Below are 57,671 nucleotides of genomic sequence, written 5' to 3' on the forward strand. Positions count from 1 at the left end.
TCAATACTGGTAACGAAGATATAAATTCTGATATTTCCATTTAGTTTTAATTATTGAAATAAATTAATACCGATATTGATCTGTCTTATAGGGACCTGCAATTGGAACATTAATGTAATCAGCCTGTTCTTGGGTTAACTTAGTTAACTTTGCTCCTATCTTATCTAAATGAAGAATAGCGACCATTTCATCTAAATGTTTTGGCAAAACATAAACTTTATTCAAATATTTAACTCCGTATTTGAATAATTCAATTTGGGCTAAAACTTGATTAGTAAAAGAATTGCTCATAACAAAACTTGGATGACCGGTAGCACATCCAAGGTTTACTAATCTTCCCTCTGCTAAAAGAATAATTTTATTACCACTTGGCAGAGTTATGTGATCAACCTGAGGTTTAATATTTTCCCATTCATAAGACTTTAAAGAGGAAACTTCTATTTCATTATCAAAATGGCCAATGTTACAAACTATCGATTCGTTTTTCATCCTGATTAAATGCTCATGACGAATAACTTGGAAGTTTCCAGTTGCAGTAACAAAAATATCCACCTCTTCAACCACCTCATCTAATCTAACTACTCTGAAACCCTCCATTGCCGCTTGAAGAGCACATATAGGATCTATCTCAGAAATCATTACTGTCGCTCCCAAACCTCTTAGTGACTGAGCAGAACCTTTGCCAACATCTCCATAACCCATAACAAGGGCCACCTTGCCAGCCACCATTACATCTGTAGCTCTTTTAATGCCATCAACCAATGATTCTCTGCAACCATAAAGATTGTCAAACTTACTTTTGGTAACTGAATCATTTACGTTAATCGCTGGGAAAACAAGTTCTCCACTTTTTTCCATTTGATAAAGACGAGCTACCCCAGTTGTTGTTTCCTCAGTGACACCTTTTATAAAAGATTTAGCTTTTGAATAAAAGTTTGGATCTTGAGAGAGTTTTTTCTTGATAGATGCAAATAATGCGATTTCCTCTTCATTTGATGGGTTATCAAGAACTGAGATATCTTCTTCTGCCTTGCTCCCCAAAATAAGTAATCCAGTCGCATCACCACCATCGTCAAGAATCATATTTGCAGATTCACCGCCTCTCCATTCAAAAATTTTGTGAGTGTATTCCCAATATTCATCTAGAGTTTCACCCTTCTTAGCAAATACTGGTACTCCAGAATTTGCAATAGCTGCAGCAGCATGATCTTGTGTGGAAAAAATATTACATGAAGCCCATCTAACTTTTGCACCAAGTTCAACAAGAGTCTCAATAAGAACTCCTGTTTGAATAGTCATATGGAGACTACCGGCGATGAAAGCCCCTTTTAATGGTTTTTCGGATCCATATTTTTTTCTCAGAGCAATTAAACCTGGCATTTCTGTTTCAGCGATCAAAAGTTCTTTTCTGCCAAAGTCTGCTTGGGTTATATCTTTAACTACGTAATCAGGATTACTCTCAATACTGTTGAGATTTGACTTGGTTGCTGCGAACATAAATAAAACTCTCTATGGGAGATTGTGGAAAAAGATAGTGAAAAACAATTCAAGGTTTTTAATTCATTTGCTCAGCAAACCAATAATTTCTGCTGGACTCTAGACAAACCTGAATCAACAATGTCATTAGGTTCAACATTAACAAAAAAATTTCCAGATCTACGAATTCTCCTTTTAAAGGGCCCTCTTGGAGCAGGAAAAACTACATTAGTTAAAGGAATTGCAAAAACTTTAAACATTCAAGAGCCCATAACTTCTCCAACTTTTCCTTTATCTCAACATTATCCTTTTGGATCTCCTCCATTAATACATCTTGATCTTTATAGAATTGAAGAGCAAAATGCGGCAAACGAATTTTTTTTACAAGAAGAAGAGGAATCAAAAGCCCTGGGTGCATTAATGGTTGTTGAATGGCCAGAAAGATTATCTCTTCCGATGCCTGATGCTTGGAAAGGAAAACTTGAATATTCTACAAAAAATAAAACTCGGGTTTTTCAGCTCATACCTCCCCGATATGAAGACAATAAATTATCAATATCTTCCAGATAACCTTGTGCATCTATAGCTCCTAATCCTTTGCATACATATGAACCACATGCAATTGCAAATTGGACAATTTCTTCCGCTCTTTGTTGATTTATTTGATCTAACTCAACAGATATGAGTTTATAAATTAATCCAGCAGTGAATGCATCACCAGCTCCAGTCGTATCAACTACAGAAGATGGGGCAATCGCAAATGTTTGTCCAATATTTTTATTAAGGATCCATAAGACTGGGTTGGATCCATCCGTAACAATTACAGAGGGTCTATTAGGCAAAGATAATGAGATTTCAATCGGATTTGAGGTATTAAAAAACCATTCCGCTTCCTCTTTTGCAAGTTTAATTAATGAAACGTTTTTTAAAATAGAGATGATTTCATTCTTTTCTTTAACAGAGGGCTCTAAGACTGTTGAAACTTTATTTCGCCAAAAAGTTGGTCGCCAATTCAAATCCAAAGCGATCTTAATTCCTTCATTGAAAGCTTTTTCCATACACCATAAAAAAGCATTAGATGAAATTTTTGAAGCCAGAGGAATAGTTCCGGCAACAAACCATTTCGCCTTTTTTTTAACCAGTGGCCAGTCTGAAATAACTTGTTCCCGCGATATGGCTTGATCAGCAAATCCGAAACCTTTATCCCCCTCAAATCCCTCAAAAAATCTTTCTCCACACTGATCTCTACGAACCAATACAACTCTTGTTGAACGAAGGTTATCCCGCTGTAAACCAGAGGTATTAATTCCTCTCTCAATCAATAGCTTTTTAAAATTTTCACCAAAAGTATCATTTCCAAGAGAGCCGAGAAAAGATGCATTTGCACCTAAACGACCTAATGCACATGCAACATTAGCTGGAGCACCTCCAAAGCAATCTTTTACTGGAAAATCAGAGGAAGGGTCCCCACCAAGAGGGCCAAGACGATCTATCAAAGCTTCACCAAAAACAATTACGCTTTCATCCTGCATTTTTAACTTTTTAGCAATGAAGTTATTATTGATTATTTAAAGTTTTAATTTAAAATTCTAAATGTTTTTGTAATTCAGAAATAATTTTTGCATTAGCTGCAGGGAAAGGAAATTCATAAAGTCTTTCAGGGGAAACCCAACGTAATCTTTGGCTAACTAAAGGTTTAGGCTCTCCTGATAACCATTCACAAAAATGAACAGTAAAATAAAGTTTTTTGTGGGTGTAGGTGTGTTCAAACGATAATAACTTTGCTCCAACTTTGACAACAATACCAAGTTCCTCATTTAATTCGCGCTCGATAGCTTTTTCAATAGATTCATCAGAAGTTTTTTTCCCACCTGGAAATTCCCACATTCCACCCATACTTGAACTTTCCAAGCGCTGATCTATGAGCAATTCTCCGTTTTCATTAAAAACAAGCCCAAGACCAATTTCTTGAAGAGGCTTTATTTTGCTCATTAGTTTTTTAGGAAAATCATCAGGATCGTACTTTATGTGGGCAATACAAAAATTTTGTAGTGGGCAAGAAAAACAACTTGGTTTTTTGGGGGTACAAATCATTGCCCCTAAGTCCATCAAAGCTTGATTGAAATTCCTTGGACTGAGTTTTGAAATCAAAAAAGAGCTAGATTTCCATAATTTTCTGTCATCTTTAATAGTTCTTCTCTCTAGAGCTAGCAATCTTGACAAAATTCTTTTTACATTTCCATCCAATATTGGAGTAGGCAAGTCAAAGGCAGACGAAACAATACTGCCTGCAGTACTTCTTCCTATACCTGGAAGAGACATCCATTCATCTAGTCCAACAGGCCAAGAATTCGATTCTTGAACTCTATTTTGTCCAATATATCCAATTAATATTTTTGACGATTGATGTATTCGTTTTGCTCGTGAGTAATAGCCAAGACCTTGCCATACCAAAAGAACATTCTGGTAATCAGCCTCTGCTAAATCATCTAAAGAAGGAAAAACCCTCATCCATTTTTCCCAGAAAGGTATAACAACCTTTAATTGAGTCTGCTGAAGCATTACCTCTGCAATCCACACTCGATAAGGAGATATAATTTCACCAGATTTAGGAATCGAACCATCTGTCTTTAATTTCCAAGGTATCCAATGACGACCATTTTCATAAAACCATTTCAATAAAGAATTTTGAATATCTTTAATTTGATCAATATTTTTCATTTATATAACTAAATTCCAAAAATTATGTTAGTGAATATAAATAGGGCTGCCATTAAAGAACTTTAAAATCCTAATTGAATTTTCTTAGTGAGCAGGAACAAGATAATACTATAATTATTGTTAATAATTATAGTATTGAAAAATTTATATATATAATAAAATTTTATTATATATTCAATATGTTAAGCAAGGAAGATATAACAAACAAATTAAATTTAATTTTCCAAGATAAATTCCAAGATAAATCTATTGTTTTAAAAAATGAAATGACTTCTGAAGATATCTATGGATGGGATTCACTAAAGCATGTAATGCTAATTATAGAAATAGAGAGTACTTTTAATATAAAGTTCAATCCAACAGAATTATCAAAAATGGAAAATATAGGACAAATGATAGAATTAATAGAGCAAGTATTGTTAAATAATGTATAAAATAAAAAATCAAACTAATAGAGTCATAAAATATATTTTTAATTAAGATATAGAACTATTATTACAACAGTTAATAATAGTTTCAGCATAAAAATTAGGTTGAAGAATATGAGTTCCATCAAATGAATATTGCTTATCAATAATATAAGTGTCTTTATATGTAACTGATTTATATGGAATACTATTATCAACAAATAAATAACCTTTTTCATTCGCTATTGATTTTATTTCACTATTTAAAATATTAGTCCAACTAGATCTTTGTAATGGCGAGCCGAAAATAGAAAATGGAGCATCTTTTTGATATCTTACTGCTTCCTCAACACTACAATTTAATATATCTATACCTTGAATAGGTGAAACTGGAGGAATTGACAAAAAAGCTACCTTGGTATTATTTAACATCTCTAATTGTCTAAAAAATCCATCATTAAGAGATAAATAAGATCTTAAAATCAGATCAATACTTTGATTATAAGAAAGGATACTTTTTGTTGCCAACAAGTATCCAATTGTTGTTCTAATATCAATACTTCCCAAGCAAAAAATTATAAGACTATTTTTATTAGAATTTTGATTGTTTAAAGTTTTTAAAATTTTAATTAATGATTTCTGTATTTTCAAATCAGTAGCAAATCCAATGATTGTCTTTGGACCTAGCCATATAGATCGATTTTTGAATTTCTTTCTTCTAGATGTTATTAAATTTGAACGAGAGAAGAATTCTACATGCGAATCTCCACAAAAAATCAAATCATCAATATCCTTATTTAAAGTAGTACATTTTACTTTATATATATAAAAAGGTTGCTCAGTTAGAATCGACTTGTTTTTCTTTCTTACAAAAAAGAATTTATTATTGAATATGTTAAACAAATAAAGACATAGATAATAATAAAATTTTTCTCTTCTAACATGATTAGAACCTAACAGTTTAATCTTAATAATATTTAAAAAATCATCTTTAGCAAAACCAAATGGATTCCAAAAATTACAGTTTAATTTTATGATTATTAAATATAATAAAGATTTAATAATCTTACCTATAGTAGATATTTTGTCTATTTTGAATCGAGTAAATAAATACTTATTGTTATTTTTCATGAAATATATTTTAAATATAATAATGAAAAGATAAAATAAAAATAGTTATATAATAGACCTTTTTATGGATTCTAAGTATAACTTCTGACTTGCAATAAAATCATTTTTATTGGCAAACGTAGAGTAATCAAGAGATTTAGATAATGAACCATTTTCATATAATTCCCTCATTACGCGTCTCATTATTTTACCACTTTTAGTTTTTGGTAAAGAAGAAAAATAATGAACTTCTTTTGGAAGATGATATCTAGTTAGTTGATCTTTAATTATATTCTTAATTGATTGATTTAAACTTTTAATTAAATCAGGTTCTTCTGAATTGGACGAAAAATACAAAACCACTCTGCTTCCTGAGACAGTGTCTGGAACACTAATTGCACAAGCTTCTTTTACATTCTTAAGAGACAGGCAAACGCTTTCAATTTCAGATGTCGCAATTCTATGACCCGATACATTTATAACATCATCAGAACGACCTCCTATGAAAAGGTTGCCTTGCTCATCAAAATAACCAACATCATAAAGTCTAAAGTATCCATCATTAGTAAAATATTTTGTTTCTTTGTCAGCAATAACTTCTTTAAAAATGCCATCCCATTTATTGCAAACTAATAATTCATTAGGATCTAATCCCTCTTCTTCTAATTGTGATCTATTCATAATAGATTCAGCAATAACAATTCCTAATTTAGAACTAGGCTTTCCTACACAAGAATAATCTAAAGGTGGCCCATCTTCAGCAAGAGGGGCAACAAGGACTCCACCAGTCTCTGTTTGAAAATAAGTATTTACAATTGATCGAATCTTAGGTTTGAAAAATTTAATTGACCATTCACCAACACTATGAGCTAAAGGCTCACCACAAGATCCTATGCGTTCTATCTCTACATTTACCCCAGCTAAATCATTCAATGTTTTTCCGAAGGGAACTATACTCATTAATAATCTAAGAAGGGTAACAGACGTATAAAAACAATCTACATTTAATTTGAGTAAATAATTAGCCAATAAATTTGGCATTGATACTAGCAGAGAATTTTCATTAATTACTGTAATCGCGCCTAACAATAATGGACCATAAAAAGCATAAGTATGGCCATTTATCCAGCCTGCATCAACCGCTGTGAAAATTACTGATCCCTTACGAATTCCAAAAAATTTATTTGTTGTGTATTCTGCGTATTTCAGATAATCTCTAACTCCATGGGTAATGGCCTTAGGGACACCAGTTGAGCCCGAGGTGAAAAGAGTAAAAAGACTTGATTTACTATTATAAAATGATTTTTTATTAATAAGATTATTTCTTAAAGTTTCATTCTGATTATCTAAATCTATTATCAAAAGTTTTACTTCTCCACAACCTAATAGAGAAAGTGCTTTTATTATTTTTTTCTTAATTTCTTTTCTACAAACTACTATATGGGGTTGAAATATCTTTAACCTTTTGGAAATTGAATCTTCCGATAAATCTTCAAAGCAAATACAATGATGAGCACCTAGCAATAAACTTGCTAGCATAAATATAGCAGATTCCTCAGATGCACCAATAACTGCCATAATTTTTAATTGATCAAATCTATTATCAAATGGAAATGTGTCAATTATTTTTTCGGCAAAATTATTGGCAAGAAAATTACATTGAGACTTTGAAATTGCTTTAATTTCGCCATCTTGCTTTATTATTTTGAACATTATTTCAGTATCTTTATAAAACTGCATAAGTCTTTCGTAAATATTAATTTCTTCATTAATTTCTATTTTTTTTGACCAAGAATTAGGTGGAATTATTTTATAAATCATTTAATATAATTATCTATTTATATAATTATATTTATCTTATTCAAAAAGGCAATATAAATAGAAGCTCATATTTTCTATATTGATAAAAGCTAATAACTTTCCATCCAATATTGGTGTAGGCAGATCAAATGCAGATGAGGTGATACTACCTGCAGTACTTCTTCCAATGCAAGGGAGACTAATCCACTGGTCTATTTCATTAGGCCAAGAATGTGGATCTTGATCTCTACTTTTGCCAACAAATTCAATTAATATTTTGGAGGATTGATCTATTCGATTAGCGCGTGAATAATAGCCAAGACCTTGCCATATCATACGAAGATGCTCTAAATCAGCCTCAGCTAAATATGTAAAAGTAGAAAAAGCTTTCATCCATTTTCCCCAGTAAGGAATAACTACCTTCAACTGTGTTTGCTGTAGCATTACCTCTGCAATCCATATTTCATAAGGGGATATACTTTCATCTAATTGAGGAATAGAGCCATCTTTCTTTAATTTCCAGGGTATCCAGTACCTACCATTTGCTCTAAACCATTGAAGAAGTGAATTTTGAATATCTTGAGGAGAATCAATGATGCCCATCAAAATAAATTAAATTTTAAAAAATGTTTTTCAATAATATCATTATTTTCAGAAATTAATCTAAGCAAATTAATACTTTTCAAATACCTAATACATAGAATTATATTAAAAAAATAATTAGCTACTTTACTATGGATTGGTTAGAAGTAAAAATAATTTATATTCTTCGCTAAAGTTATGAAGAAATTCTGGAGATGGAAAGATTATCACATCGCCTGGCAAGTCGAAGAGTCAGATAATAAATCCGAATTCGCGATAGTATTAATTCATGGTTTTGGGGCATGCAAAGATCATTGGAGATTCAATCAAAAACACATTAGCTCAATTGCACCATGCTATGCATTAGATTTAATAGGCTTTGGAGAAAGTAATAAACCAAAGTCTCAGCTTTCATATGAAAAGAAAACCTCAGAAAATTATAATTATTGTTTTGATAATTGGAGTCAGCAAATTTATGATTTCTGCAACGAAATTGTTAAAAAACCTGTCATATTAATTGGAAATTCTATTGGGGGAGTTATTGCATTAAATACATCAAAAAAATTATCTAAAAATTGCATAAGTATAATTTTAATTGATTGCGCTCAGAGAACAATGGATGATAAACGCCTAGCCGAACAATCATTATTGATGCGACTCCTTCGACCAGTGATTAAAACTTTAGTAAGACAAAGAATTTTAAGTTACAACATTTTCAAAAATGCAGCAAATCCATCTTTTATTGAAAAGATTCTAAAAGTAGCTTATCCAAGCAAAAGTAATATTGATGAAGAGTTAATAGAAATGCTTTTTCAACCAACACAAAGTGAGGGAGCATCAGAGGCTTTTAGAGGATTTATTAATTTATTTGATGACTATCTCGCTCCAGATTTACTTGAGCAATTGGATAATCCAGTGCATTTGATCTGGGGAGAAAAAGACCCTTGGGAACCTATAGAAGAAGCTCAAAAATGGTATGAAACATTTGAATGTATTAAAAGTTTAGATATCATTCCTCAAGCTGGGCATTGTCCTCATGATGAGATGCCAGAACAGGTTAATCCTATTCTGAAAAGGATAATTCAGGAAGCCATATAAGCTTCAACTGATTCTCCTGCTTTTCTTAAACCTCTTAAACCATCTCTTTCTAAATTTCTTACTCTATCCCTGCTGATCCCTAATACCCTTCCAATTCCAGTTAAGCTCATTGGATCATCACCGTCCATTCCATAACGCATTCTCAATACACGATTTTGTAGTTCGGGTAATTGCTCAAGTAATGTTTCTAAATCTCCTTTCATGCAATCATTTTCGATCTGCTCAGAGGGCATATCAATTTCGTTAGATAAAAGATCTAATAGAATAGTGTCTTCTCCGTCACCAATTTTTGTTTCCAAACTGACAGGTTGACCGGCTTTGCTCATTAGATCTTTAACGTCTTCTTCCGGCAATTCAACGTACTCAGATAATTCTTTTAATGTTGGAGTTCTAGAAAGTTCTTGGCTGAGTTCCCTTTGCCCTTTTTTTAATTTATTAAGCATTTCAGTTATGTGAATAGGTAGTCTTATTGATCTGCTTTTCTCTGCTATTGCCCTTGTAATACCTTGACGAATCCACCAATACGCATAAGTTGAAAACTTGTAACCACGAGCTGGATCAAATTTCTCGACACCTCGGACTAATCCGATTGTTCCCTCTTGGATTAAATCCAATAATTCCATATTTCTTTTGGTGTATTTCTTCGCAACACTGACAACTAAACGAAGATTGGCTGCAACCATTCTTTCTTTTGCTCTTCTCCCGCTTTTAAGTTTCTTTTTTAGTTGGATAGTAGAAATTCCAGCCCTTTCAGCGAAAAAAGTAATATCTGGCTTCTCACCAAGATCACTCTCAAGTTCAGTCTCCAGATTTTCAAGAACCATAAGATCTTGAACCTGCCTTCCTAATGTGATCTCTTGCTCATGAGAGAGCAGAGGAACTCTTCCAATGTCTCTTAAATAAGAACGCACTAAATCTACATCTGATATAGATCTTGAAGCTGGAGCGACAGTTGCTTTATTAGTTTTAAGAGCCTCTACTGCCGTTGTCATGGATTTGTTGAGTTTTGTGAAGCTTACTACTAAGAATTGTAAAGATCAATTAAAAATAGCTCGGCTTCCCGCACTTTGAGTACAAATACTCATTCGCAATCTACGCCAGTCTTCCTAAAAGCCAGGAAGCTGTTTTGAGGTATATCAACACTCCTGCTACATCCGTAGCGGTAGTAATGAATGGAGCAGACATTAATGCAGGATCTAATCCCATACGATCAAAGAACAAAGGCAAAGAGGCACCTGCTGTCGCAGCAAGAGTTGTAATGGCCATTAAACTTATACCCACAGCTGTTGCAACCAAGGGTCCTTCTCCTTGCCACCAAGCAAAAGGCACAACAAAAATAGCCATTAAAATTCCAAGCAAAGCTCCAGCAACTGATTCTCTAGCAATAGCGCGAAATAGACCAAGTCTTTGAATTCGTTGAGTACTCAAACCTCGAATGACAACTGTTGAGCTTTGAGCCCCAACATTTCCACCCGCTCCTATTAATAAGGGAATAAACGCAGCTAATAGAACAACTTGTTTTAAAACCTCGTCATTCATAGCAATAACTTGAGTTGTTAGCCCATTCGCCAATACCAAAACAGCAAGCCAGACAATTCGACGTCTAGCTACAACAAATAAATTGCTTTGGAAGTAATCGTCTTCATCACCAGCTTGAACTGCCCCAGCAGCATAAATATCCCTGGTTGCCTCTTGTTCAATAACATCGATCACGTCATCCACAGTGACAATACCAACCAGTCTTTTTTCAAGGTCGACAACCGGTAAAGCTAGAAAATCATATCTTTGAATCGCTCTTGCTACTTCTTCCTGATCAGTATCTGTTCTGACATTAACAACTTCTCTTGTCATAACTTCCCCAATAAGTGATCCAGGATCTGCTACCACTAGATCCCGCAAAGATAAGATTCCAGTTAAATGTCTCTCTTTATCTGTGACATAAAGGCTGTAAATTGTTTCTGAAAAAGTAGCTCTTTGTCTAACCAATTTCAATGCCTGAGAGACACTCAGGAATTCTTTAAGATCTATAAATTCTGTAGTCATCAATCTGCCAGCCGTCTCAGATGCATAACCCAAAAGTTGAGCTGTTACTCGTCTTTCCTCCGGGCTAAGTTCTGCAAGCAGACGTCTAACAACTTTTGCTGGCAATTCATCAAAAAGACGTACACGATCATCTGGTGACATCTCCTCGACCAAGTCGAGTACCTCATTTGATCTCAGACGATCTAAAAGATTTTGTTGAACTGAGGGATCCAGATACTCATAAACTTCGATCGCCTCGTTTTTATTTAACAACCTGAAAGCCAAGGCTTGTAAAATCATTGGCAATGTATCAATAGCCTGAGCTATATCAACAGGCTGTACAGGTCTAAGAAGTGATTTAACACCATCGTAATTACCTGCGGAAAGCATTGCCTCTAACTGCTGTCCAACCGCCTCGGCAACCAAACTGCCATTCGCTAAAGATTGAGCCTCAGTGGATGCCCCTAATTGTTCGTCCATATTCGGAGCAATAACCGTTTATTATCTTATTGCTAACTCCCATTTTTGTTGCTTCAGTATCCATGTCCGTAAATATCAGCAAAGTAGAAATCCTCTCTTTTAATAATGAAAAAATAACTTTTGATCATTTCAAAGGGAATGTCTTATTAATAGTGAATGTCGCTAGCAAGTGCGGATTTACGAAACAATATAAAGCTCTTCAAAGTCTTCAAGATAAGTACGAATCAAAAGGCTTTAGGGTTTTAGGTTTTCCATGCAATGACTTTGGCAATCAAGAACCTGGAGAGCTAGACGAGATAAAAAAATTCTGTTCAATGACGTACGGAGCAAATTTCCAACTTTTCCAAAAAGTGCATGCAAAAGGGAATACTACTGAGCCATTTACAACGTTGAATCAAGTTGAGCCTGCTGGGGACGTTGAATGGAATTTCGAAAAATTTCTTGTCAACAAGAACGGTGAGGCCATCGCAAGGTTCAAAAGTTCAATCGAACCCGATAGTGTTGAAATTCAAAAAGCCATTGAAGATTTACTCAACTAATTAAGATCTTTTTCGCAAATAAATCACCCAAGCAAATAGCAAAAAATCCAATTAATACAATTAAAACTGAATTCAAAAAAAATAATTTATATAAACCTTGACTAATTAATTTAAATAAATACAAAGACCAGCCACTAAATGTAGTAAGTGAGCCACAAAATCCAAAGCCAAAAATCAATTTATAAATTCTTTTCACAGGCATTGCATTAATAATGCCTAATAAAAAACAACCTATTGTATTTACTATAAAAAAATCATCAATATGCCATCGAAATATAGCACCAGGAACAGCTCCAATTGAAATAAGAAAGTATTTATTTTTTTTAAAAAAATTATTCATTTATTAATTACAAAATAAAGAGCCCAATACTAAAGCACTTGTTCCCAAAGAAAAAGAAAAAATAAATAGCTTTAAAGCTTCCAAAAACTTATATTCTCTACATAGTTCAAACAAATCATAAATAAATGTAGAAAAAGTACTTAAACTTCCAATGAAACCAATTACAAAAAACAATGCTAATTGAGATGAAACATTTAAAGATTTTACGTTTGATGATATAGAAATAAAAAAACCAAGAAGAAAACAAGAAAAAATATTAATTAAAAAAATAGAAAATTTTCTATTTATATTGATTTCATTCAATTTCTGATAGATTAGAAATCTAGAATTCACTCCAAATAGTGCACCAATAGCAATCAATATAATATCTTGCAATAAATCAAGATTTACCAATATTTACCCATCCTCTTTTATAAAATAATTGATTAAAATTCTGAATTGGAATATTAATTAATAACCACTTTCCATTATTAGTAGTATCCCAAATTTTTAAAATTTTGACGGGTGTTCCTGCTTTAACATTAGTTACAACAGATGAATTTTTGTGGGCTGAAGAAAGCAAGTTAAAATCCTTCAATGCAATTATTGGTGATCCCATATTATTTTTTCTGTGTTGAATAATAGATTCTTGCGCACCTCCGGCAGGCAATGTCGTAGGTATCACCAAAGCAATACCTAAAAGCCATGTCCAAATTATAAAAGTACTAATTAAATTCATCAAATATCCAAAGTTGCAAGGTCAAGGTCAACACTATGAGTCTCAATAAACTCTCTTCTTGGTGCAACTTTATCACCCATCAAAATTGTAAATATACGATCAGCCTCAAGTGCATCTTCTATCTCAACTCTTTTCATCATTCTAGTTGAAGGATCCATTGTTGTTTCCCATAATTGTTTTGGCATCATTTCTCCTAAACCCTTAAATCTTTGAATTGTATAGTTAGCCTTTTCTCCAAAATTTGAAATAGTTTTTTGCAAATCTGATTCGTTATAGCAATAAGTATGTTTCTTTCCTCGTTCGACCTTGTAAAGAGGAGGACAAGCAATATAAATATAACCGGCTTCCACAAGAGCCTTTTGATACCTATAAAAAAAAGTCAACAGCAAAGTTCTTATATGTGCGCCATCAACATCAGCATCAGTCATTATTACTACTCTGTGATATCTGAGATTCTTAACTTCAAAATCCTCACCTTTAATACCTAAACCAAGCGCTGTTATTAAAGATTGAATCTCAGTATTTTTATAGATCTTCGCATCATCGGTTTTTTCTATATTGAGAATTTTACCTCTCAAAGGAAGAATTGCCTGGAATTTTCTATCTCTTCCTTGCTTCGCTGATCCTCCAGCAGAATCTCCCTCAACTATGTAGATTTCTGATTCTGATGGATCTCTTGAACTACAATCAGCAAGTTTACCTGGCAGTGTAGAACTTTCTAAAACACTTTTTCTGCGAACAAGCTCTCTAGCTCTTCTTGCTGCCTCAGCAGCATTAAAAGCTTGAATTGCTTTCTCTAATATCAAATCAATTACACCTGGATTAAATTCTAAATATTGACTGAGAGATTCACCAACCAAATTGTCAACAATTCCGCGAACTTCTGTATTCCCTAATTTAGTTTTTGTTTGACCTTCAAATTCTGGATCAGGAACTTTTACTGATAGAACAGCTGTCAATCCTTCTCTTATATTTTCTCCAGCCAAATTGGAGTCAGAATCTTTTCTTTTACCTCTTTTCTTAGCAAATGTATTTAAAGTTCTAGTAAGAACTGTTTTTAAGCCCTCAATATGTGTACCACCATCTATCGTACGAATATTGTTGGCAAATCCAAGAATGCTGTCTGAATAAGCATCAACGCACCACTGCATTGCTGCTTCTACTTGGACTCCATCTTTTTCAGAATTGACATAAATGATCTCTGGATGTAATGAGTCTTTTTCCTTGGTCATATATTCAACATATTCTTTAATCCCACCTTCATAAAAATAGACTTCTTCATAAGGAGTTTGTTCAGGATCTTTTTCCTTTTTCCTTTCATCACGAAAAACGATTCGGACGCCTCCATTCAAATATGCAAGTTCTCTAAGCCTCGAAGACAATATTCCGTATTCAAAAGCTATACCATCAGTAAAAATCTTGTCGTCAGGTTTAAAACAAACAGTCGTTCCAGTTAAGTTTTGATCTGACTTCGAAAGATTTTCAGACTTCAAATTTCCAATTGATGCACCCCTTTCAAATCTCTGAAAATGAACTTTGTTTTGCCTACGAACTGTGACTTCTACCCATTCACTCAAAGCATTTACTACAGATATACCAACCCCATGTAAGCCTCCAGAGACCTTGTATCCACCACTACCAAATTTTCCACCTGCATGAAGAACAGTTAATACTGTTTCTAAAGCACTTTTGCCAGTGCGTGGATGAATATCAGTTGGTATCCCTCGACCATTATCAGTAATGGATGCTGAACCATCTTCACAAAGTAAAATGGTTATTTGATCACAATGGCCAGCAAGTGCCTCATCTACTGCATTATCTACAACTTCATATACAAGGTGATGAAGCCCTTTTGACCCTGTTGAGCCTATGTACATTCCAGGGCGCTTTCTAACAGGTTCCAAGCCTTCTAATACTTGGATCTGCTCAGCACCATAAGCCGCTTGGACTTTTGAATCTTTACTCATTCGGATTAAAGCAAACAGTCAAGGTTGCCTGTGATAGATGCATTAGTCGAAACCTTTCCTGAAATTTCAATTTAACATTGGTACAAAGGAAAGTCTTTGGAAAATTCCAAAACCAAATCAAAACAATTAATCATGATGCAGTTACTGCTAATAAAACTTCAGAAAATGAATTATGCAACCCAATAAACAACTTGTTATAGCCCTTATGGGTCCAACTGCAAGCGGAAAAACAGAACTGGCAATTGATATTGCAAACACAATTAAAACTAATATTCACAATGTTGATTCACGTCAAATATACATTGATATGAATATTGGGACTGCAAAACCGACATTAAAGCAACAAAGACAAGTCCCTCATTTTTTGATTGATTTATGCTTACCTACAACACCAATAAATCTTTATGAATTTCATTCAATAGCAATTACTTCAATGGAGAAAGAATTAAAAAAACGTAGCGTAATTTTGCTTGTTGGAGGTAGTGGACTATATCTTCAGTCATTAATTCGAGGACTTAACCCTCCAGGAGTGCCACCTCAAAAATTCTTAAGAAATCAACTTAACAAAATCGAAAAAAACGAAAGGCATAATTTATTGAAGTGTTGTGATCCAAAGGCTGCGAAACAAATACACCCCCAAGATTCAGTAAGAACTGTTAGAGCTCTTGAAGTTTTTTATGCCACTGGCAAAAGTTTTTCAAATCAAAAAAATTCAAACCCTCCTCCATGGAAAATTTTAGAGCTTGGTTTAAACCCTGAAAATTTAGGCATAAGAATCAAACAAAGAACTGAAAAAATGTATAAAAACGGATTGATTCAAGAAACTGAAAATTTGATTATGAAATACGGAAATGATTTACAGTTGCTAAAAACTATTGGATATGGGGAAGCAAGGTCTATTATTAATGGAAAGATTAACTTTGAGGAGGCCCTAGCAATAACAACCAAACGCACACTCCAGCTAGCCAAAAGGCAAAAAACTTGGTTCAGAAACAAACATAATTCAAAATGGCTAAATGCCGATAATGCATTATCTGAAGCTTTATCCTCTATTTATGAGGTTCTAAGTTGATAATTACATATACGCTTAGAATTAGCCCAAAGGGTTCTTTCCACCTAATTAGTTACTGAATGCCACCTCGTCCTCGTTTTGATCGTCGCGCTCCAGAAAGGGAGCTGCCCAACATTAATGAAAGAATCAACTATCAAAGTCTCAGAGTAGTTGATTCAGATGGCACCCAACTTGGTGTCATTAGCCGTGAAGAGGCATTAGAAGTCGCTAAGGAACGAGAGCTAGATCTTGTCTTAGTCAGCGAAAAGGCGACGCCGCCAGTATGCAGAATTATGAATTATGGAAAATTCAAATTTGAACAAGAAAAAAAAGCAAAGGAAGCAAAGAAAAAATCCCACCAAACAGAAGTCAAAGAAGTAAAAATGAGATATAAAATTGATCAACATGATTATCAAGTTCGTATTAGTCAAGCTACGCGCTTCTTAAAAGCTGGTGACAAAGTCAAATGCACAGTTATTTTCAGAGGTCGTGAAATACAACATACTGCTCTTGCTGAAACTCTTTTAAAAAGAATGGCCAATGATCTTGAAGAGAAAGCAGAAGTGCAACAATCTCCAAAGAGAGAGGGAAGAAATATGATTATGTTTTTAACTCCGCGTAAAACTCCATTATTAAAGAAAGAAAAAGATTCATCTGAACTCCAAAAAGCTTTAAGAACAATCAGTTAAATTAAATTAAATAAAACAAAATTATTATCAGACAAAAAAATAATTGTCACTTGCTAATCTTTTTATTAAGGTAGCCCCATTAAAGCCTGTCATATAACCTGTGAGATTCCACATACAACAAGACAGTGAAATTCCTGCATCAAGTCAGCTATACAACCAAATTTGCTTTGCAATAGCAGCCAGGCACTATCCGCCTGGCCATAGGCTTCCAAGCACTAGACAGCTGGCTATGCAAACAGGACTTCATCGCAACACAATCAGCAAAGTTTACAGACAACTTGAAACTGATGGAGTCGTAGAAGCTATTGCGGGCTCAGGTATTTATGTTCGAGATCAACAGAAACAAAAAGATTTAAGAAACACCTCTCCCTCAATACGTAAAAAAGTCATCAAAGACATAGACAATGAGGTTCGTAAAAGTATTGATCAACTTTTAAATGAAGGCTGTACCCTTCAACAAACTAGAGAATTATTTACTCGTGAAATTGATTGGAGATTAAGATGTGGTGCCCGCTTGCTTGTTAGCACTCCCCGAGAGGATATAGGAGCATCATTACTAATTGCAGAAGAATTAGCACCTCATTTAGATGTCCCTGTCGAAGTCGTTCCCATGGAGGAATTGGAAAGTGTTTTAGAAAGTTCAAGCAAAGGGACAGTTGTAACAAGTAGATATTTCTTACAACCATTAGAAGAGATAGCCAAACGTCATCAAGTCAGAGCTGTCGCAGTAGATCTCAGTGATTTCCAAAAAGAACTTGCTATCTTAAACAAGCTTCGCTCAGGCAGCTGTGTAGGGATAGTAAGCATAAGCCCAGGAATATTGAGAGCAGCAGAGGTGATTTTGCACAGTATGCGCGGTAATGAAATTCTTTTGATGACTGCCAATCCTGATGTAGGAAGCCGTCTGATTGCTTTATTGAGGGCGGCAAGTCACGTCATTTGTGATAGTCCTAGCCAACCTGTAATTGAACATACTTTGAGACAAAACAGATCTCAATTAATGAGAATGCCCCAAATCCACTGCGCAGAAAGGTACCTGAGCGATTCCACAATAGAAGAATTAAGGAAAGAAATAGGTCTTCTAGAACAAAAAACTACTGAGCTAATCGATGATTAAATTAATTAAATCAGATTTCAAAATCATCAAAGAAAGAGATCCAGCTGCAAGAGGATTTCTTGAAATTTTACTTTGCTATCCAGGTTTTCAAGCATTAGTTTTACATCGTATTAGCCATACATTATGGAATTATCAACTACCGCTAATACCTAGAGTCCTAAGTCAATTAACAAGAAATATTACTGGTATTGAAATACATCCAGGAGCAAAAATAGGCAGAGGAGTTTTTATTGATCATGGTATGGGAGTAGTAATAGGCGAAACAAGTGAAATTGGCGATAGATGTCTACTTTACCAAGGTGTCACACTTGGAGGGACAGGAAAAGACAGCGGCAAGCGGCATCCAACTCTTCAAGAAAATGTTGTAGTTGGAGCTGGAGCAAAAGTACTTGGTGCTATCAAAATTGGTTCGAATACCAGAATCGGTGCTGGATCTGTAGTAGTCAAAAATGTTGAAAAAAATAGTACTGTAGTTGGAATTCCAGGAAGAATTGTTCATCAAAGTGGAGTCAAAATTAATCCCCTTGCACACTCAGCATTACCAGATACTGAAGCAAGTGTGATTAGAAATTTAATGGACAGAATTGATCATTTAGAAAACCATATCATTGGCTTACAAGACTTAATTTTGAAAGATAATTTCAGCAAAAAAGATAAACAAGTATTTATTGGTGAGTCGCAGAACCTAAAAGATAAAGAAATTATTGATTTTATTGGAAAATCAGAAGAAGAAAATAAAAATAATTTTTAATTATAAAATGCAAATAAATTATTAGACCAAGAATGGTATTTTTTTAGTTTGAAAATGTAAATATATTATAGAAAGTAAAATTCCTAACATATTAATTAAAAAAATTAAAAATTGCAAATTGTAATTAACCTCAGAAGTTATTAGACTTGAACGTAAAGAGTCTAGTATTACATAAATAAAATTAACATTTGTAATCCAATTTAAATCTCCTAAATTTTCTTTTCTATATAAGATTGGAGATATTAAAAACGTCAGTTGCAGAACGATAGGTACTAATTGAGCAAAGTCTGAAAAACGAAGACTAATTAAAGCAATAATCAAAGGGAACCAAAATAAAAAAATAAAAATATTTAGAAATGGAATCCATGATGAAAAAAGGAGATTATATAACAGAGACTTTTTAAAAAATAAAAGGACTAGAAATACCAAGAAAAATGATTGAAAAAAAGTTTGAACTTGAAATGCCCATTCTTCAAGTACATAAAATATTGGCTTGAGTCTTAAATTTTGGATGTTTAATCTGTTATTAATAAAAAGAGTAGGCGCACTTGTGATTGAAGAGGAAATAGAATTCCACACAACAAGACCAATACCAAGATAAATTATATAAGAACGAAAGTCAGTGACAGCAAAAACTGTGCCATAAACAATACCTAATGTGGCTATTGAGAGCAAATTTGAAAATCCAAGCCAAAAGCTGCCTAATGAGGTTCTTGCAAATCTAGCTCTTGTTCTAGAGGTGGCTGTAAACCACCAAAGCCGCCTAGTCTTTAGTGAAAAATATATATTATCTCTAAATATTTTCATAATAATCACTAGCATGATAATAATTTAGTGCTTCATCAAGAGGGCCGTCATAAACGATGGAGCCATGATTAAAGACTACTCCGCGAGTACAGAATTGATTTAGTAATTCCTCAGAATGACTTGCCAAAAAAAGCGTCCCAGCCGCATCTACAAAAGATTGAAGTCTTTTCTCTGCTCTATCAAAAAATTCACTATCTCCAGTTCCAAAACCTTCATCAATAGCCAAACAATCATGCTTACATGAAGTTAAAAGAGAGAAGATTAATCTAGCAGCCATTCCTTCACTATAAGTTTTTATTGGCAAGGAAATATAATTACCCAAGCCTGAGAATTCTATAATCTCATCAAGATATTCATTAAATCTATTTAAATTACTATTAACCAATAAATAATGGGCTTTAGCTGCATCGATTCCACTTAACTCGTTACTAGTTAAAAAACTCTTTTGAAGCATGGGATAAACTGGAACACTAATTTTCATTTTTCCAGAGGTTAATGAATATATTCCAGAAATAAGTTTTAAAAAACTACTCTTACCTGAGCCATTATGACCAATCAATGCAATACGCTCACCTTTACTAAAAGTGACATTTAAGTTGCACAATGCTTCCACATTTGTCATATTTTTATTAATTTTTAAACTCCCGCCAGTAAAAGGAACTTTAATAGTCTCAGCAATAATCTTTGTGAATCTATTTTGATTAGAAAAAACAGGTATCGATAAATTGACTCCTTCCATTTCAATCACAGGATTACTATTTTCTGAATTTGAAAAAGCTAACATTGATTGAATAGTTTGCTTTACCTCTTCTAAAGTAAATCCTTTCTCTGAATTAATTTGATTGATAAATTTCACACCGACTGACAAAGCATGACCTGAGACCCAAGGATTTAATGATGAAGGTTGATATAATTTAACGCCATTCATTGTTAAACAAAGTTCTTTAGTAAATAGCTCAGCAGACTCAACCTTATTCTCTAAAGTTTTTTTATCTAATATTGACTGTTTATTATTAATTGGACTGGAATTTAAGGATGACCAAATCAGATCACAAGCCAAGTCTGATATATTATGTACTCCGGATTCTATTGAGCTTAACCAATAATTAAAACCTGTAAAATCAGCTTTTCTACCAAATAAATTTATATAGAATTGGTTAATCTGAAAGTCTAGTGATTTCTCATGAATAATAGACTTTTTGTACTCATCTTGTCTTGACAAATGATTGGCAATTTCTCTGAACTTAAATCCACTATTAGCCTTTGATAGCCAATACTGAATACCTGGTGGATCCGCAGGTCTTCCAAAATATGCAATATATAATTGTTGTAATTTCTCCGAATCAACTTGCATTATAAGTTAATAATTAACTATTTTTTTTAGCAGGTTGAAACATAAACATAGAGTAAATTACATTTCTTCTCATATTAATCATCATTTCCAAAAACATATCATACCCTTCATTTTTATACTCTATTAACGGATCTTTTTGTCCATATCCTCTCAGCCCAACTGATTCACGTAAAGAATCCATAGATTGTAAATGCTCTCTCCATAGCGTATCGAGCTGTTGAAGTATAAAAAACTTTTCCGCTTCACGCATCATGCCTGGATTTAATTCTTCTATTTGTGCTTCCTTTAAATCGTATGCATTTCTCAACTCTTCTTTTAAATAATGTTTAAGTTCATCTACATTTAATGTAGATAAATCACTTGGTTTCAAATCTTCCAATAGATAAATAAACTCTTTAACTTTTGATACTAACTTATCTAAATCCCATTCTTCCGGAGGCAAATCTTGATTAACATATGCTTCCACTATTTCCTCCATAGTTCTTTCACCATATCCTAGAACTTGTTGCTTTAATTCTTTGCCATCTAAAACTCTTCTTCTTTCTGTATAAACTGCTTTTCTCTGATTGTTCATCACCTCATCATATTCAAAAATTTGCTTTCTAATATCATAATAATAAGTTTCAACTTTTTTTTGTGCACCTTCCAATGATCTAGTAAGCATTCCCGATTCAATTGGCATATCTTCTTCTACTCTGAATGCATTCATAAGACTTGCGACTCTATCCCCGCCAAAGATTCTTAGAAGATTATCCTCTAAAGATAAGAAAAATCTTGTACTTCCTAAATCACCTTGCCGTCCAGATCTTCCTCTTAATTGATTATCAACTCTTCTTGATTCATGTCTCTCAGTTCCAATAACATGTAAACCCCCAGCCTTAATAACATTTTCCTCTTCGTCTTTAAGAACTTCTTGATATTCTTCTTTAATCAAACTTATAGCATTCCTTAATGCAGTAATATTTTCGTCTTCTGTTGGACTTTTCTCAGATGCAGTTGCAATTCTATCATCCAATTCAATCGAAGAAAGAGTTCTATCACCCCAAGCTTTGACTAGCTTAGATGTTACTTTTGCAAGCTCTTGATCTGTCTCATCGGATAAATTTACTGGGAATAATTTCTTTAAAGAGTTTTTAGCAGTATTAATTTTTTGATTAATTTCAGTAGGTTGGAATCCTAAAGATTCAGTGTTTCTTTGCAAAGGGATTGGAGGTTTATGACCTTCTTCAGGTTTAATTAGACGTGAACTTAGAAGTTCTTTGATCTTTAATTTAGCCATATAATCACTATTACCTCCTAAAATAATATCTGTCCCTCTCCCAGCCATATTCGTGGCGATAGTAACCGCCCCAGATCTTCCAGCTTGAGCAACAATTTCAGCTTCTCTTTGAACATTTTCTGGTTTAGCATTTAACAAATTATGTGGGATTTGCTCCTCTTCTAAAAGTGAACTAATTAATTCACTCTTTTCAACACTTGTCGTTCCTACTAATACAGGTCTCCCTTGTTGATGAATTGAAGAGATTTCTTTTGCAACAGCTCTCCATTTTGCTGATTCTGTTTTAAAAACTTGATCAGTCCAATCATCTCTTGAAATTTTTCTATTCGTGGGTATCACAGTTGTTTGTAATTTATATGTCTTTTCAAATTCAACCTCTTCGGTTTTAGCTGTACCAGTCATTCCTGAAAGGCGAGGGTATAAAAGAAAGAAATTTTGATAAGTTATCGAAGCAAGAGTTTGAGTCTCAGGTTGAATTGCCAGTTTTTCTTTCGCTTCAATAGCTTGATGTTGTCCATCGCTCCATCTTCTACCTGGCATAACTCTCCCAGTGAACTCGTCAACTATTACAGCTTCTCCATCTCTAACTATATAGTTTGTATCCAATGTAAAAAGTTCTTTGGCTTTCAGAGCATTAGTTACGTAATGCGCCCAAGGATCTTTGGGATCAAACAAATCAGAAACATTCAAAAGTTTCTCAGTTTTCGCAAAACCCTCATCTGTAAGTATGCAACTTCTTTGCTTTTCATCAACTTCATAATCGCCATCTGGATCTACTCCATCTTTTGATAATTCTTTCGATCTAGTTAATTGTTCTACAACAGATGCTGCTTTTTCATATTTTTCTTGAGGCCGTTCCACCTGTCCAGAAATTATTAATGGAGTACGCGCTTCATCTATAAGAATCGAATCCACCTCATCAATGACACAATACTGAAAAGATCTTTGAACTATTTCATCTGCACTGGCAGCCATATTATCTCTGAGATAATCAAAACCTAATTCTGAATTAGTGGCATAAGTAATGTCACACAAATAATTTTTTCGACGAGCTTGAGGCAGCATATCTTGCTGTATTAAACCAACTGAAAGTCCTAAAAATCGATGTATCTGCCCCATCCATTCGGCATCTCGTCGTGCAAGATAGTCATTAACAGTCACAACGTGTACACCTTTTCCGGTTAAAGCATTTAAAAATGTAGGCAAAGTAGAGACCAGGGTCTTACCTTCACCAGTTTTCATTTCCGCTATCTGCCCTTCATGCAAAACCATTCCACCCATTAACTGGACATCAAAATGTCTCATTCCTAAAACTCTTTTTGACGCTTCTCTAACCACGGCAAACACATCTGGAAGTAAATCATCCATCAATGCCAGTTCTGAAGAAGCCTTACTAGCTTTCTCAAGTTTCAAACGGAAGTCTACGACTTGGCTTCTAAGCTCATCATCTGAAAGAGATGCATAATCTTCTTCAAGAATATTGATATCCGAAACAATAGGTGCATACCTCCTTAACTTACGGGCATTTGGATCACCAAGAAGTCTTTTAAGCATTAACTATTTAATCGAAACATTATCTTTTTTTATTTTACGCTATTGAAATTGGATATCATGAGATTTTCAGAAACATACTGCTGGTAATAAAAACTCCACACTTATCAGATTTAAAATAGTCAATTAGCCAAATGCTGTTTAAAGGCTAATTGAATCTAGACTATAAAGTAGAATGATAATGAACAGCTAAGTCCAAGTGAAAGGAAGAAAAAAAGCATTAATAACAGGAATCACAGGGCAAGATGGAAGCTATTTGGCTGAATTACTTATTAAAAAAGGATATATTGTTCATGGACTACTTAGAAGATGTAGTACAGAAAATACATCTAATATTGATCATCTAATAAAGAATAATAGTCAATGTAATTTAATATTGCACTATGGTGATCTAACAGATAGTACAAGCATAATTAATATTATTAAAAATATTAGTCCAGATGAAATTTATAACCTAGCAGCCCAAAGTCATGTAGGAATCAGTTTCGAATGTCCTGAATATACCGCAGAAACAGATGCTCTAGGGCCATTGAGAATATTAGAGGCTATAAAGATACTAGGATTAGAAAAAAAGACTCGATTTTATCAAGCAAGTACTTCTGAGCTCTATGGATTAATTCAAGAGAATCCACAAACAGAAACAACACCCTTTTATCCTAGAAGCCCCTATGGAGTTGCAAAATTATATGCATACTGGATCACTATTAACTATAGAGAATCGTATGGTATTTATGCATGTAATGGAATTCTTTTTAATCATGAATCACCCAGAAGAGGGGAAGAATTTGTAACAAGAAAAATTACCAAAGGTTTAGTAAATATTCACTTGGGAATTAACGATTGCCTAAAAGTTGGCAATATTAATTCTAAACGAGACTGGGGGCATGCCAAAGATTATGTTGAGATGCAGTGGATGATGCTTCAACAAACAAAACCAGAAGATTTTGTAATCGCAACTGGTGAACAATCGAGTGTGAAAGAATTTATCGAAATTTGCTCAGAGCTTTTAGGTTGGGGAGGGATAAATTGGGAAGGCACTGGATTAAATCAAGTTGGTAAAAGGAAAGATAATGGAAAAACAATTATTAAAGTTGATTCAAAATATTTTAGACCTTCTGAAGTTGATTCCCTGCTTGGGGACCCAAGCAAGGCAAAAGAAAAACTTGGATGGACACCAACATACACTTTAAAAGAATTAGCTAAAGAAATGATTGAAAATGATATAAACAATCTCACAAAAATACATCATATATGATTGATTTTAATATTTTAAAAAGTACAAAATCCATAGAACATACGAAAGCTATTCTAGCAAATAATAGTAATTCTGAAACTCTTAAGTACTTTATTGAAGATTATAAAGGTACATTATATTTAGAAAATTTTATTGATATTGGGGGAAATAGCTTTATAAAGAGTAAAACTAATACAACACTTTCAAGTGCAGGTCACTCCAAATTAGATAAAGAATTCATTCGAAAGTTATTTACTGATATAGATGCTTTAATTGATTTAGATTTTATCGAACAAGACACAAAAAATGGTTCAGAAATTGATATCTATTCTGTCATCTCCTCCTCAACTTTTTCTAGTAATGTAATTGGACAAGCCATAACAAAAAAAAATTCTTATGGTAGCTGGTGGAATATCTTATGGAAGAATAATGATAACAATCCTGAGACTAAAGATCTTCATAAATATACACTTACTCATGAAATAGGACATTCATTAGGACTCTCTCATCCTAATGAGGATCCATATAATAAAAATTGGAATAGTTCAGATACAATAATGAGTTACAATATACCTGAATCAGGATATTCAACCTCGTTTTCAGAGGCTGATTTAAATGCATTGATCAGTATTTGGGGAAGAGAAGATGATAATGGGTATATAAGTTACAAAAAAAATTATGATCAATATACTTTCTATAACTTAGGTGAGGGAAACTATTCAATTAAAACTGATATTGGACTAGAAGATATAAGTGAAGTCAATTCTTTAAAGTTTAAAGACAAAGAGATCAATGTAAAAAAAGATATAATAAATACTTTTGATCAAATAACTGGCATTTACGATTCGACGGGTGAGATGTTTAGAATATACAATGCAGCATTTTCGAGATTTCCTGACAATGAAGGGCTAAAATACTGGATAAAACAATATAGTGAAGGAATAGATAGTCATGAAGTTGTCTCTAAGTCTTTTCTTGGTTCAAATGAATTTATCAATAAATATGGATCAGACATAACGAATGAAGCATTTGTAGAGAAGCTTTATATCAACGTTCTTGGAAGAACCTATGACCAAACAGGATATAATTACTGGACAGGAAATTTGAATAACAATGTTGAGGAAAGATGGAGTGTTCTCTGGAATATTTCCCAATCCAATGAAAATATAAATATTTTCAAAGATATCAGCGGTTTATAAATTGAGGAGTCAATATAAAGAACTGCTTAATCTATATAAACAGATCTCAATCTATATTTAGATGTATAATTTGATTTAAATCAAAATTAATAAATATAAATCATTTAAAGATATAAATCTGTATTATGTTATGCCAAGTGCTAGATTAGTCATTCAAAATCGACAACCCAAATGCCTGAAATTAAAATCAACGATAAAAGCTATGACGTAGACAAACTGTCCGAAAATGCTAAAAACCAAATAGCTAGCTTAAAATTTGTTCAAAGTGAAATTGTTAGACTCAATGCAAAACTTGCTGCTTTTAAAACTGCTGAGATAGCCTATTCAAAAGCTATTGAGAAAGCAATATAGAATAATGAAAGTAACTAATATATTAACGAAGGAAATAACTGAATTATTAATTAAGAATCAGCTTTTAGAAGTCTTGATAAAAAAAGAGCTTTTAAGTGAAGTTATTGAAAAAGTTATATTAACAAAAGAAGAGAAAAATAATATTAAAGAAATGATTTTTGACAAAGAAAAAATAAGTACCGAATCAGAGTTTGATGAGTGGTTAAAAAAAAAGAATATAAGTAAAGAAGATTTCTTTAACGATATTTCACGACCAATTAAAATAAACAAATATTGTTTAAGTAATTTTTCTCATAGAACTGAACAAATATTCCTAGAAAGAAAAGATATGATTAGCAAAGTCACTTATAGTCTTATAAGAGTCCAAGATTTTTTTCACGCACAAGAGATATATCTTCGAATCAAAGAAGAACCTAAGGCATTTGGAGATTTAGCAAAACAGTTCTCACTTGGATCTGAGAAAGACACCCAAGGACAAGTTGGACCTATACAAATAGGACAAGGTCATCCAACTCTGACCCAAATGCTAAAAACAAGTAGAATAGGAGAAGTTAACAAGCCTTTTAGAGTAGAAGAATTCTGGATAGTTCTTCGGCTCGAATCTATAAATGAAGCAAAGCTAGATGAAAACATGAAACTTGAACTGTCAAAGCAACTCTTTGAAGAAGACTTGACTGAAAAAACCAATAAAGAAATCAGTAATTTACTCAATTCTTTCTCAACAACTCACAAAAAAGATTATTAAAAAATGACTGAAAATAATACTAATACTACTAATTCAAAATCAGAAAATTCAAAAAGAATAGAAACAATAATCAAGCAGATTAATATTTTCAAGGAATCTTCCGAAAATGAAATTCGAAATCTTGCATCGCAAGCAAAAATTATTGAATTTGAAATGGGCAGGCCTATATGCGATATGGATATTATTCCCAATTTAATACATATTATTCTTCAAGGAGAAGCCAGATTAATTGGGAAGGAAGCTAATAATCCTATAACTATAGCGAAGTTAGGACAAGGTTCATTAATTGGAATAGCTTCTATTTTAAGACAAGAGGCATGTGAACAAGTAAATGCATCTTCAAAAGTTCTTACTATTGCTTTTACAGACCAATCTATACTTAATCTTTATACCTCAAATCCTAGCTTCAAAGAATGGTGTGATTCAAAACTTCAACCTTGCGAAGTATATGATGTTGCCAAAAAAATAATTGATAAGTCTGCTAAAGATAACCTAACAGGTAAGATTGTATTCAATTTCTTATACCAGAAATGTAAGTTAAAGCTTGATCAAGCTATTCAATCTAATGAAGTAGTCATTGTAGGTAGTAGTAATATAGAAAACAAAGAAATTGGTAATCATATTGAAAATATTTCAAATATAAAAGCAAAAGCACCATTTAGAGAGAGATTAATTTCTATTCCAAAAGAAATATATAATAAAATAATAAATTACACATCAAATAATGAATTAAATAAATCAAATCAATTAATAACAAATAATGATACTTATCCAACAAGTAATTCCAAAAATATATTGCCAGAGAAAAGCAATCTAATCAAACAAGGAAATTATCAGTTACCACAAAAATTTGAATTAATCAAAGCTCAAGGAGAAATAAAAGAAACAATTGCTTGTCTCCAAATGTTAGCGAAAGAATTAGAAATAGCATTTCGAAAAGACTCAATAGAGAAAGTCATAAAAGACGAATTTGATCGTACAAATTCTATGTCCATTCAATTATGCGGAGGAATTCTCTCCATGATGGGTCTTCATGCTGCTAACATGAAAGTCCCTAAAAAGTTTGCGTCAAGACTTCCCACTCCTTCTTTAATTACCTGGAAAAAATCATTTGCAATAATAAGAGAAAGCGACTCAAATGGCCTCTTAATTGCTTCTCCTTTAGATGGTTTAGTTCATATAAAACCAAAAGATTTTGATGATAATTTTAAAGATGTTATTGACTTAATAACTGTAGAGAAGTCTAATCTAACACCAAATAAAAACTTTGGATTATCTTGGTTTTCACCATCAATACAAAAATTCAAAGGCGGCCTAATATTAGTTTTAATAGCATCGTTTATTGTCCAACTTTTTGGACTAGCAAATCCACTGCTTATTCAAGTCATTATTGATAAAGTAATATCTCAAAGAAGTCTTGATACATTACAAGTACTTGGAATTGCACTTGTTGTCGTAACTATTTTAGGGGGGATATTAGGAAGTCTAAGAACATTTTTATTCGCTGAAATCACAAATAGGATTGATACCAGATTGGGTGCAGAAGTAATAGATCACCTCTTAAGGTTACCACTTAAATATTTTGACCGCAGACCTGTTGGAGAACTTAGTAGCAGAATCAGCGAGCTTGAAAAAATCAGAGAATTCCTGACAGGACAAGCACTTACAACTTTATTGGATGCAGTTTTTTCAATTATTTATATTGTTGTCATGGTTATTTACAGTTGGTTACTGACTTTCATTGCTTTAGCAGTAGTACCAATTCAAATAGGAATTACACTTTTGGGCTCCCCCATTATCAGAAGACAAATTAGAGGAGTAGCTAATCAAAATGCAAAAACTCAGAGTCATCTAGTTGAAATTCTGACTGGTGTTCAAACAGTAAAGGCTCAAAATGTAGAAACTGTAAGTCGTTGGAAATGGCAAGATTTGTACTCCGGTTTTATTTCACGTTCTTTTGCTCAAATAATAACTGGGACATCTTTACAACAGACAAGTCAGGTTTTACAACAACTATCCCAACTTTTAGTGCTTTGGATAGGAGCTTCTTTGGTTCTAAAAGGACAAATGAGTTTAGGGCAATTAATCGCATTCAGAATTATTTCTGGTTATGTAACCCAACCACTTTTAAGACTTAGTACACTTTGGCAAAATTATCAGCAATTAAAAATTTCTTTCGAGAGATTGGCAGATATTGTTGATACTCCAGAAGAATCTAATGAAAACGATAAAGCAAATATACCTTTGCCCGAAGTAAAAGGAAATATTGAATTTAAAGATGTTTCTTTTAGCTTCGAGAAAGGCTCTGAAGCAATACTAAGGAATATTGATCTAAGTATTAAAGCAGGGGAATTTGTTGGAATAGCTGGTCAAAGTGGAAGTGGTAAAAGCACTCTAATGAAACTGTTACCAAGACTTTATGATCTTGAATTTGGAAAGATCCTTATAGATGGATACGATGTAAGTAAAACTGAGCTTTACTCTGTAAGACGACAGATAGGGATTGTGCCTCAGGAACCACTACTTTTTTCTGGTTCTATTAGTGAAAATATAGCGGTCACAAATCCACAAACTAGTGCCGATGAAATTGTCAACGCAGCAAAGCTTGCTAACGCTCATGATTTCATTATGAGCCTCCCAGAAGGTTATAGCAGTGATGTTGGAGAAAGAGGTTCGAGATTATCAGGCGGGCAAAAACAGCGAATTGCAATCGCGAGAACTTTATTGAGTAAGCCAAGAATGCTAATTATGGATGAAGCAACTAGCGCACTAGATTATGAATCAGAAAGTAAAGTATGCAACAATATTAAAGAAAACTATCAAAATACAACAGTACTTTTTATTACTCATAGGCTCAGCACAATCAAAAATGCAGACAAAATAGTAATGATGCATCAAGGTACAATTAGTGAAATAGGTACTCATAGTGAACTTATGGATTTAAAAGGAAGGTACTATGCATTATTTAGACAACAAGAGAGTAGTTAGAAATGAAACGGGAATTAATCAAAAAAATAAAATCATTAAAAAATGATCTTGATCTTAATAAAAAAAAGGATTTTATTTTAAAACAAATAAATAATGCCAATCAGCAGATTAATAATTTTCAAACATATTTAGAAAAAAAAGTAAAAACTGAAGATCATGAAGTTGTTCTTCAACAAACAAATCTTTGGGTAAAAGCAATAACACTAAGCATTATTGGAGGTACTGTATTTGGCATTGGGTGGCTCTCATTGGCAAAAACAGAAGAGATAGTTATCGTCCAAGGAAAGTTAGAACCAATTGGTGGTGTAATAGATATCCAAATGCCGATGCAAGGGATTACTCAAGAAATTCTTGTAAAAGAAGGGGAAACAGTAAACAAAGGTCAAATTCTTATAAAACTAGACACGGAAATCTCAGAATCAGACCAAGAATGGTTGAAAAAAAACTATGATTTGAATAAAGAAGTTCTTAAAAGAATAAAGTTTCTCGCTGATGAAGGCGCAGTTGCTGAATTGCAATATTTAGAACAAAAAAATAAAGTAGCTGAAATTGAAAATCAAATAAAAAGAAATGAAGTTACATTGAAATATCAAAATATTATTTCTCCAATAAAAGGAAAAGTATTTGACTTAAAACCTCAAGAAGTTGGTTTTGTTGCTCAAAGCAGTGAACCAATCATGAAAATTGTTCCATTGAATAAATTAAGAGCAAAAATAGAAATAGATAGCCGCTCTATTGGTTTCGTTAAGGTGGGTCAAAAAGCAGACCTAAGTATTGACTCATTCCCAGCTTCTGATTTTGGTGTCATTGGAGGAGAAATCAAACGGATAAGCTCTGATGCTTTATCACCCGAACCATCTTTAAATAAAGGATATAGATTTCCAGCAAATGTGGAACTTCAAGATCAATTCCTTAAGCTTAAAAATGGAGATGAATTACCCCTACAAGCAGGTATGAGTCTTACTGCAAATATCAAACTCAGAAAAGTATCTTATTTGCAATTACTTCTTGGAGTATTTCAAGATAAAGCTGACTCTTTAAGATCACTCTAATAGATATAGCTACTATCGCTCTTCGAAATTAAAAAATTCCACAAAAAAACCCCTCGCAAAAGCAAGGGGTTTTTTTTGAGGTCATTAAACAATAGTCAAAACATCATCTGATGCGCCAACTGTAGATTTAGATAGATCTACTAGACCTGTGATCTTAGTAAGTGCGTCAACAGTAGTAGTGGTGTCAAATGTTGCATCATTACTGTTGTCAATAACAATGTAAGTGTCGCCACTGTACTGGAACCATTTAATAAGACCTGTTGTAGCACCAGTAGTAGCTGAAGCTGCTTGATCCATGTAATTTTGAAGAGTAGAAGTTGATCCAAGAGAAATCGCAGCTCCTAGACCATTCGTATCCTCTGCAAGAGTGTTACCGTCAACAACATTGGTGAAGTCAATTTTGTCTCCAGCTGTCAAGTCAGCAATTGTCAAATGAACTGTTTTTGAACCGTGAGCAGCTGCAGCTGTAGTGAACTGGAAAGTATCTTTACCAGCTCCCCCAGTGAAGGTGTGAGTACCACCAGCGTAGTTCAGGACATCAGCACCATCTCCAGCGCTAATAACGTTATTAGCCTCTACCCCATTGGTAGTGATGGTATCAACTCCATTTGTACCAGTAACAGTAAGGGAAGCTCCTACTTGGTCTTTTGTAGAAGTGTAAGTCAAACCCTTATCAGTAACCTTATCTAAAACAAGACCAGAAGCATCAACAGTAGTCAATGCTTTGAGAGCTGTTCCAGACGCAGCTCCAATAATTAATCCTGAATCACCAGTAATAGTAAGAGTAGTTGCATTAGCTGCATTTAGCTGAGCAGTATTCTCGAGGTTACCATTGGTTGTCAGATTATCGTCAGACTCAAGATTAATAGTCTCAAATCCTGTTAGTACGAATTCATTCGTGGTATCAGTAGCGTTGCCATTAGAGTCGGTTTGGACTTTGATATTCACTACATCTGAAGAACCTGTAGCATCAACTTTAGTAATGGTGAAGTCACCAGTCATATTGTCGTTAATACAGAAAACCTCACTTCCTGCACCAGTGATTGTTGTTGCCCCAACTCCACCTACAGCAACTGTTGTAAAGGTGTTATTACCGAAATCACGAAGGTCATATGCAGTGCCAGCTGCTGCTAAGAGCAATGTTTCAAATTCAGAGTAAATACCGAAAGCTGCTGCTGACTCATCCTCACCCACTGAAAGAGTGTCAGTTCCTTCACCACCTTTAACAGTTACTCCGTATGCCGAGTGAGTAGAAGCAACAACTGTGTCATTGCCTGCGCCACCTTCAATAGTAGCTAGTCCATCAGTCATAGTAATCGTATCGTTACCTGCTTCTCCATAAATCTTGTCAGCACCGTTGTCTCCAGTGATGTTGTCATTGCCATCTCCACCATAAATAGTATCAGCAGCAGAACCTCCAACTATCGTGTCATTACCACCGTTACCGTAGATGATAGTTGCTGTATCGTCATCACCATCAATAGTGTCAGCCTTGGAACCACCTTTTATAGAACTTGCAGTACCGGTAGCCACAAAAGAATTTCCGTCATTTGAGAAAGCTCCGGTTAAAGCAGATGCATCAATGTGATCAGCTGTAATGGCGCCAACTGTGAGTCCTTTACTACCTGTGAATTTAACAGTTAAATCAGTGGTTGATGCAGTTAAACCAGTCGATGCACCACCAATGGTTCCAATGGTTTGAGCTGCTTTTGCACCTACATCAATTGTTAATGTCTCAATACCGGTTGCGGTGATGTTATGACCATTAAATGTGTCTTCTGCTGCAGTGTTTTCGTTAATGATCTGAACTTCATCTGAAGTGCCAGTACCACCCATCTGCACTGTATGTGCCTGACTAGATGTGGATGCATCTTGAAGATTTAGAATACCAACTGATCCTGTAGTAAATGTGATATCAGAACCATTAATAACTCCACCTACTGCGTTTACTGTGTTGAAACCAGTAGCCTGAATATTCTTTAGAACTACATCGTTAGCATTTGCAGCTGTACCAATTGATAATTCTTCAAAATTAGTAACTGTAGTTACTGCAACATGACCATCAGCAACCCCAGTAGCCATATACAGGATGTCAGTACCATCACCACCATTAATAATGTCTGCAACCTTAGTAGTAGTTGCGGCAACTAAGGCCCTAGTTGCTGTAACTGTGTCGTTTCCTGCTCCAGCAGATATGTCTACCTCATCATTGGCATCGCTGTTAAAACTAATCTGATCATTTCCTGAACCTGTTGTGATTGTTAGGTCAGTGACGTCAGTGATAGTTGCACCGGTAGCAGCAGTGTTGGCAGCTACGTTCCCGGCTGTAACATCAACATCTCCAGTAGAAGCTGAAGCGTCGATAGTATCTGTATCTACGTCTAATGCATTTGCATTTAAATCAACATCACCTGATCCAGTAATGGTTAGCTTTGCAACCTTACCTAAATCATGCGTACCATTGGTTTGGAACCCTGAAGATGCATCAATTGTTAGGGATGTAGTTGAAGCTGCAAGAGTTAGAGCATCAATATCATTTTTAGCGCCAGATGACTTGATGGTTACTGACGTTAGTTTTCCTCCAGTGATTGATAATGCTCCATTATCAATTCCATCTTTCAATTCAACTGTTGCTGAAGTTGCAGCATCTGCGTAATCAAAAGTTGAAGCGACAGTATTTGCAGATCCTCCGTTACCAATTATTTGGCCAGTTGTACCTTTATCAAGATTATTAAAGATGACATCATCCGATGAAAGGTTATTTGCAACAGTTGTTTCACCTGAGATGGTACCGAAGTCGATTGTTAGAGCTGTACCTGAAGTGACATCAAGATTCTTGATGTCAAATGTCTCTACATTAGATACAGAGGAAACTGGGAAAGAATTAGTAGTTCCTGCTCCTCCATCATCGTTGAAAACGACTCTAAGTGTATCTACACCTTTACCTCCGTCGATAGTATCAAGGGCTGTAAATGTCTCAGAAGCAGTTGTATCTCCGTCAACGACTGCATTGATCGTATCGTTCTTATCTGTACCAACTATTGAATCTGCAGAAGTTGTCAAGTTATATGTGCTGCCACCATTTCCTGCGTAGTCAGTTTTTATTGTTGAAACTTGAGTATCAATTTCAGCAGCTGTAGCAGCAGTAGTTGAAACCCCTGCTAGGAATGTTTTAGCTGTGGTGAATGCAGTAGCATCGTCAGCTGTATAAGCAAGTTGAGCTGTTGCATCAGCAGCAACATCAGCTGTAAAAGCAGTTGCAGCTGCAACTTTATTTTCTAATGCAGTCTTATCAGCAGCACCACCTGTATTATTTTTTGCCGCCCAAATTAAGTGAACAGCTATTTCAGCAAGCTTAAGAGAACCATTAGCTATTTGACCTGTCCAGTATTCCAAGCCAGCAGCATCAGCGTCTCTGCTGAAAAGATTTTGATAAATCTCATTAACTTGTGTAGCTGCTTTTTTCGAACCAAAAGCATCTTGGAACTCGGCTTGAGAATGCATATTTGCAGCAAAACCTTCTACTGTAGAAATACCAGTAGAAGAGCCAGACCAATAAGCCTTACCTTCAACATCAGCCGGACGGCCAAAGTAAGCTACGTAAAGCTCCTGAATTTGTGATTCTGTTAGGGCCATTAGTTGAAGATTAAGAAATGTAAGTTTGAGGGTGGGGTTTCCGCAGAAGTTGCGGCTGCCTAGAAACCCGGAATTATGGGTCTGGCAAATGGAAAGGAATTCAGTATCTCCAATTAGAGAGACGAGAACCCCATTCGGAATTCCGACAAACTATATATGATTAGTGTTGATAATCAAGAGTTTGATTAGTATTTCATTGAATTTTGTGGGTATTTGAACATCCTTCCATGAAAAATCGCCCAAAAGATACACAGATCAAACCGTGCAAAATTAATTAGTTGAAAAACATTAAGCCTAAAAAAAACAAGTCATAACCGTTGCTATTAAATAGTTCTTAAGTTTTATTATTGATAATATATCTAAATCTCTGAAGAGAAAATTTCTTGAAAATTTCAAAAAACAGAGAAACACACTGTGCACATCAAAAAGTGCACACCATGAACCGGATTCTTTGCTGAGGCATCCAACCAGCTAAAAAAAACGAAGCTTTAATGATGCTTTACTCGAAAAGGAACAGATCCAAGTAATTCAAAAATATTATGTTCATTAAATTTTATTGTCATTTTACTTAGAAAATGAGAAAAATAAAAGAAATGCAAAGCAGGTTTTGTCTAGCAAAACAGCCCTAGTGCTTGGTGCAAGAGGTCAAGATGGAGCTTTGATTTGCAAATCGCTCATTCAAAAAAATTACAAAGTAATAGGCTTAAGCAAACAAAATTCATCTGAATCTGAATCTCTGAAAAGCCTAGGAATAGAAAAAAAAATAGACTTACATTCTGGAGACGTCAAAGATGGAGCAATTCTAAAAAAACTTATTACTAAATATCAACCAAAAGAGATTTATAATTTAGCAGGCCAATCATCAGTAGGAAAATCTTACTTAATACCAAAAGAAACGGCAGAAAGCATCATCAATGGTACCTTAAATATACTAGATGTATCAAAAAGTCTAAAGTTTGAAGGAAAAATATTTTTCGCTGGAAGCAGCGAAATGTTTGGTTCAACAGAAAGTGCAGCTGATATAAACCACCCACAAAATCCCATAAGTCCATACGCAATAAGTAAACAAACTAGTTTTAAATTAGTAAAGTTTTATCGCGAAAATTTTAATTTACATTGCATTACTGGAATATTATTTAATCATGAGTCCCAACTTAGAAATGAAAGTTTTGTAACTCATAAAATTATTTCTGGTGCGGTAAGAGCAAAAAAGAATAAAAATCATAAAATCAACTTAGGTAATATTAATATCAAAAGGGATTGGGGCTGGGCAGAGGAATACGTAGAAGCTATGCAAATTATATTAAATAACGGTGATAAAGAAGATCATGTTATTTGCACAGGTAAATTAACATCATTACTTGAATTTATAGATATTACTTATAGTAAATTAAATCTAAATTGGAAGGATCACATATGTATTGATGAATCATTAAAACGAAAAGATGAAGCATCAAAGAGTTTTGGAGATCCTAAGCCACTTGAAGAAAAGCTAAAATGGAAATCGAAGATAAATATTGATCAAATTATTACTAAACTTTTAGAACACAAAATGAAGGCTGAGAAATCATCTTAAACAACTTTTCCTACATTCTTTCATTCACCTCAAGACTTTTTATTAAGCCTTGCAATCTATAACCTAATTTTTGAAAAGAATGCTGTTTACGCCATTCTATTTCATGGTCAGTGATGGCATTTCCAAAAAAATTTAAAGACCAATCTTTGAGTCCTTGAGCAATTAGTTCTGGTGTGGTACCAGGAAGCTTATAGACAACCGGTAAGACGTCATCAAAAATTGATAAAGGTGTTACTGCAACAGGAGTCAATGATGATATTGCTTGTCTGACAGCTCCACTGGCTGATTCATTCGTAGACTGATATGGAAAAACTACTAAGTCTGTGCTTGATAGTTTTTTTAAAGTTTCATTATCACTCATAAAAGTAGTATTTATTCTGACATATTTATTAAGGTTTTTTTTATCAATCAAATCGACAAGGTGTTTAGAAAATAATAAAGATGAATTAGAATCATATAATGAAGAATAAAGTGATAAACGACATGGGAAACCTTCTTGAACTAAAATACTAATAGCTTCAATTAATTCGGGAAAACCTTTATTTGGCAAACAGAACCCATATGTTGAGTAATGAATAACTTTTTTTGTCTTTTCTTTATGTTTAGATTGTTTATCGTCTAAATTAAAATCTAATACACCATGCGGAAATAAAGAAACATTATCAACTAATCCTATTTGCTTCAAACGATTTAAATCTGAAGGTGTATGAACTAGTAATCTATCGCATAAAGACAAAGCACCCTTCATCTCAAATATTCTTTTTGTCTTATCTATTTTAGGATCTATTGTTGAATGAAGAAAAATAATTATTTTTATCTTTTTAGAGTGAATTTTCCTAATAAAATCAGATAAATAATTGAATTCAAAAAAACCATAATTAAATTGCAAAACAATTGATGTAATTTTATTAGATATAATTTGATTAAATAGCATCTCCAAATTATCACAACCCATATCCCAACATCTAATAACTTTTTCTTGATTTTGAAGATCAACATTGGGCGCAAAAACAAGATAATCTTGAGTTAAATGTGACAACAAATGTTCAGAATATGTAGCGATACCACATCTTGTATTCCAAGTAGATATCCAACCAACCTTAGATGTCTGATGAACAAAATTATTATTTAAACTTTTGACAAAATTTAAATTTTTTTCTGCTACTTGGTTCCATGTATATTTAGAAATTGACTCCTTAGCAGACTCAATCTTAACAAGCCTTTTTTCATCACTTAAAAAATATACTTCCTTCATAAGTTTCGATAAATGATCAACAGAAGGTCTAGCCCAAACTGATGAAAATAAATCCAAATGTGAATTAGAGTATTCAAAAGAAAAATCAACTAAAAAAGAATTTTGAGCATTACAAAAGTCTGTATGGCCACCCCAACCCGTTGTAATTACAGGAAGACCAACTCTCATTGCTTCTGCTACGGTTAAATTAAAACCTTCCCCATGGCTTGGAGCTACAAGTGCATTACTGGATAAGTAAAGTGATTTTAGTTCAGAAGGAAGTAAGTCTTTCTCTAAAATTAAAACCTCAGGTGGACTGGGGTTATTCTTTTTTAAAGAATTGAGAATCTCATGAGTATTATTATGCGGATTTTTAAAAGTTTTTATAATCAAAATCACATCATCTTTAGACTGAAATGATTGAAAATATGCTTCCAACAAACTTTCAATACCCTTCCTTGGGAAGCATGATGATATGTGCAAAAAAGTAAATTTATTCTCTTCAATCAGCTCAGAAGATGAACCTTCAATCTTATCGATATGATCTACTCCTAAGCCACAAACAGAAATAGGAACATTCACTCCATTATCAATAAGAATTTTTTTTACTTCTGATGACATAACAGTCATACCTGTTAAGTAAGTATTAAAATCCCTGACCCAAGAATGTGGGAACATTGACTCCTCCCAACCATAAGCATGTAATAAATTGATTACACCTTTGGAATCATGAACTCTTGGTGGATATAAATTTCTCGTACAAATAAAAAAATCTTGATTGGTTTCCTTCGATTTATTAAAAAGATTTTTTATTATTTTATTTCTCTCCAAAAAATTAGAATCTGGTTCATAGTCACCTGGGCCTTCTGTAGAGTTTAGTACAACGTCTTGCCCTAAATCATACATTGCTAGGGCATAATTCTTATTTAAAATTGCCAAACTATATGTAGAGTCAAATGGTCCCTCAATACGCCATGTAAATTTTTTTTCTTTTTTTTCTTGCCTAATAAGTTGTATTTTATTTGATTGTTGGTTAATTATTGATATAGCCGAAGAAAAAAGCTTAATATTGTCGAGATTCAACTTACTTTTTTCTTTAATTAATGGACTTTTCAGTAAATTAAACCTTAAGATATCATATTGTGTAGAAATTAAAGACTTAATATCATGGTGGCTATTTTTAGAGGACATTTTTATCCTAAGTATGATTTTCTTTAGTGAATTTATAGTTTTGTCAGATGTATTCTTCCATGAAAAAAATTTTTTTCTTACTTCAGAATTTTCACATAGAGAATGATAGAAAGTATTATTTGTGAGGCATTTATAAATTAAGTATGAGATATCTTTTGCGTTATGTGGATCAAAAAGAAAGCTCTTGTTGCCAATAATCTCTGGCATACTGGTGAGATTAGAAGCAATTACAGGAGCACCACAATTCATTGCTTCTAATACTGGCAAACCAAATCCTTCGTGCAATGAAGGAAAAACAAATAAATAACAATTCCTATATAAGTTAGCAAGTTGGATATCAGTTACATATCCAAGAAATACAACATATTCAGGAGATAGACCAAAATAAATTATCCATTCCTTAATGAGTAATATTTCTTCCTCTGTATAAGGTCCAGTTAAAACTAATTTGTGCTTAAATATAATATCTAAAGGGAGTAATGAGTAAGCTTCTATTAATCGAGATAAATTCTTCCTGGGATCAGTGGCTCCACAATATAATAAAAATCTTCCTAGATCTTTTCTATCGAAATCAGAATTGGGAAGTTGCAGTGAAAATGTTTTTTCGTTGCAGGCAGCTGAAATATTATAGATAAATTTAGGGTTTATTTCTAAATACTTACAAGCCTCTTCTAAAGAGGATTTCGAAATAGAAAGCAGTGCATCTAAGCTTGATAATTGCTTAATTTTGTCGAGATAAAAAAGCTTATATTCTGGATCAGAACTTAAATACTGATCACTATGAATTAAAGGTATTAAATCATAGATAATTGATACCACAGGAGGTAGTTTATAGTCACCACTAAGACTTACTAGACTGTTATCTCTAAATCCATCAAAAAAGCTTGTAATTAATATAACATCGGCATCAATCACTGATAATGCATAACTTCTTAATTGTATTGATAACCAAAGCATTGAATATTTTCCAACGAAAGTATCATTAATATCACCAACTGTTGGACAATTAAAGTAAGTTAAATTAAATTTTTGATTATTAAATTCTTCAGAAAAAGAATTTCTCAAATCAGATAATCCAGAATTCGTAAACAAGATATATTCATTTTCTGGATAAAAGTTTATCAAAGATTTTGTCAAATCCAAGCAATATCTACCTATTCCTCTTTTACGATTTCCATCCCTTTGTAATCCTTGTAAATCAATTACAATTTTCATAATTTAGAACACCTAGTTAAATCCTCAAGAATTTTCTTAGCATCTTCAGATGAATTAAAGTAAGTCTCTAAATATCTATCATGATCTGAAACTAATACAGAGTCTTCCTTGCTCTTTTTACTTCTTTTTACAAATTTATATTGATATATTCGGAAGCCAAAATTATCAATGATTTTTTCTATATATCTAAGAATATAAAAGAGATATTCAATTTTATATGTTCTTTTAATAATAGAAACGTAAAATTTACTATTATTAAAAGAACGCATTAAAATTTTAATTGAAGTTTTTAATCGAACCTTAAAAGCAAAGATCAATCTTTGTAACTTTTTAATTGTCTTAAAAAGAATAGGGAAAAATCTCTTATCATAAAGACTGCTAAAATATTTTAATTGTCTTTCTAGAACTATAATCTGTTTTCGCATTAGGAAAATAGCTTCATCATATTGAGCGTATCGATTCCTTGAATAATTATCAAAATCGATTGCAGCTTCTAAAGAAGTTATTCCCAACCTCATATCTCTTTTAATAAGCCTAAAATCATCAAAATTTGAATCTTCGGAAAGATTAGCTTTTGTTGCTATTAAAACAAGATCTTGCGCAACTCCATTAAATATCCTTGTCATTGAATCAGGTTCCGAGTTTTGTAATGGACCTCCATTGATAAAATAATATTTACATTTATCAAAGCCAGTTCTTTTTATCATGAAAGCTAATAAGTCAGGATGAATTGGATTGATATGCGTAGGATCAATATGAAAGGATTTAGAAGAAACAAGGAGATTGTCAATACTAGGTGTCTCTAAAATAAGTAAACCACTAGGCTTTAAAATTCGTTTTGATTTAATAAGAAGCTCTTTAATATTTCCATGATTCATATGCTCAATAACATGAAAAGCACTGACTAAAGAAAAACTATCTTCAGAAAAATTATCTAACAATGCTAACGCGTCACCTTGTATGATATTTAGATTTCTTTTTTTGCAATCTTCGACCATTTTATGATCTAACTCTAAACCTATAGATTTAAAACCCTTGCCATTGCATTTCTGAATCCATTCACCTCTACCAGAGCCTATATCTAAAAGAGAAGGTGTATCATCAATATTTAAAATATAATCTATTAAACCATCATAATTAGAAAGAACATTTATTATTTGTTCTCGACTTCCACGAAAGTTATTTTCGAATTCTATATAAAAATCTGAATCCATAATAAGTAATTAATTCAGCTCAATCTACAATTAATCATAGTTTCTGATCTTTAGAGATAATCCTAAACAATTAGATTACATGATCATATTACAAGTCAAAGGATAGTCATACGATTAATCTCTGAGCGAATATTTAAATCTTTAAAATCCTTGTTCTATTGTGAGACATACAAAAATGAATCCTTCTGGAAGTATTATTAAGTAATTAGAGGTCTTAGATAATTTGTAATGAACATCATATCACTAGTTCAACATGCCCCGACTGCACCTGGGCTCAGACTTTTTGGTATGGGTCCAAGGCTTATGCCCACGAATGGCTTGGAAAAACTTCAATCTTTTCTGAATGAAAACACTTTTTGGGCTCGGGGCAGAAATACAAAACAAATTTGCAAAATGCTTTCAAATAGCACCGTTGTAGTAAGCCTTTGGCATAAAAATCAGTTAATAGGTTTTGGAAGGGCCACAAGTGATCTAGTATTCAGGGCTGTATTATGGGATGTGGTGATTGCTTCAGACCGTCAAGGTCTAGGTTTTGGTAAATTAATAATAGAAGCAATTTTAACAAATAAAAAAATTAAATCTGTTGAAAGGATCTACTTAATGACTACGAATAGCTCAGAATTTTATAAACAATTAGGATTTAAGTTAAATAATGAGCAATCATTACTTATGATAAATAAAGATAAATATTAATTATAAAAGTAAAAAATTAAATATTTTCTAATTCACCAAATCTAAAATGCTTGCTTCGAAACATTCTTTAAGATGATTAAAGCTTGACGTGAAATTTGAAATACGATTTTTAATTTCATCTTCCATATCTAATTGTAATCTATTTAATGCGTTGAATTCATAAATCCAATTATCAACATTAGAAAGTTTAAGTAGTCGAAAATTCTGATTTGCATCAACAAGATTTTCAATCTCTCGATGAGAAGGAATATCACTGACTAAAACTCTAACTCCCAACGAAGCAGCATCCAAAACTGGTATACCAAAACCTTCAACACATGAAGGCGAAACAAACGCATAAGCATTCAAAAATAGCCAAGCCTTCTCCGTTTCGTCTACATAGTCCAGCAATTTAATGTTCTGATCACTTTCACACATTTTCTTTATAGATATACCATATTTATCATCATGGATTTTGCCAGCCACACATAAATCAAAGCCATTGTTAGTTAATTCACTACTTTGGAATATATTTATTAAAAAATGTAGATTTTTTCTTGGTACAACTGAAGAGTTAAATAAAATATATTTTTTACTAATACCCCTTAAATCATTTATTTTACTAGCTAGTTGTAACTTATTTATATTCAATGAGGGCATTGGATAAATTATATTTTTCTCATCATTTGAACAGGGTTTTTCAAGTAGTAGGCATATTTTTTCTCGAGAAGCCTTGGAAATAAAACAATTTTTTGTTTTCATCGCATCTTTTAAGCGATTATAAAAGCCAAAAGGATGATCAGGATGTTTAGAGAAAGAAAGAGGTATAAAATCCATTATAATCTGAAGACAACTAAGGCTATTTTTAGTCTTAGTTGTCACATCAATACTCAGCGGACAAGATGTAATCAGCAAGTCTATATTTAATTTACTTAAATCAATAGTTGGGGGCTTAAATAAAAATCTTTTACTTCTTAAAGTAGTAAAATTATATATATTTCTAATAGATAAAAAACCCGATATTTTAGAAAGATAATCTACTCGCTCTTGACCAAAATAAGGAGTATTCTCGAAATTAGATAAATGAATTAATTTCCCCGTAAATCTACCTCTCCTAAGATAAAATCTGAACACAGAAAATACTAAATCAAAAATTATTCGTGATTTATTTTTGAAATGTATAAGCTTATGAACTAATTTTACAATTAAATCTTCATCAAATTCATAATATTTTCTATTTTTTATTTTTTTGATTTGACTGGATGGATCACAAAATTGATCAAGAATGTCCGCACAATCAACTTCCATAACTGATTGTTTACTCATTGAGTATTTCATTAACGGATTTAAGCGTCGACCATAAAATCCAGTTAATAAATAGACTTCTGCTCCTAGATCAGACAAAGACCTTATTAAACCTTTTGATAAATATGCAATTCCACGATGCTCAGCCTGCTCAAGATCAATAGCTGTTATTGCGACTCGCATTTGGGAAAGAGGCTTTTCTTTTGAATAAATAGAATCAGCCAATTCAATACCCATGAATAATTTACTTTATTATTTTATTTGTTATGAGCAATTTATCATTAATTAATTGGAATACTCAACTTGAATAAACTCAGAAATATCAAATATAGGGAAGCCACAATAACAAACAGTGCAAAACAATAAGTTGAAAATATATATTTTCAACATTAATAGTAAAAATTTACACCCACTTGTGCTGGATAATTAAATTAATCTGATTTTATCCATATATGATCAGAGTCCCAAAAACTACTCAAATTTAATCTCACTCTAAGAAATATCTTTCGTGATTATCTAAAACCTATTTTGGTTGAGCATGAAGCGGATGAAGAGATTCGAACTCTCGACATTCTCCTTGGCAAGGAGATGCTCTACCACTGAGCTACATCCGCATTAGAGCCACACACATGTTACCAATTAATAGGCCATAGTTTAAGAAAGATAATCAATTGATTTCTTTTCATTGAAAAATTATTTAACCAACCACTTTCATTAATGAACCCATTTCAAGTGCTTGCAATGCATAGCTCCAACCCAAATTATTCTTAATTCCCGCTCTCTCCAAAGCCTGTTGCATAGTATCAGTTGTCAAAACTCCAAAAACGATAGGAATTCCTGTTTCCCTAGAGACAGTTGCAATTCCTTTACTAGCTTCAGAAACAACTACATCAAAATGAGGGGTATCTCCCCTTATCACTGCACCTAAGGTAATTAGAACTTCATATTTTCCTGTACGAGCAAGTCCTTGAGAAACAATTGGGAGTTCAAAAGAACCAGGGACCCATGCAATATCTAATTGTGAGCTTGATTCAGATACATCAATGCCATGCCTGGACAGACAATCAAGGCAACCGCTTAAAAGTTTATTTGTAATTAAATCATTAAAACGAGCAATTACTATTCCGACTCGCAAAGATGATGAATTTTCGAAGGTACCCTCTAAAGTCGCCATTTTTTAAGGCCTTACTTACTTACTTACAGTAACCTCCAGAGAGCAAATTTAAAACATTTGAGAAAAATAACTCTCAATTTATGCAATTTTCAATTGCAAAAAGTATCTAAACACTCATCTGATGTGTTATGTACTCACCTACCAATGCTTGTAGAAGTACCAAGTGGAACCATACACCAGCAAGTATTTCTATCTTTTTAATATTTGGATTTCTATTGTCCTCTGGGTTTGTTTGGGTCATGTAGAAAACAGGTACTCCAATTACCAAAAGCAATGAAGAAAATAAAAGTGCGTTCGCGACGATGGAATTAATAGCCAGCATGAGGGAGAAATCTGAAGAAGAATTACTCAATATCAGATAATTCTCCCATGTAAGTGTGATTTGATGAACCACCTCTTAATATTTGTAGCGAGGCTTCACATGCAAAAAAAATTAATTCTTCTAATATGCATTGATCTAACAGTAATTAATTAAATGGCTGCCAGCCCAAATCCATTGCAAGGCAGCCTTTTCGAAGGGGAAGATAAGCCGTCTCCATCAAATGCTGAAGAGAATAATTCTTTCAAGATCTCAAACGATAATCTAGACAATGAACAACTTAAGGATGACGCTCAATCAAGACCACGCGCCAAAAAAACGAATACACAAAAAAAACAACTTATAGATTTTGATGGGTTATTGGTTCCAGAAATTGAAGAAACCAAATGGTCGCATCACAGGTTACCCAAAATCGATGATCTCACTCCTGCACTAAAGCATTATGTCGAACTAAAAATAGAAAATCCAGACAGAATTTTGTTGTATAGGCTTGGTGATTTCTTTGAATGTTTTTTTGAGGATGCCATCAGACTCTCTGAACTTTTAGAACTGACTCTGACCAGCAAAGAGGGAGGTAAAAAAATTGGTCGGATTCCAATGGCTGGAATACCACATCATGCTTCGGATAGATATTGCTCTCAACTAATAAAGAAAGGTTTATCAGTTGCCATTTGTGACCAACTGGAGGCTGCCCCATCAAAGGGGAATAAATTAATCAAAAGAGGTATTACAAGATTAATCACTCCTGGAACGATTCTAGAAGAGGGAATGCTTAGCGCAAAGAAAAATAATTGGCTGGCTTCAGTGTTAATTGACTCTCATTCGAATGCCGAATTTATTCAATGGTCCCTTACGAAAGTAGATGTCAGCACGGGTGAACTTGTTGTACAAGAAGGAGAAGAAATTAATAATTTAAGACAAGAATTAATCAAATTAGAAGCAGCTGAGGTGATCTCAGAAAAAAATACAATAAGTAGAGGTCAATGGTACACAAGATCAATGAAAATATCCGAGTTCAATCAAACTTCATTTACAGAATTAGAGTCTGAAAGAGCAATATTAAACTATTATTGTTTAAATAATATTGAAGGACTAGGTTTAGCCTCACATTCTCTTTCAATTAGAAGTTTAGGGGGACTAATTGCATACCTAAATAAAACACATCCCAATCTAAGTAGTCATAATAAACATTCAGTAAAAACTCATATATCCTTAGATTATCCACATATAAAATACGATAATGCTGGATTAATTATAGATAATCAAACAAGAAGAAATCTAGAAATTATCTCAACTCAAAGAGGAGGACAATTTCAAGGATCTTTATTATGGGCAATAGATAAGACTTTAACTGGGATGGGAGGCAGATGTATTAGAAGATGGCTTGAAGAACCTCTAACAAATGTGAATGAAATACAGAACAGACAAGAAATAATTTCTTTACTAGTTAAATCGCCCTCCATAAGAAAAAATCTTCGAAAAATACTTAGATCGATGGGAGACCTTGAACGGCTCTCAGGGCGAGCAAGTGCGCAACAAGCAGGCGCAAGAGAACTCGTAGCAATAGCAGAAGGCATTAATCGTTTGCCATTACTCGCAAAAAATCTGAATAACGAAATTTTTGAAGAATCTAAATACTTCTCATCTATTATAGATTTAGATAAAAATTTAATAGAAATTGCATCAAAGATAAATAATGAGATCATAGAAAACCCTCCACTAAGTCTTACAGAAGGTGGTCTATTTTATGATGGTATAAATTTGATTCTTGATGGACTTAGAAATCAACTTGATGATCAAAATTCATGGCTAAGAGCTCAAGAAATTAAAGAAAAAGAAATAAGTAAAATAAATAATTTGAAATTACAATATCATCGATCCTTTGGATATTTTTTAGCAGTCAGTAAAGCAAAGTCAACTAATGTTCCAGATCACTGGATCAGAAGACAAACTCTTACTAATGAAGAAAGATTTGTAACCCCCGAATTAAAAGAAAGGGAAGGGAAAATATTCCAAATAAAAGCTCGTATATCACAGCTAGAATATGATTTATTTTGTGAACTTCGACTTCTTGTTGGAAAAAGAGCAAAAAGCATTAGAAAAGCTGCCAAAGCAATTTCACATTTAGATGTTTTGACTGGTTTAGCAGAGCTTGCTGCCACAAATAATTATGTTCAACCGAATATCGTTGACAATACAAATTCTAAACATTCAAGAAAGCTATCAATTGTAGAGGGCCGACATCCAGTTGTTGAACAGATTCTTGTTGATAAACTTTTCGTACCTAATGATATCAATCTTGGATCAAAAACCGATTTAATTATTCTCTCTGGACCAAATGCAAGCGGTAAAAGTTGTTATTTAAGGCAAGTAGGTCTGCTACAAATTATGGCACAAATTGGCAGCTGGATCCCAGCAAAATCATGCACAATTGGAATTGCAGACCAAATTTTTACCCGTGTTGGAGCAGTAGATGATTTAGCAGCAGGTCAATCTACTTTCATGGTTGAGATGATTGAAACGGCTTTTATTCTTAATAAAGCAACAGAAAAATCATTAGTTTTATTAGATGAAATTGGTCGAGGAACATCAACTTTTGATGGCTTATCTATTGCTTGGTCAGTAAGCGAATTTCTGGCAAAAAAAATAAAAAGTCGTTCAATTTTTGCGACTCATTATCATGAATTAAATCAAATTTCCGAATTCAATGAAAATGTAGAGAATTTTCAAGTCCTTGTAAAACACGATAAGAATTCACTTACTTTTCTTCACAAGGTTGCCAAAGGAGGCTCGATTAAAAGTTATGGAATTGAAGCCGCTAGACTGGCAGGAGTTCCAAAAGAAGTCATAAATAATGCTCGAAAAATCTTGAGCGATCTTGAAGAAAATAGCTTTAATAATAAATAGATAATCCAAAAGAATAAAAATTTATAGGCTAGTTACTCAGGAATTCAAAAATTTACATAACAACACTAATAATCAGTAGCTCTCAGCAAAGCATTAACTGTTGCTGCCGCAAGAGATGCCCCTCCCTTAGAACCCTCTAAAACGATATGTGAGCAATCACTTTTTAATAATCGATTTTTACACTCGGAAACTCCTATAAACCCGACTGGCATTCCAATAATTAAACTTGGTCTTTTACTACCTTCATCAATTAAATCTAATAAAGTCATCAATGCTGTGGGTGCACTACCAATTAGAACGATTGGTGCTTCCAAGCATTCTTCTGTTTTTTCTATGTCTAACCACATTTTTCGCATTCCCATTGAACTTCTAGTTTTCGACGATGAATCAATAAATTCAGGAGCCATTTCTAAAATACATTTAACATTTGAATTTAATGTTCTTTTAGCAACCGGAGAAACAGCTGCTTCTGCCATATAAGTATCAGTCAAAATATTGGCTCCTTTTTTTAGGGAATTAATAGCATTTTCACAAGCATTAGAGCTAAATCTCAAACAGCCCTGCATTCCAAGATCACCGCTTGAATGAATAATTCGTTCTAAAACCAATTGCTGTAGTTTATTAAGCCCGGTAAATCCGATTTGAGATCTAATATATTGAACGCTTTTAAGAAAAATTGGATGTTCTGGAGTTTTCACTGCTTAAGTTCCTAGGCTAATTTAAGATCAGATCTTTTTAAAACATATCTCTAAGTAATGCCAATACATCTAATCTGGGGAGATGATTATGAGGCCAGTAACAGGGAAATAGAAGAAATAATTCAAAAAGTTATTGATCCAGCATGGAAAAATTTTAATCATAGTCAAATAGATGGGAATGATCCAAAGCAAAGTCTCCGAGCGTTGGAAGAGATAAAAAGTGCTCCTTTAGGAGGCGGAGGAAGAATTGTACTAGTCAGAAGAAGTCCTTTTTGTAACGGATGTTCCATTGAGCTTGCCGATAAGCTTGAACAAGCTATTGCATTAATTCCTGATAATACACATCTGATTTTAAATAATTCAAACAAACCTGATAAAAGACTTAAAACAACTAAATTAATACAGAAAGCTATACAATTGAATTCTTTATCTAATGAAAAAAGCTTTATTCTTCCACAGCCATGGGATATCAATGGACAGCGGAAGCTAGTTAAGAATATTTTATATAGATTGAATTTAAAAATGAATAATGAAACAATTGATTTGACGATAGAAAGTATAGGTAATGATAGCTCATTAATTAATACTGAGCTTCAAAAATTATCATTATTAGCAGAAGCAATGAATAAAAATTCAAATATCAATGAAACTCAAGAAATCACAAAGGATATAGTCAAAAAGATAATTCAAAATAATTCAACTAATGCTTTAGAAATTGCTAATTTTTTACTTAAAGAAGAGAGAATCGTAGCTCTGAATAAAATTCAATCCTTGCTTAAAAATGGAGAACCAGCATTAAGGTTAATTTCAACCTTGACTGGTCAAGCAAGAGGATGGCTATGGGTACACCTATTAGATTCCCAAGGACATCACGACGTCAAAGAAATAGCAAAACTTGCTGGGATTGCCAATCCAAAACGTATTTTTGTAATCCGAAAACAAATTCAAGGCAAATCATTGAAAACGTTACTCGAATTGATGAAAAAACTTTTAAAAATTGAAGTTTCAATAAAATCAGGAAGCAATCCAATCAATTCTTTTAAAGATAATCTGCTAACAGAAAGTATATTTTTGACTAATAACTGAAATAATTGATAAGTTACTGAGAGTACAATGTCTTTGCTGGTTCAAAAATTTGGCGGCACCTCTCTTGGAAGCATTGAGCGAATAAAATCTGTTGCCAAAAAAATCAAAGCAAGTAAAGAGAAAGGAAATGATCTGGTTGTTGTTGTTTCAGCAATGGGACATACAACTGATGAGTTAACACAACTAGCCTCAGAAATAACTATTGATCCTCCTCATCGAGAGATGGATATGCTCCTATCAACCGGTGAGCAGATTTCAATATCATTATTGACAATGGCCCTGAATGAATTGGGCACACAAGCAATATCTTTGACTGGTACTCAAGCTGGAATTATTACAGAATCAGCTCATGGAAGAGCAAGGATACTCGAGATTAGAACAGAACGAATAAAAAATCTTCTAAATCAAGGTAAAACTATAGTCATTGCTGGCTTTCAGGGCACCAGTCTTGGAATAGGAGGAATTGCTGAAATCACAACATTAGGAAGAGGAGGATCAGATACTTCTGCAGTTGCTTTAGCAGCATCTCTAGAGGCTGAAAAATGTGAAATTTATACCGATGTTCCAGGCGTTTTAACAACTGATCCAAGAATTGTTAAAAATGCACAATTAATGAAAAATATTAGTTGCGATGAAATGTTAGAGCTCGCAAGCCTTGGAGCTGCTGTTTTGCATCCTCGGGCTGTTGAAATAGCAAGAAATTTCGGCCTAACTCTTGTAGTCAAGTCAAGTTGGGACAACCTTGATGGAACGACTCTAACTAGTAAGCAGAAGAATGTTTTTTCTAAAGGTGGAATAGAACATCGGAGCCCAGTAGATGGATTAGAACTTGTTGAGAATCAAGCAGTCGTAGCTCTATCTAATATTCCAGATCGCCCAGGAATTGCTGCTGAGCTTTTTGAATCTCTATCAGAAGGAGGTGTAAATGTAGATCTCATTATTCAAGCAACACATCAAATCAACTCTAACGATATTACTTTTACTGTTTCAGAAAATGAATTAAATAATGCACAAGCTCAATGTAAAAAACTTATTAATGCTATAGGAGGTGAAATTTCATTTCAAAAAAATCTTACCAAGTTAAGTATTTTCGGAGCCGGAATTATGGGTAGACCTGGAATAGCATCTTCTCTGTTTCAAACTCTATCTGATTCTGGTATTAATATCAGGCTAATAGCTACTAGTGAAGTCAAAGTAAGTTGCGTTATTGACGCAGAATCAGGGAAGAAAGCATTACGCAATGTAGGAGAGGTTTTCAAGCTTTCTGATAAACAAATTACTCTTAATCCTATAAGTGAAAATAATAACGAGCCAGAGGTAAGAGGAGTAGCTTTAGATAAAGATCAAATCCAAATTAGCGTTAAGAATGTCCCAGACAAGCCAGGTACTGCTTCAACGATATGTTCAACATTGGCTGAGAAATTTATCAGCTTAGATACAATAGTACAATCAGAAAGAAAGCATAAGGATAAAACCAAAGATATTAGTTTCACATTAAAGAAAAATGATAGAAGCGAGGCTAAATATGCTTTAGAAGAATTGATAGCTAATTGGAAAGGGTCCAGACTCGAGGAAGGAGAATCCATAGTTCGAATTAGCGCAGTGGGTTCTGGAATGCCTTTCACTACAGGAACAGCTGGCAAAATATTTAGAGCACTGGCTAATCAAAAAATTAATATAGAAATGATCGCTACAAGTGAAATCAGAACAACTTGTATTATCTCAGAAAAATATGGTGAAAAAGCATTAAATGAAATTCATTCTTGCTTTCAATTAGGAAAGGATTCAGAATAATAGTACATCATTTTCCAATTAACCTCTGCCTTAATTTCTTGATACGATCTCTCAGAATTGCAGCTTTCTCGAAATCTAGATCTTTAGCTGTTAATTTCATTTTAGATTCCAATTTTTCAATTAATTCAGGCAGAGATTCTAAAGATGCACCGCTATCAGAATCTTTATCACTATAATCAATTAACTTATCAGCAATATCAACAAAATCATTAACATTTCCATCTTGATTTAATTTCCTTGATAACTCTAAGAAAGAGAGAATTGAATTATTAGCTTTCTTTCCTGCTGGCTTAGGAGTTATACCATTCTCAATATTATAATTACTTTGTATTTCTCGACGTCTTTCAGTCTCACTAATTGCCTTTGCCATTGAGTCGGTCATTTTATCTGCATAGAGTAAAGCTAGTCCTTCAACATGCCTGGCTGCTCTACCGATTGTTTGTATTAAAGATCTCTCAGCTCTTAAAAATCCTTCTTTATCTGCATCTAGAATTACTACAAGAGAAACCTCTGGAAGATCTAAACCTTCTCTTAGAAGATTAACTCCAACCAAAACATCATATTCTCCCAATCTTAAATCTTGAATAATTTCAATTCTCTCAATTGAATGAATCTCTGAATGTAAATAACGAACTCTTATTTTATTCTCAGATAAATAGTCTGTAAGATCTTCAGCCATTCTTTTTGTGAGAGTTGTCACAAGTATTCTCTGATTTTTCGATGCTCTTTTTCTAATTTCAAAAAGTAAGTCCTCAACTTGACCATGTGTTGGACGTACTTCAACCAATGGATCTAGAACACCGGTAGGCCTAATAACTTGTTCAACTATATTTCTTGGACTTTGAGACAATTCCCAATCACCAGGAGTAGCACTAATAAAAACTGTTTGTTTTGCTTTATTCCAAAATTCTGTATCCTTTAGAGGACGATTATCAGCTGCACTTGGTAATCTAAAGCCATGGTCTATTAACACTTTCTTTCTTGCTTGGTCGCCATTATACATAGCTCTTAATTGCGGACAAGTAACATGACTTTCATCAATAAGTAATAACCAATCTTTAGGGAAATAATCAATTAGGCATTCTGGTGCAGAGCCAGGTTCTCTGCCAGATAAGTGACGAGCATAATTTTCAACTCCATTGCAATATCCAACTTCTTTTAACATTTCTAAATCATAAATTGTTCGTTGTTCTAATCTTTGAGCTTCAAGTAATTTTCCCTCTTGATTAAAAAATTCTAATCTATCTTTTAATTCTTTTTTAATTTCTTTAATTGCAGAATCTAGACGATCTTTCGGAGTTACAAAATGTTTAGCTGGATATATATTAATTGCGTCAAGTTTATTTAATATTTCGCCAGTAGTAGGATCGACATAACTAATACTTTCTATTTCATCACCAAATAATTCAATTCTAACAAGTCTGTCATCATATGCTGGACCTATTTCTAATACATCTCCTCTAACTCTAAATCTACCTCTAGTAATTTCTATATCATTACGTGTATATTGGTTAGAAACCAATGATCTAAGAGAAGATCTTAAATTAATATTTTGTCCAACTCGAAACTTTACAGATGCTTTTAAATATTCACTTGGAATTCCCAAGCCATAAATACAACTAATTGAAGCAACTACAATGACATCATCTCGCTCGAATAAAGACCTGGTTGCAGAGTGGCGCAACATATCAATTTCTTCATTAATTGATGATGTCTTTGCTATGTAAGTATCACTAACTGGAACATAAGCTTCTGGCTGATAGTAATCATAATAAGAAATGAAATATTCAACAGCATTCTCAGGAAAAAATTCCCTTAATTCATTACATAATTGAGCTGCGAGGGTTTTATTATGAGCTAAAACTAATGATGGCCTACCCGTTTGAGCTATCAAATTAGCAATAGTAAAAGTCTTGCCCGTTCCGGTTGCACCTAATAAGGTTTGAAACTTCTCACCATCATTTACTCCTCCAACAAGTCCTTCAATCGCTGCAGGTTGATCACCTCTTGGAACGTATGGAGCTTGAAGCTTATATTCAGGCATATTATTAATTCAATTCTAAAAAAAAATTTATTAATTCCATATTCTTATAATTTTGATCAAAAAAGGATTTCAATCACCTTATAAAATTGATTGATTAATTGTGGAAATAAGTTTTACAGAATCTAAAGCCTGACGAAGACCTTTGACAGTAGCAATCATAGCTATTTCAGTCTTCAATTTATTAATAGCTGAACCAATACCAACCCCATGAGCACCAACTGATATAGCCATTGGAACAGTCACTTCAGAAAGTCCAGAAGCGCAAATAACAGGCACATCATGACGACTCTCTTTTAAAGCAGTTGAGATAGCAAAAGTTCCAGCCAACGTAGGTGACGCTTTTTCTATTAATCCTAAAGTTCCAGGACTAATAGGATGAGAGCTCGTCCCTCCCTCAGTCTGAATTAAGTCGACCCCGTTATCTACAAGATCAACAGCTAATTGAGCTTGACTATCCAAAGGCAATATATGGGGAACAGTAACTGATAAAACAACCTCAGGTAAAAGCCTACGAGATTCCACCGCTAATGAGAGGACTTCCTCTGCTGAGAAAAAACGTCCTTCTGGATAAAAAGAGTCGAAATTCCCAATCTCTATGATTGATGCTCCTGCCTGCACAGCTTGAGGGAAAAGTTTTGGTTCCACAGAACTTACACATACAGGAATATTCGATGCTTGTACAGCCAGCTTTACTAATTTAGGCTCACAAGCAATATCCAGTAAATCTGCACCCCCAAGACCTGCAGCTTTAGAAATTAGAGATACTGATTCTGGATTAAAATTATTTAAACCAGCAATTACTTTTAATAAAGATCTATTTTGAATACTCTTTTGAAGTGAAAGTGGCAATGTCTGCAGGCGTGTCATAAGAACATCAGCTATTAACCTGATTGTGACACTGACTCAGCAAAAGAACTTAAAAAAGACGAATAGAGCTCTGAAACCAAAGCAAATGTCACCATCTACTAAAAATGACCTTTCATGGAGTAAATGGCACATGCGTTTACATAAAAGGTTGAAAAACAATCAATCTCTTCTTCCGATCAAATCCACACTTCTTTTAGCAATATCTGGTGGTCAAGATTCTATGGCCCTTCTTAAATTAATTATTGATTTAAAAAGACTATATAAATGGCAAATCGAAGTCTGGCATGGAGATCACCAATGGCACAACGAATCCGGAAATATAGAAAAAGAACTAAGGCTTTGGTGTCTTAATAAGCAAATATCATTTCACTCTAATAAAGCAAATAAAGAAGAAGTAGTTAATGAAAAAAAGGCAAGGGATTGGAGATATAAAAAACTGGTAATGAAAGCTAAGGTGTTATCGTCAAAAAATATCAATTTCCCATATACAAGAATATTAACTGGTCATACAGCTACTGATCGAGCAGAAACGATCATTATGAACTTAGCCAGAGGTACTAATCTGCTTGGTCTCAGCACCCTTAGAGAACAAAGATCTTTAGAGAATAGTATAGATTTAATCCGACCTCTATTAGTATTTAATAGAAACGAAACACTCGAAATTTGCAAAGAGTTTAATTTGCCAATTTGGATAGATCCTTCAAATGAAAATATTAATTTGACAAGAAATAAAATTAGAAAAGAAATTTTACCAATTTTAAATTCAATCCATAAAGGCGCAGACTCAAGAATATCATCGTTAGCTAATAGACTTGAAAGTTATGCTAACGACCAACAATCATTAGCAAAAATAGCAATAGAATTTTGCCAAGGAGAAACAATAAATTCTCTATCCAGAAAAAAACTAATAAATTTTACACACTCTGTTAGAAAAATAATACTTACTAATTGGTTAAAATTGTTAGGAGTAAAAAGAGTGACAGCTTTGCAAATCGAAGAAATAAATACCAAAATATCTCACAGCAATTCACCTGGAAGAATTCATCTTCATGGAGACTTCCTAATACAATGGAACAAACAAGTTATTTACATATCAAATAAGAAGACTAATTAAAAGAAACAAATACTCTTTTATCAGCTAATTGCAGATCTTCGACGTCTTGTTCTTCCAGATGGCATGTCCTCTGTACTTTTCTCACTATTTGTTTTTTGTTCCGTTGTTCCATTTTTATCTTGATTTGTTACGGATTCATTTCTCTGCTTAACCACTGTATCTGCATTTTTCTTAACTACTTGTCGTGAGTCTGGCTGTTGATCAAGTTGAGGCTTATATGCACGAGTTCCACCAGGAGCAGGTTGAACAAGGCAAAGAATTAATGGCTCAGCCTGAACCTCCCTTCTTAATCGACGAGATAAACCTGATTCAACTTCTCTTTGCAAACCAATCCAATCGACCTCAATCGACTTACCTCCTGTCTTAAGAACAAGCTGTTTCCATCTATTTTCCAAGACCCAATTAATCTCTCTTTCAGTCCAATTGACCATTGTTTTAGCATCAACATTGGTAATAACACCTCGCAGATTGACCCTCGGAGGTGCAACCATTACGCCATCAGTGCTAATGGGAGTAAGAACCGTAATAACCCCGTCATCAGCCAGTTGCTGACGTTCTTTTAAGACGCGAGTATCAACAACCCCTGTTCTAGAGGAATCGAGTAATTCCACTCCTGATTTAACTGGTGACCCTTGAACAAGAGAATCTGGCCTTAATTCAGCTACGTCCCCATTTTCCATAACTAAAACATTATCTGGGTGAACCCCCATTGATACAGCAGTTTTTCCATGAAGAACTTGCATTCTGTACTCTCCATGCACAGGAATAAAGTATTTAGGTCTAATTAATCCAAGCATCCATTTTTGATCTTCTTGACATCCATGGCCGGATACATGAATACCTTTATCTTTCCCATAAATAACTTTTGCACCCAATTTGATTAATTTATCAATCGTATGCATCACGGAAATAGTATTTCCAGGAATTGGACTAGCAGAAAAAATGACAGTATCACTGGTTTTTAATTGAACATGTTGATGCTCTCCCCTAGAGATACGACTCAAAGCGGCCATTGATTCTCCTTGACTACCTGTCATCAATAAAAAAGTCTCTCTATCAGGCAAATCTCTTATCTGTTTAATTGGGAAAAACAAATCATCAGGGAAACGCATATATCCAAGCTCTCTTGCTTTCCCAACCACATTCAGCATTGAACGGCCTAACAAGCCGACTTTTCTACCGTTTTTCATCGCCAACTCTAAAAGCATAGCCACGCGATGAGTTGAACTAGCAAATGTAGTGACCATAACTCTGCCTTCAGCAGTAGCAATATATCTATCTAAATTTGGAAAAACAGAATATTCAGAGGGTGTGAATCCTGTGACTTCAGAGTTAGTTGAATCAGATAGAAGGCAAAGAACACCCTTGTCTCCATAGTGAGCCATTCTGGCTAAATCTGAAGGCTGTCCATCAGGTGGCGTATGGTCGAACTTGAAATCACCAGTAAAAAATACTATTCCCACTGGAGTAGTTACAGCGAAGGAATAACTATCAGAAATTGAATGTGTATTTCTTACAAATTCAACTGAAAAATGTTGTCCAACTTTGATAACTTCTCTTGGGCCGCATACCTGTATAGTTGTCCGATCCGCAACTCCTGCTTCCTCCATCTTCCCCCTGAGCATAGACATAGCAAGGGGAGGACCATAAACAATTGGAATATTAAAGTTCTTTAAATGATGAGAAATCCCACCAATATGATCTTCATGTCCATGGGTAACTACTAAACCTCTTATTCGACTTTGATTTTCACGTAAATAAGTGGTGTCTGGCATCACAACATTTACTCCATGCATTCCGTCGGTTGGGAAAGCCAGACCAGCATCAAGAATCATGATGTCATCACCATATTCAAATAAGCAGGTATTTTTTCCAATTTCTCCGAGGCCACCTAAAGGAATAATCCTCAAACAAGGAGATTTAGATTGATTATTTTTTGAGCCTTGAGAATTCATTGAACTGGATGTCATGGAAAAATTTATGTAAAAAACTTGGTTGTTACCTAAATGAAAGTTGGATCTACTCGAAAACGAGGGAATAGATCAAATCAATCTCATAGAAGAGAGTATCTTCACGAGTTCTTCTTTCATTTCACTGTTTAAAGAGACTAGAGGACTTCGAGGAGGTCCAACAGACCAACCAATGAGTTGAAGTGCCGCTTTAACAGGAATAGGATTTGTGGTTGCAAAAAGGGATT

The 57,671-nt window shown here is 33.7% G+C and carries 47 protein-coding genes and 1 tRNA gene (2 of these 48 running past the window's edge); 20 read left to right on the top strand and 28 right to left on the bottom strand.

Annotation, left to right across the window (positions count from 1 at the left end):
- Nucleotides 1-40, bottom strand: the 5' end (the start) of a protein-coding gene (locus AC6EI0_RS07005) for a DedA family protein (RefSeq protein WP_498521872.1). 617 nt of this gene lie to the left of the window's left edge; only the first 40 of its 657 coding nucleotides appear in the window; its start codon is at nt 38-40; its stop codon lies beyond the left edge, outside the window.
- 23 nt (nt 41-63) lie between these two features.
- On the bottom strand, nt 64-1,497 hold the full coding sequence (ahcY, locus tag AC6EI0_RS07010) for an adenosylhomocysteinase (protein ID WP_498521873.1): 1,434 nt from the start codon (nt 1,495-1,497) through the stop codon (nt 64-66).
- 24 nt (nt 1,498-1,521) lie between these two features.
- Here ahcY and tsaE point away from each other — a divergent pair, with 24 nt between their 5' ends.
- Nucleotides 1,522-2,046 carry a tRNA (adenosine(37)-N6)-threonylcarbamoyltransferase complex ATPase subunit type 1 TsaE gene (tsaE, locus tag AC6EI0_RS07015; protein WP_498521874.1) on the top strand — a complete coding sequence of 175 codons (525 nt, stop codon included), beginning with the start codon at nt 1,522-1,524 and terminating at the stop codon, nt 2,044-2,046.
- On the opposite strand, the gene AC6EI0_RS07020 is transcribed toward tsaE, so the two are convergent.
- Nucleotides 1,992-3,008 carry a carbohydrate kinase family protein gene (locus AC6EI0_RS07020; protein ID WP_498521875.1) on the bottom strand — a complete coding sequence of 339 codons (1,017 nt, stop codon included), beginning with the start codon at nt 3,006-3,008 and terminating at the stop codon, nt 1,992-1,994. The two genes, tsaE and AC6EI0_RS07020, sit on opposite strands and share 55 nt — an antisense overlap.
- 49 nt (nt 3,009-3,057) lie before the next feature.
- The gene (gene mutT / locus AC6EI0_RS07025; protein ID WP_498521876.1) at nt 3,058-4,197 is read right to left on the bottom strand and encodes an 8-oxo-dGTP diphosphatase MutT; all 1,140 of its coding nucleotides are present in this window, start codon (nt 4,195-4,197) and stop codon (nt 3,058-3,060) included.
- Nucleotides 4,198-4,271: 74 nt separating this feature from the next.
- On the opposite strand from mutT, the gene AC6EI0_RS07030 reads away from it, so the two are divergent.
- The gene (locus AC6EI0_RS07030; protein ID WP_498521877.1) at nt 4,272-4,631 is read left to right on the top strand and encodes an acyl carrier protein; all 360 of its coding nucleotides are present in this window, start codon (nt 4,272-4,274) and stop codon (nt 4,629-4,631) included.
- Between the two features lie 42 nt (nt 4,632-4,673).
- On the opposite strand, the gene AC6EI0_RS07035 is transcribed toward AC6EI0_RS07030, so the two are convergent.
- The 3 genes from AC6EI0_RS07035 to AC6EI0_RS07045 form a co-directional block, all read right to left on the bottom strand.
- Entirely contained in the window at nt 4,674-5,507 is an 834-nt protein-coding gene (locus AC6EI0_RS07035; protein WP_498521878.1) for a hypothetical protein, read from the bottom strand.
- Between the two features lie 273 nt (nt 5,508-5,780).
- Nucleotides 5,781-7,535 carry an AMP-binding protein gene (locus AC6EI0_RS07040; RefSeq protein WP_498521879.1) on the bottom strand — a complete coding sequence of 585 codons (1,755 nt, stop codon included), beginning with the start codon at nt 7,533-7,535 and terminating at the stop codon, nt 5,781-5,783.
- 36 nt (nt 7,536-7,571) lie between these two features.
- Nucleotides 7,572-8,117: an HhH-GPD family protein gene (locus AC6EI0_RS07045; protein WP_498521880.1), complete on the bottom strand. Its 546-nt coding sequence runs from the start codon at nt 8,115-8,117 to the stop codon at nt 7,572-7,574.
- A gap of 177 nt (nt 8,118-8,294) precedes the next feature.
- Here AC6EI0_RS07045 and AC6EI0_RS07050 point away from each other — a divergent pair, with 177 nt between their 5' ends.
- Complete coding sequence (locus AC6EI0_RS07050; protein ID WP_498521881.1) at nt 8,295-9,194, top strand: alpha/beta fold hydrolase; 900 nt, start codon at nt 8,295-8,297, stop codon at nt 9,192-9,194.
- Here the strand turns inward: AC6EI0_RS07050 and AC6EI0_RS07055 are convergent.
- Together AC6EI0_RS07055 and mgtE are read right to left on the bottom strand one after the other, a co-directional pair.
- On the bottom strand, nt 9,179-10,186 hold the full coding sequence (locus AC6EI0_RS07055; protein WP_498521882.1) for an RpoD/SigA family RNA polymerase sigma factor: 1,008 nt from the start codon (nt 10,184-10,186) through the stop codon (nt 9,179-9,181). The genes AC6EI0_RS07050 and AC6EI0_RS07055 overlap by 16 nt on opposite strands.
- 100 nt (nt 10,187-10,286) lie before the next feature.
- Nucleotides 10,287-11,696 (bottom strand): magnesium transporter, encoded by a 1,410-nt coding sequence (mgtE, locus tag AC6EI0_RS07060; protein WP_498521883.1) that lies wholly within the window; start codon nt 11,694-11,696, stop codon nt 10,287-10,289.
- A gap of 62 nt (nt 11,697-11,758) precedes the next feature.
- On the opposite strand from mgtE, the gene AC6EI0_RS07065 reads away from it, so the two are divergent.
- Nucleotides 11,759-12,235: a glutathione peroxidase gene (locus AC6EI0_RS07065; protein ID WP_498521884.1), complete on the top strand. Its 477-nt coding sequence runs from the start codon at nt 11,759-11,761 to the stop codon at nt 12,233-12,235.
- On the opposite strand, the gene AC6EI0_RS07070 is transcribed toward AC6EI0_RS07065, so the two are convergent.
- From AC6EI0_RS07070 to gyrB, 4 genes are read right to left on the bottom strand one after another with little or no spacing between them, the layout of a single operon-like run.
- Nucleotides 12,228-12,575 (bottom strand): fluoride efflux transporter FluC, encoded by a 348-nt coding sequence (locus tag AC6EI0_RS07070; protein ID WP_498521885.1) that lies wholly within the window; start codon nt 12,573-12,575, stop codon nt 12,228-12,230. The two genes, AC6EI0_RS07065 and AC6EI0_RS07070, sit on opposite strands and share 8 nt — an antisense overlap.
- 3 nt (nt 12,576-12,578) lie before the next feature.
- Complete coding sequence (locus AC6EI0_RS07075) at nt 12,579-12,968, bottom strand: fluoride efflux transporter FluC (protein WP_498521886.1); 390 nt, start codon at nt 12,966-12,968, stop codon at nt 12,579-12,581.
- A complete protein-coding gene (locus AC6EI0_RS07080) occupies nt 12,955-13,293 on the bottom strand; it encodes a hypothetical protein (protein WP_498521887.1) in 339 nt (112 codons plus the stop codon). Before AC6EI0_RS07080 ends, AC6EI0_RS07075 begins: the two co-directional genes overlap by 14 nt.
- Nucleotides 13,293-15,260, bottom strand: a complete 1,968-nt coding sequence (gene gyrB / locus AC6EI0_RS07085) for a DNA topoisomerase (ATP-hydrolyzing) subunit B (protein ID WP_498521888.1) — start codon at nt 15,258-15,260, stop codon at nt 13,293-13,295. Before gyrB ends, AC6EI0_RS07080 begins: the two co-directional genes overlap by 1 nt.
- A 172-nt stretch (nt 15,261-15,432) precedes the next feature.
- Between gyrB and miaA the strand changes: the two genes are divergently transcribed.
- From miaA to cysE, 4 genes are all read left to right on the top strand, one after another.
- Nucleotides 15,433-16,332, top strand: coding sequence for a tRNA (adenosine(37)-N6)-dimethylallyltransferase MiaA (miaA, locus tag AC6EI0_RS07090; RefSeq protein WP_498521889.1), 900 nt, complete (start codon nt 15,433-15,435; stop codon nt 16,330-16,332).
- A gap of 59 nt (nt 16,333-16,391) precedes the next feature.
- Nucleotides 16,392-17,000: a translation initiation factor IF-3 gene (gene infC, locus AC6EI0_RS07095; protein WP_498521890.1), complete on the top strand. Its 609-nt coding sequence runs from the start codon at nt 16,392-16,394 to the stop codon at nt 16,998-17,000.
- A gap of 100 nt (nt 17,001-17,100) precedes the next feature.
- The gene (locus AC6EI0_RS07100) at nt 17,101-18,117 is read left to right on the top strand and encodes a GntR family transcriptional regulator (protein ID WP_498521891.1); all 1,017 of its coding nucleotides are present in this window, start codon (nt 17,101-17,103) and stop codon (nt 18,115-18,117) included.
- Nucleotides 18,110-18,868: a serine O-acetyltransferase gene (gene cysE / locus AC6EI0_RS07105; protein ID WP_498521892.1), complete on the top strand. Its 759-nt coding sequence runs from the start codon at nt 18,110-18,112 to the stop codon at nt 18,866-18,868. Before AC6EI0_RS07100 ends, cysE begins: the two co-directional genes overlap by 8 nt.
- A gap of 21 nt (nt 18,869-18,889) precedes the next feature.
- Here the strand turns inward: cysE and AC6EI0_RS07110 are convergent, their stop codons facing one another.
- From AC6EI0_RS07110 to secA, 3 genes are read right to left on the bottom strand one after another with little or no spacing between them, the layout of a single operon-like run.
- Nucleotides 18,890-19,675 (bottom strand): ABC transporter permease, encoded by a 786-nt coding sequence (locus AC6EI0_RS07110; RefSeq protein ID WP_498521893.1) that lies wholly within the window; start codon nt 19,673-19,675, stop codon nt 18,890-18,892.
- Complete coding sequence (locus AC6EI0_RS07115; RefSeq protein ID WP_498521894.1) at nt 19,662-21,029, bottom strand: ATP-binding cassette domain-containing protein; 1,368 nt, start codon at nt 21,027-21,029, stop codon at nt 19,662-19,664. Before AC6EI0_RS07115 ends, AC6EI0_RS07110 begins: the two co-directional genes overlap by 14 nt.
- Before the next feature lie 13 nt (nt 21,030-21,042).
- Nucleotides 21,043-23,862: a preprotein translocase subunit SecA gene (gene secA / locus AC6EI0_RS07120; RefSeq protein ID WP_498521895.1), complete on the bottom strand. Its 2,820-nt coding sequence runs from the start codon at nt 23,860-23,862 to the stop codon at nt 21,043-21,045.
- A 196-nt stretch (nt 23,863-24,058) separates the two neighbouring features.
- Between secA and gmd the strand changes: the two genes are divergently transcribed.
- From gmd to AC6EI0_RS07150, 6 genes are all read left to right on the top strand, one after another.
- On the top strand, nt 24,059-25,114 hold the full coding sequence (gmd, locus tag AC6EI0_RS07125; protein WP_498521896.1) for a GDP-mannose 4,6-dehydratase: 1,056 nt from the start codon (nt 24,059-24,061) through the stop codon (nt 25,112-25,114).
- Nucleotides 25,111-26,292, top strand: a complete 1,182-nt coding sequence (locus tag AC6EI0_RS07130) for a DUF4214 domain-containing protein (RefSeq protein ID WP_498521897.1) — start codon at nt 25,111-25,113, stop codon at nt 26,290-26,292. The genes gmd and AC6EI0_RS07130 overlap by 4 nt, the downstream gene beginning before the upstream one ends.
- A 171-nt stretch (nt 26,293-26,463) precedes the next feature.
- Nucleotides 26,464-26,643 carry a DUF6447 family protein gene (locus AC6EI0_RS07135; protein ID WP_498521898.1) on the top strand — a complete coding sequence of 60 codons (180 nt, stop codon included), beginning with the start codon at nt 26,464-26,466 and terminating at the stop codon, nt 26,641-26,643.
- A 4-nt stretch (nt 26,644-26,647) separates the two neighbouring features.
- On the top strand, nt 26,648-27,388 hold the full coding sequence (locus tag AC6EI0_RS07140; RefSeq protein WP_498521899.1) for a peptidylprolyl isomerase: 741 nt from the start codon (nt 26,648-26,650) through the stop codon (nt 27,386-27,388).
- A gap of 3 nt (nt 27,389-27,391) precedes the next feature.
- Nucleotides 27,392-30,376 (top strand): peptidase domain-containing ABC transporter, encoded by a 2,985-nt coding sequence (locus AC6EI0_RS07145; protein ID WP_498521900.1) that lies wholly within the window; start codon nt 27,392-27,394, stop codon nt 30,374-30,376.
- A gap of 2 nt (nt 30,377-30,378) precedes the next feature.
- Nucleotides 30,379-31,428 carry an HlyD family secretion protein gene (locus AC6EI0_RS07150; protein WP_498521901.1) on the top strand — a complete coding sequence of 350 codons (1,050 nt, stop codon included), beginning with the start codon at nt 30,379-30,381 and terminating at the stop codon, nt 31,426-31,428.
- A gap of 84 nt (nt 31,429-31,512) precedes the next feature.
- Here the strand turns inward: AC6EI0_RS07150 and AC6EI0_RS07155 are convergent, their stop codons facing one another.
- Nucleotides 31,513-35,064, bottom strand: coding sequence for a DUF4214 domain-containing protein (locus AC6EI0_RS07155; RefSeq protein ID WP_498521902.1), 3,552 nt, complete (start codon nt 35,062-35,064; stop codon nt 31,513-31,515).
- Between the two features lie 556 nt (nt 35,065-35,620).
- Between AC6EI0_RS07155 and AC6EI0_RS07160 the strand changes: the two genes are divergently transcribed.
- Nucleotides 35,621-36,640, top strand: a complete 1,020-nt coding sequence (locus tag AC6EI0_RS07160; RefSeq protein WP_498521903.1) for a GDP-mannose 4,6-dehydratase — start codon at nt 35,621-35,623, stop codon at nt 36,638-36,640.
- A 10-nt stretch (nt 36,641-36,650) separates the two neighbouring features.
- On the opposite strand, the gene AC6EI0_RS07165 is transcribed toward AC6EI0_RS07160, so the two are convergent.
- Both AC6EI0_RS07165 and AC6EI0_RS07170 read right to left on the bottom strand, forming a co-directional pair.
- A complete protein-coding gene (locus tag AC6EI0_RS07165) occupies nt 36,651-40,280 on the bottom strand; it encodes a glycosyltransferase (RefSeq protein ID WP_498521904.1) in 3,630 nt (1,209 codons plus the stop codon).
- Nucleotides 40,277-41,494: a methyltransferase domain-containing protein gene (locus AC6EI0_RS07170; RefSeq protein ID WP_498521905.1), complete on the bottom strand. Its 1,218-nt coding sequence runs from the start codon at nt 41,492-41,494 to the stop codon at nt 40,277-40,279. The genes AC6EI0_RS07165 and AC6EI0_RS07170 overlap by 4 nt, the downstream gene beginning before the upstream one ends.
- A gap of 228 nt (nt 41,495-41,722) precedes the next feature.
- Here AC6EI0_RS07170 and AC6EI0_RS07175 point away from each other — a divergent pair, with 228 nt between their 5' ends.
- The gene (locus AC6EI0_RS07175) at nt 41,723-42,187 is read left to right on the top strand and encodes a GNAT family N-acetyltransferase (RefSeq protein WP_498521906.1); all 465 of its coding nucleotides are present in this window, start codon (nt 41,723-41,725) and stop codon (nt 42,185-42,187) included.
- Nucleotides 42,188-42,214: 27 nt separating this feature from the next.
- On the opposite strand, the gene AC6EI0_RS07180 is transcribed toward AC6EI0_RS07175, so the two are convergent.
- From AC6EI0_RS07180 to psbZ, 4 genes are all read right to left on the bottom strand, one after another.
- Entirely contained in the window at nt 42,215-43,696 is a 1,482-nt protein-coding gene (locus tag AC6EI0_RS07180) for a glycosyltransferase (protein ID WP_498521907.1), read from the bottom strand.
- Nucleotides 43,697-44,013: 317 nt separating this feature from the next.
- Nucleotides 44,014-44,085, bottom strand: a tRNA-Gly gene (locus tag AC6EI0_RS07185).
- Between the two features lie 83 nt (nt 44,086-44,168).
- Nucleotides 44,169-44,645, bottom strand: a complete 477-nt coding sequence (ribH, locus tag AC6EI0_RS07190; protein WP_498521908.1) for a 6,7-dimethyl-8-ribityllumazine synthase — start codon at nt 44,643-44,645, stop codon at nt 44,169-44,171.
- A gap of 106 nt (nt 44,646-44,751) precedes the next feature.
- A complete protein-coding gene (psbZ, locus tag AC6EI0_RS07195; protein ID WP_498461676.1) occupies nt 44,752-44,997 on the bottom strand; it encodes a photosystem II reaction center protein PsbZ in 246 nt (81 codons plus the stop codon).
- A 123-nt stretch (nt 44,998-45,120) separates the two neighbouring features.
- On the opposite strand from psbZ, the gene mutS reads away from it, so the two are divergent.
- Nucleotides 45,121-47,871, top strand: coding sequence for a DNA mismatch repair protein MutS (gene mutS / locus AC6EI0_RS07200; RefSeq protein ID WP_498521909.1), 2,751 nt, complete (start codon nt 45,121-45,123; stop codon nt 47,869-47,871).
- A 65-nt stretch (nt 47,872-47,936) separates the two neighbouring features.
- Here mutS and AC6EI0_RS07205 read toward each other — a convergent pair whose 3' ends face one another.
- Complete coding sequence (locus tag AC6EI0_RS07205) at nt 47,937-48,569, bottom strand: precorrin-8X methylmutase (protein WP_498521910.1); 633 nt, start codon at nt 48,567-48,569, stop codon at nt 47,937-47,939.
- A 57-nt stretch (nt 48,570-48,626) separates the two neighbouring features.
- On the opposite strand from AC6EI0_RS07205, the gene holA reads away from it, so the two are divergent.
- Nucleotides 48,627-49,655, top strand: coding sequence for a DNA polymerase III subunit delta (gene holA / locus AC6EI0_RS07210; protein WP_498521911.1), 1,029 nt, complete (start codon nt 48,627-48,629; stop codon nt 49,653-49,655).
- A gap of 27 nt (nt 49,656-49,682) precedes the next feature.
- Entirely contained in the window at nt 49,683-51,449 is a 1,767-nt protein-coding gene (locus tag AC6EI0_RS07215) for an aspartate kinase (protein ID WP_498521912.1), read from the top strand.
- A 7-nt stretch (nt 51,450-51,456) separates the two neighbouring features.
- Here the strand turns inward: AC6EI0_RS07215 and uvrB are convergent, their stop codons facing one another.
- Together uvrB and AC6EI0_RS07225 are read right to left on the bottom strand one after the other, a co-directional pair.
- Nucleotides 51,457-53,493, bottom strand: a complete 2,037-nt coding sequence (uvrB, locus tag AC6EI0_RS07220; protein WP_498521913.1) for an excinuclease ABC subunit UvrB — start codon at nt 53,491-53,493, stop codon at nt 51,457-51,459.
- A 78-nt stretch (nt 53,494-53,571) separates the two neighbouring features.
- Nucleotides 53,572-54,360 (bottom strand): DUF561 domain-containing protein, encoded by a 789-nt coding sequence (locus tag AC6EI0_RS07225; protein ID WP_498521914.1) that lies wholly within the window; start codon nt 54,358-54,360, stop codon nt 53,572-53,574.
- A gap of 130 nt (nt 54,361-54,490) precedes the next feature.
- On the opposite strand from AC6EI0_RS07225, the gene tilS reads away from it, so the two are divergent.
- A complete protein-coding gene (gene tilS, locus AC6EI0_RS07230) occupies nt 54,491-55,474 on the top strand; it encodes a tRNA lysidine(34) synthetase TilS (RefSeq protein WP_498523517.1) in 984 nt (327 codons plus the stop codon).
- A 20-nt stretch (nt 55,475-55,494) separates the two neighbouring features.
- Here tilS and AC6EI0_RS07235 read toward each other — a convergent pair whose 3' ends face one another.
- Both AC6EI0_RS07235 and dapA read right to left on the bottom strand, forming a co-directional pair.
- Nucleotides 55,495-57,444, bottom strand: a complete 1,950-nt coding sequence (locus tag AC6EI0_RS07235) for a ribonuclease J (protein ID WP_498521915.1) — start codon at nt 57,442-57,444, stop codon at nt 55,495-55,497.
- A gap of 72 nt (nt 57,445-57,516) precedes the next feature.
- On the bottom strand, nt 57,517-57,671 hold the 3' end of the coding sequence (gene dapA / locus AC6EI0_RS07240) for a 4-hydroxy-tetrahydrodipicolinate synthase (protein ID WP_498521916.1). Its footprint extends 754 nt past the window's final position; 155 of the gene's 909 nt are visible here — the last part of the coding sequence; its start codon lies off the right edge, out of view; the stop codon is at nt 57,517-57,519.

This window comes from Prochlorococcus sp. G5PB11 (assembly GCF_059772425.1).

Bases quoted from the DNA above. Each gene is read 5' to 3' on its own strand.
- ahcY (WP_498521873.1), bottom strand. From the start codon at position 1,497: ATGTTCGCAGCAACCAAGTCAAATCTCAACAGTATTGAGAGTAATCCT.
- AC6EI0_RS07020 (WP_498521875.1), bottom strand. From the start codon at position 3,008: ATGCAGGATGAAAGCGTAATTGTTTTTGGTGAAGCTTTGATAGATCGT.
- mutT (WP_498521876.1), bottom strand. From the start codon at position 4,197: ATGAAAAATATTGATCAAATTAAAGATATTCAAAATTCTTTATTGAAA.
- AC6EI0_RS07040 (WP_498521879.1), bottom strand. From the start codon at position 7,535: ATGATTTATAAAATAATTCCACCTAATTCTTGGTCAAAAAAAATAGAA.
- AC6EI0_RS07045 (WP_498521880.1), bottom strand. From the start codon at position 8,117: ATGGGCATCATTGATTCTCCTCAAGATATTCAAAATTCACTTCTTCAA.
- AC6EI0_RS07050 (WP_498521881.1), top strand. From the start codon at position 8,295: ATGAAGAAATTCTGGAGATGGAAAGATTATCACATCGCCTGGCAAGTC.
- AC6EI0_RS07055 (WP_498521882.1), bottom strand. From the start codon at position 10,186: ATGACAACGGCAGTAGAGGCTCTTAAAACTAATAAAGCAACTGTCGCT.
- mgtE (WP_498521883.1), bottom strand. From the start codon at position 11,696: ATGGACGAACAATTAGGGGCATCCACTGAGGCTCAATCTTTAGCGAAT.
- AC6EI0_RS07065 (WP_498521884.1), top strand. From the start codon at position 11,759: ATGTCCGTAAATATCAGCAAAGTAGAAATCCTCTCTTTTAATAATGAA.
- AC6EI0_RS07070 (WP_498521885.1), bottom strand. From the start codon at position 12,575: ATGAATAATTTTTTTAAAAAAAATAAATACTTTCTTATTTCAATTGGA.
- AC6EI0_RS07080 (WP_498521887.1), bottom strand. From the start codon at position 13,293: ATGAATTTAATTAGTACTTTTATAATTTGGACATGGCTTTTAGGTATT.
- gyrB (WP_498521888.1), bottom strand. From the start codon at position 15,260: ATGAGTAAAGATTCAAAAGTCCAAGCGGCTTATGGTGCTGAGCAGATC.
- miaA (WP_498521889.1), top strand. From the start codon at position 15,433: ATGCAACCCAATAAACAACTTGTTATAGCCCTTATGGGTCCAACTGCA.
- infC (WP_498521890.1), top strand. From the start codon at position 16,392: ATGCCACCTCGTCCTCGTTTTGATCGTCGCGCTCCAGAAAGGGAGCTG.
- cysE (WP_498521892.1), top strand. From the start codon at position 18,110: ATGATTAAATTAATTAAATCAGATTTCAAAATCATCAAAGAAAGAGAT.
- AC6EI0_RS07110 (WP_498521893.1), bottom strand. From the start codon at position 19,675: ATGAAAATATTTAGAGATAATATATATTTTTCACTAAAGACTAGGCGG.
- AC6EI0_RS07115 (WP_498521894.1), bottom strand. From the start codon at position 21,029: ATGCAAGTTGATTCGGAGAAATTACAACAATTATATATTGCATATTTT.
- secA (WP_498521895.1), bottom strand. From the start codon at position 23,862: ATGCTTAAAAGACTTCTTGGTGATCCAAATGCCCGTAAGTTAAGGAGG.
- AC6EI0_RS07130 (WP_498521897.1), top strand. From the start codon at position 25,111: ATGATTGATTTTAATATTTTAAAAAGTACAAAATCCATAGAACATACG.
- AC6EI0_RS07135 (WP_498521898.1), top strand. From the start codon at position 26,464: ATGCCTGAAATTAAAATCAACGATAAAAGCTATGACGTAGACAAACTG.
- AC6EI0_RS07140 (WP_498521899.1), top strand. From the start codon at position 26,648: ATGAAAGTAACTAATATATTAACGAAGGAAATAACTGAATTATTAATT.
- AC6EI0_RS07145 (WP_498521900.1), top strand. From the start codon at position 27,392: ATGACTGAAAATAATACTAATACTACTAATTCAAAATCAGAAAATTCA.
- AC6EI0_RS07150 (WP_498521901.1), top strand. From the start codon at position 30,379: ATGAAACGGGAATTAATCAAAAAAATAAAATCATTAAAAAATGATCTT.
- AC6EI0_RS07155 (WP_498521902.1), bottom strand. From the start codon at position 35,064: ATGGCCCTAACAGAATCACAAATTCAGGAGCTTTACGTAGCTTACTTT.
- AC6EI0_RS07165 (WP_498521904.1), bottom strand. From the start codon at position 40,280: ATGAAAATTGTAATTGATTTACAAGGATTACAAAGGGATGGAAATCGT.
- AC6EI0_RS07170 (WP_498521905.1), bottom strand. From the start codon at position 41,494: ATGGATTCAGATTTTTATATAGAATTCGAAAATAACTTTCGTGGAAGT.
- AC6EI0_RS07175 (WP_498521906.1), top strand. From the start codon at position 41,723: ATGAACATCATATCACTAGTTCAACATGCCCCGACTGCACCTGGGCTC.
- ribH (WP_498521908.1), bottom strand. From the start codon at position 44,645: ATGGCGACTTTAGAGGGTACCTTCGAAAATTCATCATCTTTGCGAGTC.
- mutS (WP_498521909.1), top strand. From the start codon at position 45,121: ATGGCTGCCAGCCCAAATCCATTGCAAGGCAGCCTTTTCGAAGGGGAA.
- holA (WP_498521911.1), top strand. From the start codon at position 48,627: ATGCCAATACATCTAATCTGGGGAGATGATTATGAGGCCAGTAACAGG.
- AC6EI0_RS07215 (WP_498521912.1), top strand. From the start codon at position 49,683: ATGTCTTTGCTGGTTCAAAAATTTGGCGGCACCTCTCTTGGAAGCATT.
- uvrB (WP_498521913.1), bottom strand. From the start codon at position 53,493: ATGCCTGAATATAAGCTTCAAGCTCCATACGTTCCAAGAGGTGATCAA.
- AC6EI0_RS07225 (WP_498521914.1), bottom strand. From the start codon at position 54,360: ATGACACGCCTGCAGACATTGCCACTTTCACTTCAAAAGAGTATTCAA.
- tilS (WP_498523517.1), top strand. From the start codon at position 54,491: ATGCGTTTACATAAAAGGTTGAAAAACAATCAATCTCTTCTTCCGATC.
- AC6EI0_RS07235 (WP_498521915.1), bottom strand. From the start codon at position 57,444: ATGACATCCAGTTCAATGAATTCTCAAGGCTCAAAAAATAATCAATCT.